Source organism: Roseobacter sp. GAI101, assembly GCF_000156335.1.
Classification (GTDB): domain Bacteria; phylum Pseudomonadota; class Alphaproteobacteria; order Rhodobacterales; family Rhodobacteraceae; genus Sulfitobacter.
On the sequence record NZ_DS999213.1, the window covers coordinates 1102790 to 1160460 of the forward strand.

A 57671-nucleotide genomic window follows, 5' to 3' on the forward strand; every position below is an offset into this window, starting at 1 on the left:
GCCTTGATCGCATCCGTCACATAGACCGGATCATGAAATTGCGTGCCATATTCGTGGCGCGCACTTGCATTGGCGGCGACGGCCTTGGCGACCAACCGCTGCATGACGGATGCGTTTTCCCCCATCGGTCCGATGAACCATCCCGCCAAAGACGGCGACCCTTCGGCGTTGAGCAGGTCAAACCGGTCGTTTTTCTGTTCAGTCTGATGGAACGCGCTTAAAACTTTTGCGAAATGTTCTTTGCTCTCATGAGTGGTCATAAAATCCGGCCTTATGCATAAATCGATGGGGATAAATCGCGCCAATTGCGCGAGACAAACGACTGGTACTCAAAAAAATCGTTAACGTCTTCACGGACATGTTAACGGTTTTTTGCCCTCGCGGTCAAAAATTACATGCATTTGGGAATAAAATTCCTGAGACACCCGCACGACTGCGGGTATTTCACAGGCCGGGGTGGCTTAGTCAGCCTTCAGGCGCGCGACAATGCTCTTTGCGGTTACGGTGCCGATGTTCTTCCCGTCCTCGATCACAGGGATCGCGACATCTGCACCGCCCATCTGTTCAATCAGATCGGCGACGGGGGTCTCTGCCGCGACTGCCCCTGCGTCCGCCTGGGCCACGGGCCCCATCACATCGCGGGCAGTCAACACGCCAAGCGGGTTCATGTTGGCTACGAATTCAGCCACATAGTCCGACGCAGGGTTCGAGAAAATCTCGCGCGGGGTGCCGCATTGCACGATGCGCCCGCCCTCCATGATCGCGATCCGACCGCCAAGCTTGAAGGCCTCGTCCAGGTCGTGACTGACGAAGATGATCGTGCGTTTCAACTCGCGTTGCAGGTCAAGCAATTCGTCCTGCAAACGGGTGCGGATCAACGGGTCAAGCGCTGAAAACGGCTCGTCCATCAGCAGGATCGGAGCCTCGGTTGCAAAGGCGCGGGCAAGACCGACGCGCTGCTGCATGCCGCCCGACAGATCACCCACCTTGCGGTCGGCCCAATCGGACAGGCCCACAAGGGCAAGCTGCTTGTCGGCCCGTTCCAGCCGTTCCGCCTTGGGGACATCCGCCAGTTCCAACCCAAGGGCCACGTTGTCGCGCACGGTCCGCCACGGCAGCAGGCCGAATTGCTGAAACACCATCGACACGCAGCTGCGGCGCACGCGGCGCAGATCGGCGGCAGAACTGGCGGCGATGTCGCAGGTCCACGTCCCGTCATTGACGCGCACGGTGCCCCGCGCCATCGGGTTCAACCCGTTGACCGCGCGCAGCAGCGTGGACTTGCCAGAGCCTGACAGCCCCATCAGCACCAGAATTTCGCCTGATCTTACATTCAGCGAACAATTGTGCACGCCTAGGACCTGCCCTGTCGCGACTTCGATCTCGGCACGATCCTTCCCCTGATCCATCAAGGGCAGCGCCTTTTCCGGAGCGTCGCCGAAAACGATGGAGACATTGTCGAATTCGACAGCATTACGGGGCATGTTTGTCATGTCATCGCTCATTTTCGGGTCACCCGCAGCATACGGTCCAGCATGATTGCCACGACCACGATGATCAGACCCGATTCAAAACCCAAACCGGTGTTGACCTGATTAAGCGCGCGCACCACAGGGACCCCGAGCCCGTCCGCGCCCACAAGTGCGGCGATCACCACCATCGACAGCGACAGCATGATCGTCTGGTTCAACCCTGCCATGATCTGCGGCAGCGCATAGGGCAATTCGATTTTCCACAAGGTCTGGCTGGGCTTCGCACCAAAGGCCTGCGCGGCCTCAAGCAGGGATTTCGGGGTAGACGCGATGCCAAGCTGCGTCAGCCGGATCGGCGCGGGCAGCACGAAGATCACCGTCGCAATCAGCCCCGGCACCATGCCGATGCCGAAAAAGACAATCGCCGGAATAAGATAGACGAAAGTGGGCAAGGTCTGCATCAGGTCAAGTACAGGGGCCATATAGCGGTAAAGCCTGGGGCGATGGGCCGCTGCGATGCCGATCGGCACGCCGACGCCCATGCATACGACGCAAGCCGACAGCACAAGCGTCAGGCTTTCGGTGGTTTCTTCCCAATAGTCCTGATTGAGAATGAACAGAAAGCCCAGCACGACAAATACCGGCGTTTTCCAATTGCGTTGCAGTGCCCAGGTAAAGGCGGCAAAAACGGCGATGATGTAGAAAGGATGCGGGGTTTGCAGGACCCACAGGATTGCGTCGATCAACGCCTCCATCGCGACAGAAAGCCCGTCGAACATCCAGCCCGCATTGATCAGCAGCCAGTCGAACACCGCCTCGGCTGCGTCATCTATGGGGATTTTATTGTCGGTGAGCCAGTCCATGCGAACCTCCGGGATGTTTCGGGCCAGTCATAGCATAAAAGGGCCCACTCTGCGGCAGGCCCTTTTGATCGCAAAGCTTACATTATTCGACGATCGACTTTGCAGCCGCCATCGCATCGCCACCATCCACGGTCGTCACGCCCGCAAGCCAGGTTTCAAGCACGGCTGGATTTGCCTTGATCCAGGCGGTTGCGGCCTCGTCGGGGTCTTGACCGTCGTCAAGGATGGCCCCCATGATCTCGTTCTCCATGGCCAGCGTGAATTCAAGATTGTTCAGCAGTTTCCCGACATTGGGGCATTCCGCGACATAGCCCGCGCGGGTGTTGGTATAGACCGACGCACCGCCCAGATCGGGGCCAAAGTAATCATCGCCGCCCTCAAGATAGGTCAGTTCGAAATTGGCGTTCATCGGGTGTGGCTCCCAGCCCAGGAACACAACCGGCTCACCCTTGGCGGTGGCGCGCTTGACCTGTGCCAGCATGCCCTGTTCGGAGGATTCCTTGACCTCGAAATCCTTGAGGTCAAAGGCGTTGGCGTCGATCATCGACTGGATCAGTCGGTTGCCGTCATTGCCTGGCTCGATGCCATAGATCGTGCCGTCCAGCGCATCGGCATTGGCCGCGATGGCACCAAAGGTGGTGATGCCCATGTCAGCGGCGGCCTTGTTCACGGCCAGCGTATATTTCGCACCGTTCAGGTTGGCACGCACGGTGTCGACCGTACCCGCATCGCGGTATGGCGCAATGTCGGCCTCCATCGTGGGCATCCAGTTGCCCAGAAACACGTCGACATCGCCCGCCGCCATGGCGGTATAGGTGACCGGGACGGACAGGATCTTGATGTCGGTTTCATAGCCAAGCGTCTGCAGCACGACGGTCGTCGCGGCGGTTGTGGCAGTGATGTCCGTCCAGCCTACGTCGGAAAAGGTGATTTCGTCACAGCCCGCAGCCGACAGGCTGGAGGCAAGGCTTAGGGAAAGAGCGGTGGTCGCTGCGAGAATTTTCATGGTGGTATGGCTCCCGGTGTTGTAATATTTGATGGCGCAATAGACCGCCAATGCCCCGCATGATGCAACCCGTTTTCTGGGCCTTGCATGACGGACAGGGCCGTTGGGCGGCAATCACGGCGCAGGAAACCAGCGTTGGCGTGATGCTTAACGCGGCCCCATGCGGCAGAGATAAAGGAAAAGACACCAAGATGACACTGGATTCACCCAGCTGGATCGGCATGGACTGGGGCGCGGCAGGCGTTCGGGTCTGGGTCCATGACGCGACCGATCAGATCATCGCAGAAACCCGGATACCGTCCGTCGGCGTGCATCAGATCGCCGATCAGATGGCTGTCTATCTGCCGGAAAACCAGACGACGCCAGTGATCTGTTCAGGGTTGCCGTTTATCCCCGCCTCTGCCTACCCCGCCGTGCCTGCGGCCGCCGTCGCTGGCCTGTTGCAGGTCCAAAGTGACGATCCACGCCTTCAGCTACTTGCCGTACCGGGGCTGTCCCAGAAAAAACCTGTGGATCTGATGTGCGGATGCGAAACGGCCATCTCCGGTGTCCTTGCGGCCGATCCCGAATTCGACGGTGTCATCTGTTGTATCGACAGCAAATCCACCTGGGCTCAGATCAGTGCGGGCGAAGTCGTCAGCTTTCAAAGCTTTCTGACTCCTGAAATTACGGCCAGCTTGATACACGCGCCCGTGCTGGCCCAAGCCGTGACGCAAGGCGGATTGGTTCAGGATGATTTTGCCGAAGCGCTGGAAACCATCATGGCACGACCCCAAAGTTTTGGGGCCGAACTGGCGCGCATTCCCGCCGTTGCCGCGCTGACGGACAACGACGCCGCCACCGGCTGGTCACGGCTGATGGGGGCCGTGATCGGGCTGGAGCTGAGTGGCGCGCGGCCTTACTGGTTGGGACAGAGGGTCATGATTTTGGGTGATGATGTGATGGCCCCGCTTTACGCAGCGGCCCTTGCCCATGCCGGATTGCAGGCGGAAACGCAGGGGCGGGACGACGCGGTGCTGGCTGGACTTCGCCATATTCATAAGACATATGTTGCAGCGAAATAGGCATTTGGCCGGTCATGTTCAGGGTCGCATAGACTTGGGGGTCAGACCTTGGAAGGTACCCCTTGTACCGTCCGGGCATCCCAAGTCCGATCCACGCTTTTGCCGCAACACAGGAATTCCCACTGGTGTCCCAAGATTATTCCGCAAAAGTCGATGTATCCGCCAACCGCAACGCATCAAAATGGACCGTCAGAGAAAAGCTGGGACGCGTCTTGTGGGGGGGCGCGTCCTTGGTCTTTCGTCTGGTTCCCCGGCCACTTTGGGGCATACGGCGCGCAATCCTTCGGGCTTTCGGTGCGAAAATCGGATCGAACGTCCATATTCACCCCACGGTGCGGATATTCATCCCCTGGAACGTGACGATAAACGACCAAGCGGCCGTCGGCGACCGCGCAATACTCTACGCCCTTGGGCCGATTACCATCGGCGCGCGCAGCACCGTGTCCCAAGGCGCGCACCTGTGTGCCGGCAGCCATGACTGGCGCGACCCGCGGATGCCGTTGCTGAAACTGCCGATCGAGATCGGCGAAGACGCATGGGTGGCCGCAGACGCCTTTGTGGGTCCAAACGTTGTCATAGGCCCCCGCGCAATTGTCGGCGCAAGATCGGTGGTGATGAAAGCCGTCGAAGCCGACCAGATCGTCGCCGGTAATCCGGCCCGTCCGATCGGACACAGACCGCCCCACGGTTTCGACCAGCCAGCGGACAGCCTCACGCCGGATCGGCCATCGACTTGAACGAACCCACCTTTGCTTGATAGGGGGCATAAAGATGCCGATGATTAAAAAATGGTCGACAATCGCCTCGCCCCGGCCCAGATAGGCCGCTTATCAGAATTCCCAACCAATGGGTGGTCGCCATCAACCGCAGCACCGATACGCAGGCAACCAGATACGCGCAGTCGGCACGCACGATCTGCGCCTTGCAGCCGCAGATCCTTGTAACTGCACCTCGGTCTGCCGACTACGCCCCCTTATCGATTGAATACACCTGAATGCGCCTGCCCCGTCTTCCCACGTCAGCTTATCTATTCGGCTTGAACGGATCCGTTGCCGCGGTCCAGATGGTTTCAAGCATTCTGCTTGCCCGCGTTCTGGGCGTCGAAGGACGGGGTATTTTCGCAAGCTGGGTCATCCTGGGAAGCGCCGCCAGTGGCGCTGCTCTTTTCGGATTGCACCTGTATGCCGGTCGCGCCGCCGCGCAGGAACCGAATGCAGTAAAGGATATCTACAAGCGCGTCTTTACGTCTGCGCTTTATCCGATTTCAATCGCCTGGCTTCTGCTTTTGATCCTGTTCCTGTTCAAGGATCTGGACGGTGGCATGACAAGTTTTGCGCTGGCGTGCGCATTCGTTGCATTCAGTGTTTTCAACGCCATACAGGTTCAAGTCGAAATTTCGCGGAACTCGCTCAAGACCTATGCCCTTGCGCGTGGGTCCTTTGCAATCTTCAACCTGATCGGGATTGCCTCCGTTTACCTTCTCTTCGCAAATACGCCGCTCAACTACTTCTGGGCTCTTGTGCTGACCGCCGCATCGGGCGCTGGCATCACCTATTGGGCTATCGGTCGAACGGTACCGGGTGCCGCAACGCCCTGGAGCGTGAAACAAAGCCCGTTCTCAATATTGCTCGATGCCAAGAAAGACGGAATGGCGACCTTGATGGTGGCATTGGCAACCATTGCGGACCGCTTGTTCGTCACCCTGCTGTTCAGCGCTGTCAATCTGGGCAACTACGTAGTCGCGATGTCCATTGCGCAACTGCAATCCCTCTTCAGCGAAGCGATGGCACCATTGTTTTTTGCACGCATGTCGGCGTTGGGACAAAATGACAAGCTGGATAAAGACTGGCTTTCCATGCGCATCCGTCAATCCACGATCGTGAATGTTCTGTCCGCCATACTTACATTCTGCGCTTCGTTCTTCGCTATTCCGATCCTGTTTGGCCCCGAATTCAGCGGCGCGATCGGCTTGGCGTGTTTCCTCATTCCGGCCTTCGCGCTCAAGGCGATCATGCGCCCCTTTGAAGAGGCTCTTAAGGGGCTGAACAAATCATTGCAGCAATCTTTCGGTCTGATCATCTGGTTCAGTGCATTCGTGATCCTTTGCATCCCGGCCGTCATCTTTGACAATGTCTATTATATCGCCGCTGCCATGGTCGGTGCAGGACTGATTGGTGTCTTTACAATGGCCAGCCTCTTGAAGAAGTTAACCCAGATCCACCTGACCGATATGCTGGTTCCCCGAAAGTCCGATTTCAACGGTTTGATACGCGAAATTACCCGCAAAGGGGCATAGGAGTTTCTGATGAGTGTTGAATTTCAGTTTATGTGGCTGGTCCATGTTATATTTGTTATTTCGACGCTGTCAGTTGCGTGGGTCCGGTTTCGACAGCTCCTGCATCCGGTTTTCGTCTTCACGACAATCCTTTGTGTGATGCTTTCGGATTTCATCATTCGCGGTTACGACGACTATAACCTCGAAAGCTTGTGGCCTGATGTCATTGTCGAAGCTCAGACCACGATCCTGCTGATCTTTGCTGCAACGCTTTGCATTGTTCACCTTGTACCGACGCAAAAGATCAACATCACGTCAAGCGCATCAGAGCGTCTTTCAAAAAATCAGGCATATATATTCCTGGCCGGTGCGGTATTCATTATCGGCTTCGAGCTTTTCAAACGGTATATTTCCGTCAATGGCTCGTTCTCGGAATTGATCTTGCAGTCGCTGCAACCCCGGGGCGAAAGAAACTGGGATCAGGCGGCATTTAACGGAAACGCCTTGTTCTCACTCTTGACCAGCCTGTTCCCATTGGCTTCGATTGTGTTCTCATTGCTTATTCTGGAACGCCGTGGCGTCGTTCGGTTCATTTCGATCATTGGATTTCTGATTTCGATGAGCGTCTTGATCACCAACGGAAGCCGGACCCCCGTGGTGATTACGCTTTTCATCTTCTGGATGCTCGGGATGTTCCGGCTGAAAAGCAGGTCCGGCCGTATCGCATTGACCGTCGCTTCGGTTGCAGGCGTTGCGATGCTTACCTCGGCGATCCTGCTGTTCCGCAGCACCGGGTTTCTGGAGGTTTCCCTGTCGGATAATTACGAAGTCACCTATCACCAAGATGACAGCTATTACCGGGCGATCTACGCGTATGATGTTGCCACGACCAGCAACTATAACTGGGATGCAGCCACACATTTCGGGGTCATTCTGACAAACCCGATACCAAGGGCGATCTGGCCGAACAAGCCGTTCCTCGATACGTATTTCTTCGGCCCCTACAAGCTTGATTACGTGACGACCCTGCATGTCGGCGAAATGGTCGCCATCTTCGGACCTGTCGGGATGATCATCCCTTCAATACTTTGCGGTCTCTTTGTCTTTTTCGTTCTTCGGTGGGCGTATCGCTATTGCGGCTTCTCTATGGGGATACCGATATATCTGATCTGGGCGCTGTATTGCTACATGTGTATTCGCTCCACTCTGAATGTCTCTTACTTCATCTATCTTCCGCTTGGTGCATCCTTGGTATTTTCCCTACAAAGCCGACGGCGGCAGAAGAAAATACTCAAGGATGAAAGGCAGGCGACGGCCATTGCCTTTGCCAATCCAGCAGATGGCGCGCGCTCTTCGCGGTACTAACCGCCCTCCTCCTGCCACGTCATTTGTCGTCGAAAGATCATTTGCGGTTTCTGGCCTCAGCGTTCCTTGATAGGCGTGAGTAAGGCGCTGTCAAAACAGACGGTGGCATTCGAACATGTGCCGGAACCGACGGCGATATCTATTGTGAAACCAGATTTAACCATTATTGGGTCCTTTCAAAAACCGATGCTGCGCCTGTGGCTCCAAGAACCCCATTGACCGTCGACCAAGGAGAATACAGTGCAAATTCTGTTTGATGCAGGCTCGATGACGGCGCTGAGGGCGCAGCGAAAAGATGCTGAAACCGGTCAGGACGCACCGCTTAGGTGGCATTTGCTGGTTGATCAATTCGCAAAGATCTACACGGGCAATGCCGTGGAACCGCACCGAAGGTCCGATACCCTCAAGTCCGATCGTTTGCTTTTTACGTGGCACCCGTCGGTGGGCGCTTTGGGTCAGGCTGCCTTGGGTAAGGTCGGCTATCTTTGCTGGGGTGTCGGCGCGATGAATCCCGCGCGGCGTATTTTTCTAAGCACACTTCTCCGCCTGTCCAAACACCTGTTGGTCAACGAGACCACATCCGAAAAGGAAGTAAGGGCCTTAACCGGGCGCAGACCCCACATGGTTCCGATGTTCATTGATTACGAATATTTCGGCTTCAAAAGCACCGAAGACCGCGAGGATTTTCTGTTTTGCAACGGCAGCAATGGCCGCGATCCAAAGCTGTTGGTTCAAATTGCCCAAGCCGGTCATCGTGTAGTCTGGCTATGCAACCAGCCGGAATTGATCGAAAACTACGCGACAGTTCATCCTAATCTGAAAATCGTGACGCGGATTTCCTATTCGGAATTGCGCAGTTTATACCAGACATGCGGCGCGGCGATCATGCCCTCGGTCGAAGACATTCATGCTGCAGGGCAGACAACCGGCCTCGAAGCGCTCGCATGCGGCGCGCCGTTGATTGCCTCGGCCGGGCGCAGTGCGACGATCTTTGCAGACCTGAAATCTGTCAATGTGTTGCCTTCAAACAGCTTTGATGGTTGGTTGGCGGCCATCAATGATGTCCCGCAACTTTGTCGATATACGCAGGATGCATCTGACTGGGTGACGCGGCATTGTGACAAAGACACGGTGATGCAGACCCTGGGCAAGGTGCTTTTAGACCGTCCCGCCCCTCTCTGACCAGAATCGAAAGTAGAGAATGCCCCTTATCCCCAAACTGCGCGGAGCTTTTTACGCCGCGACCGCCCCGCTTTTTGTGCGACGTGTCGGCAAGGGCACTATGTTTTTCGGGAATTTCCGCAAGGCCAATTTCGGGATGAATGCCAGCATCGGCGCGGGCTGCATGATCGGATATGGCGTTTTCATGCAGGTCGGGCGAAAAGCACAGGTCATGATCGGTGATCATTCCAGCCTCAACACCGGGTGTCATGTCGTGGCCAGCACGAAGATCACCATCGGGTCTAACGTCGCGATAGGTGAATATGTTACCATTCGCGATCAGGATCACCTTTTTACGCCCAAAAACGGTGTGCGCGGCGAAGGCTTTTTCTGCGCGCCCGTGGTGATCGAGGACAATGTATGGATCGGACGTGGCGTGCATATCGGGCCCGGGTCGGTAATCCGGTCGGGCACGATCGTCGCCGCCAATAGCGTGGTGAACGGCACGGTCGGACCGAACGAACTGGTGGCCGGCGCACCCGCCAAGGCCAAGCGGCGCATCGGCCCTGACGGCGAACGCCTTCCGATGCTAAAAGACTGAAACCAATTTTTTGGACAAGAATGCAACAACATGACTAGAATCGCGATTTTCACGCGTCAGATCGGCCCCTATCACGATGCGCGGTTCCGAGCCGCTTATGCGGTCTGCCCCGGTGTGACCGTGGTTTCGACCGCCTCACAGGGCTGGTTCAAGGAATTTACCTCGTTTGACCGCTCAGGCGGGTATCCTGTTGTGACCCTTTTTAATTCGCTCACCGAATATGATGCCGCCATTCGAGCCGATCAGATGCGCGAGGCCGTTTTCGGGGCTTTGGATGAAATCAGGCCCGATTGCATCGCCATAGGGGGGTGGGCAGCCGCTGAAAGTGCTGCGGCCCTGCTATGGGCCGCTGAAAATGGCTGTCCTTGCATCATCACGTCGGAAAGCCAGGCCTTTGATGCGCAAAGGTCGCGTAGCAGCGAATGGATCAAGAAGCAGATGGTCAAGCTTTGTGACGCCGCTTTGGTGGGTGGCTATACCCACAAACGCTACATGCAGGACCTGGGGATGGCCGAAGACCTCATTTCCCTTGGATATAATGCTGTTGATAACGAACATTTCAAAATATCTGCGGCCGCCGCGCGTGAAGATGCCGATCGCTTGCGCGCAGAATTCGATCTGCCGGACCACTACATCCTTGCCTCGGGGCGCTTCATCGAAAAGAAGAACTTTCCCCGCCTGGTCCGCGCCTATGCCGATGCCAAGACAGCCGTTCCCGACGCCCCATCACTGGTGATCCTGGGGGACGGCGACGAACGGGCAAATATCGAGGCCGAGATCACAGCAACCGGTATGCAAGATAGCGTTAAACTCGCCGGGTTTAAAACCTATGAAGACCTCCCGACGCTTTATGGACTGTCCGAAGGTTTCGTGCATGTATCGTTTGTCGAACAATGGGGTCTGGTGATCAACGAGGCCATGTCGACAGGCGTTCCGGTCGTTGCCTCGCACGCTTGCGGTGCCGCCAGTACCGTCATAGCGGATGGCGAAAACGGCTTTCTGGTCGACGCAACCCAAACGGCAAGCATTGCCGGTGCCTTGCAGAAATTGTTCCGGATGACGCCAGCGGCACGTGAGACCATGGGCGAAAATGCGGCGCATGCGATCGCGGATTGGGGCCCCGACCGGTTCGGAAGCGGCTTTGCAAGAGCGGTCTCGCAGGCCATGAAATCGCCACCGCGCGGCAGACTTTGGTTTTGGCAAAAGCTCATGTTGCAAAGCTTCTCAAAGCGGATCATCCGCGCCGTTGCCTAGCCCCCCTTTCTGAACACTGGAAACTCATTTAACAGCATGTATTCACTTGGTATTATTTTAGGGTCAAGTTCACATCAGGCCGGTGGTCTTTTCAACTCTGTACGCCGGTCGGCACAGGCTTTGGCAGATCTGGGCGTCGATGTTACGGTCTATGCGCTGGACGACGCCCCAAGCGCGGCTGATACCGAGGCATGGAAACCGCTTGAGCCGCAGCTGTTTCCCGCCCTTGGTCCGCAAAAGTTGGGGATGAGCCCGCAAATGCGCGCGGCCATTGCAAACGCCAACCATGATGTGCTGCATCAACATGGAATCTGGCAATACTTTTCCAACTATACATCCGAATTCACGCGGCGCACCGATCGTCCCAGCATGATTTCGCCTCGGGGGATGCTGGACAGCTGGGCTTTGGGAAATTCGGGATTTCGCAAGAAGATAGCAGGTCGGCTTTTCGAGGATCAGAACCTTGGTGCGGCGCGCTGCCTTCACGCGCTTAACATATCCGAAGCGCAGGCGATTTCGAGCCATCTCAAGGATGCGACCATCACGGTTATCCCGAACGGTACGGATGTCTCGGCTGATCAACAGGTTAACCGCCCCGACATCCTTGAAAAGCGTCCCAAAAACCTGCTGTTTCTAGGGCGTTTGCATCCCAAAAAGGGTCTGGATGAACTTATTGAAGCTTGGGCCAGCCTGAACCAGGGCACCACAGATCAGGTGTCGGACTGGCATTTGACGATTGCGGGCTGGGGCGACCAGGAGTTTGTTGAACATCTTCACCGGTCCATCGCGAAGACGCAGCTTAAGAATATCACCCTGCGCGGCGCTGCATTCGGGGATGAAAAAGACGCGCTTTTTGCAGCGTCAGATGCGTTCATCCTGCCCTCCCATTCGGAGGGCTTACCCATGGCCGTGCTCGAGGCTTGGGGGTCGGGCCTGCCCGTTTTGATGACACGTCACTGCAATATCCCAGAAGGCTTTACTGCACAGGCCGCAATCGAAATCCCGACTGATCCGACCCAAATGGTTGCGGCCTTGCGTCTCGCCTTGGTCCGTTCAGATCTTCGCCAGCTGGGTGTAAACGGTTTGCAGCTCGTGAAAACGCGGTTCGCATGGGAGAAAATTGCGAAAGAACATGATGCGGTCTATCGATGGATGATATCCGGCGGGCAGATGCCACAGTCCATATGGTCTGGCGGTTTATAACGCGCTGAACGCCACGCCATGGCCTGGCACCGCTATCCTTGTTATTGTTTCACCAATCGTCAGCGGTTCAAATACCGGCATTTGGCGAAATGGTGGTACCCTTGGTTCTATTTCGGCTTCACCTATGTCGTGAAGTTGGGGATGCTGGACGGGGGGGCCGGTTTCCACTATGCGGCGTACAAGTCCTGGTATTTTCAGACGATCCGGCTGCTGATCCGGGAACAGTCTGCGCTGAAAGACCACTGAATTCAAAGAGGAGACTGCCATGGCGCGTCTTTACGACAGTCGGAAACGTATCTTGATCACCGGGGGGGCCGGCTTTCTGGGCTCGCATCTGACCGACCGGCTGCTTGAACAGGGTCACGAGGTGCTATGTGCGGACAACCTGTTCACCGGGACGAAGCGCAATATCGAACATCTGCACGCAAATCCGCGGTTTGAATTCATCCGCCACGACGTGACCTTTCCGCTGTATGTCGAGGTTGACGAGATCTACAACCTCGCCTGCCCCGCCTCGCCCGTGCATTACAAGCATGATCCGGTGCAGACGACCAAGACGTCGGTCCACGGTGCGATCAACATGCTCGGACTTGCCAAGCGCTTGAATTGCAAGATCTTTCAGGCTTCGACCAGCGAAGTCTATGGCGACCCCTTCATCCACCCCCAGACCGAAGACTATTGGGGCAACGTCAACCCGATCGGCCCGCGGTCCTGTTACGACGAAGGCAAACGTTGCGCGGAAACATTGTTTTTCGATTACCACCGCCAGCATGATCTGAACATCAAGGTCGCGCGCATCTTCAACACCTACGGCCCACGGATGCACCATGCGGACGGGCGGGTCGTGTCGAATTTCATCGTGCAGGCCCTGGCCGGAAAGTCGATCACGATCTACGGTGACGGCAGTCAAACGCGATCCTTCTGCTATGTCGACGACCTGGTCGAAGGCTTCATCCGCCTGATGGCAACGGATGATGACGTGACCGGCCCCGTCAATCTGGGCAACCCCGGCGAATTCACGATCAAGGAGCTTGCCGAAAAGGTCATCGAAATGACCGGGTCAAAGTCCAGGCTGATCTTCGAAGACCTGCCCACCGACGACCCCAAACAACGCCAGCCCGACATCAGCCTGGCCCGCAGCACCCTGGACTGGGAACCAACCGTGCGGCTTGAGGAAGGGTTGCAGAAAACAATCGCCTACTTCGAAACCGTCATGCCTCAACTCGAGGTCGGGTGAGCGGATTTATATCTCATTTGAACATGTTACGCGCCCCGATGGTCATTCTCAGCGGGGCGTATTACTTGCACTGACTTCCCGATCATAAGCCTCCTTGATGAGTTGCCTATTGATGTTGTGATCCGTTCGGAACCTCACGGCCCCTCTGCGAACGTAAGCCTAAAGGTCGCGCCTTTACAGTCACAATCCGAAACCACGCTCAGCGTCCCCCCCCAAAGCTCCGCCCGCCGGCGTGCTATTGTCAGCCCTAGCCCACTTCCTTCAACAACGTCGCGCGGTTTCAGGGCTGAAAAAGGGTCAAAGATGGTCTCTTGATAGCACTCCGGTATTCCTTCCCCATCATCCTGGATATGAAGCGCACCACCCGTTCCGATATTGGTGACCCGAACAATGCCCACATCTGAACCATGATGTTTACACGCGTTTTCGAGAAGTGCCCTCAGAACACTGTTGAAGGACAGAGGGGGTAGTTTGCACATCTGCTTCTTCATTTTCAGGTCAATTTCAAATCCATCAGATCGCGGAAATTCGACCAAGGCCTCTCGAACGGCATCGCTCAACTCGATTGACGCGGAAGGTTCTTCCAACCAATCGAAAGTGCAAAGCTCACGTGTTGCATCGATCAGATTCTCGGCACGCTGGGCATTTACTTTGATATCGGACAAATATCGGTAGACGTCTGGCGGAACAACATCTTCGAGCCCCTCCAGGTCCTCGTGTATCCACTCTGGCAAAGTACCCGCAGCCCTGAGGCAGGCTCGTAAATCATGGACAAAGTGGGACACAAACTTTTCCCTTGATATCCTGAGGCCTTCCAGACGAGCCATCGCACCAATCATTCAAAACTCCGAAACCACTGCGCCCTCCGCTTCGGGTATAATTGGAAATTGTTTTCCAAATCATTTACGCAGCACGGCAAAATTCGGAAGGACCAAGCCAGAAATTCTATCGAAGGCCCATTTTGGTTATCAATATTTAAGAAAGGTAAGACAGCCTAGCCGAGAAATTTAAGGGTCCTAAGGGTGAAACAGTTCGGTTCTGATAGAGGTGGCACAAACACTGACGTGGATGACCACAGATTTTCGACGAAAAAGCTCAAGGTGCTCATCGTTGATGACTCATCCTTTGATTCACAAAACATTGAACGACAGTGCCGCCGCACCAGCTTGTACATGTCCATAGACACGGTGAGCGACGTTTCCAGCATGCGCCAGGCACTGGATGCAAAATCCTATGATATCATTTTTGTAGATTATCATCTCGCCCATGAAACCGGCCTGCAAGCCAGGCAGGTCATCAGCCAGCACTCTTTGAATTCCGATGCCGCCACGATCATGGTCACCGGCGAAGTGTCCCACGAAGTCGCCGTTACAGCGATCAAAAACGGGTGTGAAGACTACGTCGCAAAGACCGACCTTGACGCCATGTCGCTTGAAATGATCATGAAATCCGTAAGCAAGCGGCTTGAAACCCACGCCTCACGGGTTTTGCAAAGCGAAATGGATGCAATTCACGGCCGAACGATCAATGCAATGACCGAGATTGTGGAAAATCAACTCGGTGATGATCGCATTGTCGCCCTTCTTGTGCGCGCGCTACAGCAGATCACTTATATCGACGGCCACCCAACACTTCAACAAGCTCCAGATACTGTCGCACTGCTGGACATCCAAAAACCCGAGTTCTTCGACTTTCAGCAGCTATCTGAAGGGGCTGGTGATCGCGAAATCTAACCTTTCTACTTGTTTTTAAAGACGCTCAACCACGCTTTTGGACCTCAACGCAATAAGGGTGGACCATGTATTCATTTTTACATTCTGACTTTAAAAGTCGCAGAGGCTCTTGAGACAAGATGCCGAGTGGCGGCATCGACGATCTGCGCTCTTGCCGAAAAACGGGCATATGCTGGGATTTGTGATTTCGAACCTTCAATATGCTTAAGATCTGATATGCTGCGATCAAATTAACAATTTCCATAGATTAAGAAAACTGTAACTTTGGAAGAGCAGGCGGCCAGTGATCTGACCAATCAGTCCGGCCTGCTTCATATGATAATTCACCTATGGAAACGACAGTTGTTTTAAAGCGCATCACGGGTGTTTGAGCGCGTGGGATACTTGATGTTTGAGGCTCAAAATAAGTGGTTGAAGGACCTGCACGACGAAATCGGGAAAATGACCATCGCCAACGTTTTTTTGGCGAGAAGACCTACACACTGTATCCGAAAATGAGGCGCAATATGGTCCAACGGCACGCTTCAACTCTGTGCATGAGCACCCGATGCCCTACCTTTATCTCTATTGATCCTATTTTGTCATTATACCGCCAGTCGAACGCTGAAAACCTGCGTGAAACTCGGCCCACCAGAAGCCCAACAGTAGTAACGCCGGGAGGGGGCACAAGATTTCCCCTTGAGCCTCGTGTGCCTTGCCTATGAATCGGCCAAATCAAGTTTTTGGTAGTGCAAGCGGCACTGACGAATTTTCTATTCTTGCTCCTTTTCCCTTCCCTCATAACGGCTTTGTTGTGGTCATAGAAGATATCGGCGGGTGTGAAGTTGTTCAGTCCCTCAAGATAACGCTGTTTTTTGTAATAATCGACGCGGGCCCCGATCTGGCGTTCGATATCCCCGGACAGATAGTAATTCTCAAGCAACAGGCGGTTTCTTCATGGTCGGATGCCGTTGCGCTGAAGGCGTTCTAATCCCACGACGGGCATCGGGTTTGCGGTTCTGGACCAACCTCGGAAGGGAAAGCTGTCAGCCAGCGCATTGGGCTCACCATCGACGTAGCGTTCATATCGTCGCTGCAACGAGAAATTGTCGGGTAAGAGGTATCTCATTCCCCGAACTCCCCAGCCCCGCTCATGCTTTTTAAGCTATCCAATTTTTGAGGTTCGGATCCGCAGCGCATGCATTCAGAGCCAGTGTCTTGAAACTAAATCCGCCTCGGGCGATGCCCTGCAGTGCCTATACCCTGACAGCCGGGGCTTACCACCCTAAAGGAAATGCTCTATCAGACAAGCTCTCTGCAACACCCTCTCGGCATCACAGCATCGGAATCCTTTCCTTGCCGCACACTCCGGCCGAGATAATGCGGATTACCTCTATCGCAGAATAGGTCTGGCGAGCCTCGCGGCGGATGTTCTTTCCCAACTTGTCGGCAGCATCTTTCGACGGCTGGACCTTCATCCTCAACTCTGTTTCATAATCAGGAAGATGCACCAGAAACCACCCCTTTTTCAAATCCGCAAATCCGTCCCACGGGTGTCGACGTCAGACTAATGGATGAGTTGGCGACACCGTCGAAATGGGGAACTGTCGACCCTCCAAGAACAACACAACCACAGATATTGCTCCCTGAGTAAGACTTATATGAAATCATATTTGCAAACCTGATAAAACACCGCCAGCTAATATGATATTATCAAGCTGCGGTTTTATCGGGCATGGCTGGCCGTTTGAAGCGGACAAGTTTGGTCATTACTTCTAAAGCATCTGTCGCCAGTTTTTGTGCTGCGGTCTCTGCGCTGGTTAGAGCATGCAAACTTTTCGCTGAACGTTTATCTACAATCGAAAGGTCTTTTGTTGCTTGCTCGATGTTGGTGATCACGGCTGATCCCACTTCACTTATTTCATGGACCAAGTCAGTTGTCCGACGGGCCCCCTCGGTGATCTGCGTCAGAGCGTCGTTGGTAAGAGAAATCCCCTCTGCGGTGGCCGCTACCTTGTTCTTCACGTCATCTACATGACGTTTTATCCCTTCAGCGGTTTCATTTGAATTTGCCGCAAGTTTTCGCACTTCGCTGGCAACCACATTGAAGCCAAGGCCAGCCTCCTGAGCCCGAGCGGCTTCGACGGAGGCATTCAGGCTAAGTAAATGCGTTTGAACAGAAATATCTTCGATGACGTCCAGCGCGCTGATGATCTTTGTGACAGCGGAATCTGCATCAGACATCCGTTCAATCGTCAGCCGTGACACGTCCTGCGTATGGGCCGCTGCATCCTGGGCTTTTTGCGCAACGCTCAATGCTTCAAGAACACGGGCCTCGTTTCCCGAAGTCTTGTTTTCGATTTCCCGCAAACGTCCGACCAAAGTGCCGACCAATTCCTGATTTTTGCGCGCCTCTGCCGTTATCAGGTCGCTGTTCTGCATAATCTGGGTCGCTCTGCTTTGCACAGAGTTTGTTGACGCTTCGACATCCCCGATCAGGTCCACCAGAGCATCAGTCATCCGATTGATATCGCGGGAAATATCGGCGTAGACACCTTGATAATCAGCCGACATGCGCAGCGTGAGATCCCCGTCGGCGACGCTGGACACGACGCGCTTTATGTCATCAAGACTGGTCTGGGTGGAGCGATTAATGCTGTTGACCCCTTCACACAGGGCCAGCAAAAACCCTTGTCTGCCAAGGGTTTTGATTTCATGCGTCAGGTCACCTTTGCCTGCTGCCGCGACGGCACGTTCCACCTCCCCCAAGACTTCGGATATGCCGGAAAAACTTGCATTCAACTGTCTTTGAAGCGCCAGAAAAACGCCGGTCTGCGGCCCTTCGATCCTGCGCGACAGGTCGCCGTGGGCCATGGCACTGACCGTTTCGTCAAGTTCGTCCATTATTGTCTGAAGGCTTTGCGCCATGGCGTTAGCACCTTCGCTGAGCTCTGTGAATTCTACGGGCACCTTTTCGGTCTGAAGCCGCGCTGAAAAATCACCCCTCGCATAGCGCTTCATGACAGCATCAAGTTGGTTCATAAAGTTGTTGACGTGTTGGATGCTCATGTTCTGGGCATTTTCAGCATCCCGCCGCGACCGCATATCCGCCATAATCTGATTGAAAAGCACGGCAACCTCGAATGTCTCTTCACCGCGATCTAGGGTAATATTGGAAACTTCGGCCTGAGGGTTTTCGACAATCGTCTGCATGGCGCGCACAACGCTGGTCATGCCCAAAGGCGCGCGATGTTCCGAAATGTTAAGCCCTTCAATCTCGTCCTCAACAGGAACCCGTAATCCCGAACTGCCATCGGGACGCGTCGTGATAAATGCTGCAAGCTTCAGCGCTGTAAACGTGATACCAAATGCAAAGGCAAAATACAGGCACACGGCAAAAGCCTGAATGCCAATCTGCTCCATCCGGCCGGTCGCAAGGATTGCTTCGGGGCGCGCGAACACGCCGGCCAGGATGGTTCCCATGGCCCCTGCACCACCGTGAACCGCAATCGCCCCCAGCGGATCATCAAGGCCCTGATGTTCGAGCCACTCGCGCAGGAAAAAGGCCGTCGTCGATCCGATTGCGCCGATCAGAATGGCCGATTGCAAACCCACCGCATCACAGCCTGCCGTGATCGCCACCAGTCCGCCCAACGTGCCGTTAACGATAAATTCCGGACGGTTGTAGCCTTTGATCCAGCGCCCGACAAAGAACGCCGTCAATCCGCCGAATCCACCTGCAATCATGGTGTTCGCTATGATTTCAGCAAACTCTGGTGTTCCTGCCGTGGTCGACCCGCCATTGAACCCGATCCAGCCAGCCCATATCATCAATGCCCCGAACGTGGACAGGATCGGTGAATGTCCATGAAGTTCCACCGGTTTCCCGTGCTCATCGAATTTGCCATGCCGTGGTCCCAGCACGATAACGGCGGCCAAAGCGACCCATGCACCGACGGAGTGGACCACAGTTGACCCAGCAAAATCGATAAAGCCAAGCCTTGCCAGAAAAGGCTCCTGTGATCCGGACAAAAGCCCGCCCCAGGACCAATGACCGGCAATCGGGTAGATCACTGCACCGATCAAAATCGTGACCATGAAATAGCCGCCGATGCTCATGCGTTCCGCAATGGCACCAGAGACGATTGTCGCGGCCGTTCCGCAAAACGTGAGCTGGAAGACAAAGAAAGTAAGGTTCCAGTCCCCTTCCGTGTTGAAAAGGGCAAGGTCCCATGACCAGCCGATAAACCCGCATATGCTGTGGCCAAACATGAAGGAAAAGCCGACCAGCCCGAAAACCGCCGTTGAAAGCAGAAAATCCAACAGGTTCTTTTGCGCAACGTTGATCGAGTTTTTGGCGCGCACGGACCCTGCCTCTAGCAACAGAAACCCGCCTTGCATCATAAACACAAGGCCAGCGGCAAGCATCGTCCATACGTGATCAAGGTTGGTTTGCAGCGCAAACCTTTCGGTCTGCGCCAAGGCCGGGCCGGACCAGAGCATCGCAGCAGACACAAACAGAATGCGTTTCATAATAAGCCTTTCGAATCTTTGGAAATCCAACCAAAGAAAAGAAAAGTAATTGTGAACGCATTCTGTTCATGGCGCATCACGGCCCACAATCGAACCTGTGGCAGCCAATTATCCAAGATCAGCTTATTTTTTCATCATATCCGACCCTTCGCAGGGACGAATAATGAAGAATTCAAACTAGGCCTTGTGCCATTCCCGGTCACCATCGGCATCTTTGACCCGTGTCGGCAGGCCAATGTCATCAAGCAGGGTGAACAGCGGCTTGGGGTCCAGCTCTTCGACGTTCAGCATCACTCCCTGGTCGTACGTACCATCCGCGATCAACATCGCGACCGCCACCGGAGGCACGCCCGCAGTGTAGGAAATGCCCTGGCTGCCAACCTCGTTGTAGGCATCCTTGTGATCGGCGACGTTATAGACGAAAACCTCGACCTCTTTGCCATCTTTCGTGCCTTTTACCAGATCGCCGATGCAGGTCTTGCCAGTGTAGTTCGGCGCAAGGCTGGACGGGTCAGGCAACACGGCCTTGACCAGTTTCAGCGGCACGACCTCCAGCCCTTCGGCAGTCACGACAGGCTGCTCGGACAACAACCCGAGATTTTGCAGCACGGTGAAGACGTTAATGTAGTGATCGCCAAATCCCATCCAGAACCGGACATCGGCCTGCGGATAGTTGGCCGCCAGCGAATGAACCTCGTCATGGCCGGACATATAGGCCTTTTGCTTGCCGACGACGGGCAGATCCCATTCGCGGCCGACCTCGAACATCTTGTTTTCCTGCCACGCGCCCTTTTGCCAGCTATAGACCGTGCCGGTAAATTCGCGAAAGTTGATCTCGGGATCGAAGTTGGTTGAAAAATACTTGCCGTGATTGCCCGCATTGATGTCAACGATGTCGATCGACGTGACCTCGTCCATGAATTCGTCCACTGCGAACCGCGCAAAGGCGTTCACCATGCCCGGATCAAACCCAGCACCCAAAATTGCCGTCACGCCGGCCTTTGCGCAATCGTCGCGGCGCTTCCATTCATAGTTGCCGTACCATGGGGGCGTTTCACAAATCTTGCCGGGGTCTTCGTGAATTGCGGTGTCGATATAGGCGGCACCGGTCTGAATGCAGGCCTCGAGCACGGTCATGTTGACGAAAGGCGACCCTACGTTGATCACGATCTGGGCACCGGTCTTGGTGATCAGGGCGGCGACCGCGTCACTGTCCATGCCGTCGACCTCATGCGCATCAAACACGCCGTCCTGTTTCATCGCAGCCTTATCATGCACGCTTTGGATGATCGCCTCGCATTTCGCGACTGTCCGGCTGGCAATATGCAGATCGCCCAGAACATCGTTGTTTTGCGCGCATTTATGCGCCACGACCTGTGCGACGCCACCTGCGCCAATGATAAGAACATTGCGTTTCATGTATCCAAAAGACCTCTTTTGTTGTTTCGTTCGTTTGAGCAGATTTACGACAGGGCCGCTGCGAAATCGTCGTAGTCAAAATCGCGCACCAGACGCGTTGTCCCGTCCAGTTCACGGATTGCGATGCCCGGCATCTTGACCCCGTTGAACCAGTTTTTCTTGACCATTGTATAGCCTGCGGCGTCCTGAAACGAAAGCCGGTCCCCGGCCTTCAACGGCGCGTCAAAGCGGAATTCGCCAAAGATATCGCCCGCAAGGCAGGATTTCCCGCAGATCATCCATTCATGATCGCCCGTGTCCGGGCTGATTTTCGCGGGCTCTCGGTAGATCAGCAGATCCAGCATATGCGCCTCGATCGAACTGTCGACGATGGCTAGGTTCTTGCCGTTATACATGGTGTCCAGCACGGTCACCTCAAGCGTGGCGGCCCCTGTGATCGCGGCTTCGCCCGGCTCCAGATAAACCTGAACGCCGTAGGTCTGCGCAAAAGACTTCAGCCGCGCAGCCAAACGGTCAAGCGGGTAATCCGCGCCGGTAAAATGGATGCCGCCGCCCAGACTGATCCAGTCCATGTCACGTATCACCGCGCCAAACCGACCCTCGATTAGGGTCAGCATCTCGTCAAACCGTTCAAAACTGTCGTTTTCGCAATTGTTGTGGAACATCAGCCCGCTGATCTGGTCGGCAACGGCTGCAATCTGATCCGGATCATGTTCGCCAAGCCTGCTGAACGGGCGCGCGGGATCGGCCAGATCGAATTCGGAAGTCGACACCCCCGGATTGACCCGAAGCCCTTTGATATGCCCCTGCGCCGCATCTGCGAATTTGGTCAGCTGACCGATGGAGTTAAAGATGATCTTGTCGGAACACGCCAGCACTTCGGCGATCTCGTGATCGGCATAGGCGACCGAATAAGCGTGGGTTTCACCGGGGAATTTTTCATGACCCAACCGCACTTCGTACAAGGACGAGGACGTTGAGCCATCCATGTATTGCGCCATGAAATCAAACACCGACCACGTCGCGAAACACTTGAGCGCCAACAGCGACTTCGCCCCGGACTCCGCACGCAGCCAGGCGATTTTTTCAAGGTTCGGCAGCAGGCGGGCCTTGTCGATCAGGTAATATGGTGTTTGCAATTCACGATCTTTCAACACGTTTCCGTCGCTCCGTAGGTAGGGCCGATGGGTCAGATCGGCAAGTCTTTGAATCGGATGACCTGACTGAAACGTACCCGTAGCAGGCTGTGGCCCCCGCCCGCGTTGAGGCGAGCCTGAAATTGGCGCGCGGCCCTAGCCGCCTGGAAAGACACGACCCTGAAGCCAAAGAAGCGACGGGTAGGACGCGACCCAGAACCACACAAAACGGTTCAACCCGAACAAGCAGGCGTTCGCGATATGAAATCCGGCGGCGAGGATCAGCGCCAGGATCAACAAACCGGCGTTCAGAAAGCTTAGCGGGAAAAGCAGCTCGAACAGCATCACGCTCCATGAGGCAATCCACAGCAGTCGCGGGCGAAGCGCCAAGGCGCGCAGGGATAAAGCGACGGGGTAGACCGAAAAGCTGAACACATCGCCCAGCGCGCGCCCGCTGCGCCACTCCGGATTGATGATCTTGACCTGCCCTGAGATGAAATAGGACAAGATCACCTGAACCGCCAGATAGCCAAAGGCAACCTCTTGCAGCGCGGCAGTCGGCATCCACCGCGACAGAGATAGGCAATAAAGCACCAACAGGCCCATCCGATCACTGCCGCCATTGTAAGGCCCTTGAAACCGATGCAGCACAAAGATGCTGTGCACGCACAGTGCCAAAAGCACCCAAGCGCCGTAAACGCCAAACAACAGCCCGATGGAAAGCGCCGCACGCACACCAAAAAGCATCCACGCGGCGCGTGATCCAAAAATGTATTCGGCACTTTGCTGCAAAAACGCCAAGGCGAGCAGTATTTCGGTCGCACGCAGCGCGGCGTCCAAGGTTAGCATGACGGGCCACGAGGCTGCGCAACGGGGTCAGAGACGAAAACGATGTCTTCCACCAAATCCGCGCCATCCCGGTGCACGAACAACAGCCGGAACTGGACCAATCGCACCTGGGGGTTCATTTGCGTAGCGTCACTATCTGCCAAGATGCGCTGCGTGATTTCAGTGATGCTGCGATCGGTGCGTTGCTGTTCGATCCGCTCGGCACAGCTGACCACGAACAAATTGTCGTTCCAGACTGGGTTCCAGAACAGCCGTCCGATCATCTGAACAGCGGTGACAGCCTGCGGGCGCGGCCGGAAGTCTTGCCAATCGCCTGTGGTGGCATTCTTGTCGGTCAGAAACCTCCATTGCACACGCGGCGACGGTTCGATCGTCTTGAAGAACCGCCATGACGGCATGAGCACAGGCAAGATCAAGGACAAGGTTTTCCACATCGTCAGATGTAAGCCGCTTTCCGGTTAATACCGCGTGAACCCTGCCAGCCGGCGGATCAACCGCACTGGGTAAGGCGGTCGGTTCAACATTTCAAAAACCGGTGGCCCCGACCTGCCAGTCAGAATGTGACACGCAGTCGAATTCATTGGCTTGCTCTTGCCCTGCCCCGATACAGGTCCTACTGCTGGGGGACTGGGAATTTCCCCATCGTTTTTTGGGATGGCAAAGCGCAGATGACCACCGACTCTCCTTCACAGGTCACTGGCTATACGGCCGCTTGGGTGATCGTCTTTGTCTGGTCCTTTTGGCTGATCGTCAGCCGTGTCGCCAATAACAGCGGCCTGACTGTCTATGACCTGGCCGCCATGCGCTACGGGTTGGCGTCTGTGGTGGCCGTGCCGCTTTGCCTCTACTACAAACCGTGGCGGGGGCTTTCGCTGACACAGATGGCGGTGCTTTCGTTCATCTTGGGGCCGGTCTATATCCTCTCCGTCTTTTCCGGATTCCTCTTTGCGCCTGCCGCGCATGGCGGGATATTCATGAACGGGATACTGCCGCTGGTCGGCATTATTCTGGGTCTCGTCCTTTTCAGCGCCAAACCCAGCGCGCGCCAGATGATGGGGGCCGCGCTGATCCTCGTGTCTGCGGTCGTTCTTGCCTGGGACGGGGTCGCAACCAGAAGCGAGACAGCATGGATCGGCGATCTGCTGTTCATCATCGGGGCCGTGTTCTTTTCCTTCTACATGATCCTGTCAGAGCGGTGGCAGCTTGGCGCGATGCAGATCATCTTTTGCGGGACCGTCGTCAATGCGGTGCTTTATCTGCCCGTCTGGGCGCTGTGGCTGCCCTCTGGCATCGCTGACGCGCCAACGGGGCCGCTCTTGTTGCAGGCCGTCTATCAGGGGTTCGTGCCCAACCTGATCGGATTGCTGTTCATCGCCCACGCCTCGCGCAGGATCGGTAACGGCAATACTTCGTCGATCCTTGCGGCTGTCCCCGGTGTAGGCGGCATTCTGGGTGCCGTGATCCTGGGCGAAAGCCTGAGCCTGCTCAGCATCGCCGCCCTTGGGCTTTTGACCGTAGGGTTGCTGTTCAGCGTGCGCAAACGTCAGATGCTTCCGCCGTGAATTGGCGCAGATGTCCTACGGTCACAAGCCCCGCACGCTGTATTGAAGCGGGAGCATACCGGTGCCAGCCCCTTTGCCAGTTGTGCTGTATTCCCGCCTCACGTCAGGGAAGTTTCAAACAAGTGGAAATCTACGAGCGTTTCCCATAACCATAAGTTGACGCCTATCTGATGTTCGTCTTGTCGGTATCCATGACTTCGAACGGGCAAGATTTCGGCAATCGACAGAGCAAGAGGCACGACCATGACTGATCTACCTCCCATTGTTGGTATTGGCGCATCTGCCGGAGGCCTTGAAGCCCTCAAGGAATTCATAACCGCCATTCCGAACGACAGCGGCATTGCCTATGTCGTGGTGCAACATCTGGCACCCGACCAGAAATCGCTGATGGATGAACTGCTCAGGGCGCATACCCCTTTGCCGGTCAACCGGATCAATGATGGTGATGCGATCGCGCCGGATCATATCTACCTCATTCCGCCCGGACCTTTCCTCGAGATTGCACAGGGCCGCTTCAGGCTTATCGAAAACATTCGTGCCCCCGGCGTGCGGACCCCCATCGACCGGTTCTTCGTGTCGCTGTCACAAGAGGCCGGGCGCAGGGCCTTCGGCGTCATCCTGTCCGGGACAGGGTCTGACGGGACGCTGGGCGTGCAGGCCATCAAGGCGCAGGGCGGCGTGGCCCTTGCACAGGACAGTAAAAGCGCGCGGTTTGCGGGCATGCCTGACAGTGCCGTGGCCGCTGGCCTGATCGATTTCGTCCTGCGCCCCCGCGATATGCCGCCAAGAATTCTTGGCATCATACAAAGCTGGCGCGCATTGGAATTCGACAACGGGCGTGATGCCCAGCTTGATGACATCGAACGCCATCTTGCCCTGATTGTCGGCCGGATTGATGCGAGTGGCGAACATGCGTTCTCAGGGTACAAACCGGGCACCTTGGTCCGGCGCGTGGCGCGGCGCATGACGCTGCTGCGCCAAAGCTCGGCCCTGGGTTACCTCCAGACCCTCGATGAAAAGCCGGAAGAACGTAAGTTGCTGGTCCAAGACTTTCTGATCGGTGTCACTGAATTCTTCCGCGACGCCGACAAGTTCGAGGCGCTGCGCCAGCATGTGATCAAAGCCCTGTTCGACCGCAATGATTCCGAATTCCGCGTCTGGGTGCCGGGCTGTTCTACCGGTGAGGAAGCCTATTCGATCGCAATGCTGATCCAGGAGGTAATCGACGAGACCAAGGATCAGCGTCCCTGGAAGATCTTCGGCACCGACATCGACACGGACGCTCTGCGCTTTGCGCGCGCCGGACACTATCAGGATGCCTCTATCGCCGTGCTGGACGAAGACAGGCTAAAGCGCCATTTCATTTCCAACGGGGAAAGCTGGCACATCAACGCGACCCTGCGCGAGATGTGTGTGTTTGCCCCCCATAATCTTTTGACGGACCCGCCCTTTTCAAAGCTGGATTTGATCTCGTGCCGCAACCTGATGATCTACCTCAATGCAGAAAGTCAGGCACTGCTGTTGCCCCGTTTCCATTACGCGCTGAACCCAAAGGGCTTTCTGTTTCTGGGGCCGTCCGAAACACTTGGGCGCAGCGAAAGCTACTTCGAGACATTGGACCGCAGCGCCAAGATCTTTCAACGCGATGACGAGACAGACACAAGCTTTACCGCCATGTCGCTTGCCCCGCCACAGCGCAAGGGACTGCCGGGTGCGGTCGCGGAAATGACCATCGACACGCGGCTTTCAAATCCCGGCGCAAGCGAGATTGAGACACGGTCGGAACAGGCCTTTTTGCAACTCCACGCCCCGCCCTTCATGACCGTCAACCGGCAAAACCAGGTGATCTATGTTTCCGAAGCGATGGCCGCCTTCGTAAAGCCGTCACGGGGGGCGACCAGCACCGATCTGGAAGACTTCCTGACCATGGAGCTGCGCCTGCCCGTACATTCGGCAATTGACGACGCACGCCAGAACGGCATGGCCGCCGAGATCATTAATGTCGTCGTGCAGGTCGGCACCATGCCAAAAATGTTCGACATCACCGCCGAACCTTTCGACACATCCAGCAGCCTGATCCTTGTGGCGCTCACCGAAGTGCGCCAGCGCAACATGGGAGAGATCAAGGACGCTGACGACCGCAGCCGCAGTGCCGACTATCAGCAAGAGCTGCTCCTGACCCGTCGCCGCCTGTCAGGCATGCAGCGGCAATACGCCTTTGCCGATCAGGAACTTCGCAGTGCAAACGAAGAATTGCTGAGCATGAACGAGGAACTTCAAAGTTCCAACGAAGAGCTTGAGACGGGCCGCGAGGAATTGCAGTCAATCAACGAAGAGCTCGAGACCATCAACGCAGAGTTGACGGAAAACAACCGCCAACTCATGCGTGCGAATAACGACCTGAAAAACCTGCTTGAAAGCACTGATATCGCTACGCTTTTCATCGACCAAAGTGATCATGTGCGTCTGTTCACCCCCGAGGTCGCGCGGCTGTATGGCATTCAGGCGCGCGATGTCGGGCGGTCCATCCACGATCTGGCCCGCAAGATCGACTATGTCGATCTGCAACAAGACGCCGCCCAGGTGCGCCAGACGCTGCAACCGATCGAACGCGAAGTGCGGATCGAGGCCACGGATGAGACCTTTGCCATGCGTTTGCGCCCCTACCGGACGGTGGACAACCGGCTTGACGGCGTGGTCGTTACCTTCATCGACGTGACCCGTCGCAAGCGCAACGCATTGCAGCTTGAAGAAAATGCGAAATTGCTCGCAGAGCAATACAACGAACTTGAGACGCTGTACGATTCCGCCCCCATCGGCCTTAGTCTGGTTGACCGGGACCTGCGCTTTTTGCGGATCAACAAGACATTGGCAGCGATAAACGGCTTTACTGTCATGGAACATATCGGAAGGCTGCAAGAGCAGCTTTTGCCGCAAGCGCATGCCGATGTCAGTGATATACAAAAACAGGTTCTGAGAACCGGCGAGGCCATTATCGGTTTACCTGTGCAGACCACCATGCCAGCGGAACCCGGACAGGTGCGCGAATTCATGGTCGATTTCTATCCCGTCAGGGACGGTGCCGACGTATTCGCATTAGGGACCTGCGTGCGAGAGGTCACCGCCGAACGGGAACTGGAACGGCAGATCGCGGACAGTGCACTGCGGCAACGTGTGGCTGTGGATGCTGCCGGGCTTGGGGTGTTTGAATGGAACCTTCGCGAAGGTCATGCGATCTGGGAAAATGACCGCATGTTCGAAATCTTCGGCTCGGACAAGGCCGATGGCCCGCTCCACCTGGCGGATGCCACGCAGGATATCATGCATCCCAATGATAACGACGCGCTGTTGCGGAACGTCACCTCGGAAGACGGGGCCGTCAATTTCGAGATGCGCATTCGCCGCCAGGATGATGGCGCGCTGCGCAACCTGGAATATTTTGGAACCCTCAAGAAAGGCGTCGACGGCAAGGCCGAACGCTTGATCGGCGTTGTCGCGGACGTCACGGAAAAGACGCTGGCGCGGCAACGCGAACGCAACAGCCTGAAACGCCTTCAGCGGCTTCAGAACAGCCTGAGCGCTTTTGTCGGCATCCTGGACACGAACGGCACGCTCACCGAAGTCAATGCGGCAGCCCTCGAAAGGGGCGGGATTTCCCGCAAGGATGTGATCGGCAAGAAGTTTTGGGACTGCTGGTGGTGGTCCTTCAGCGTTGCCTCCCAAGACCGCCTTCGCGATGCCGTTAACCGGGCGCTTGAGGGCGAGATATCGCGGTATGATGTCGAAGTCCGGGTGGCCGGAGGCCAAATGGCAGTCATCGACTTTCAGCTTGTGCCCAACTTTGATGACGAAGGAAACGTGATTGAAGTCGTGCCATCCGCTGTTGAAATCACAGACCGGGTCGCCGCCGAACGACAAAAGGACATATTGCTTGCCGAGTTGGAGCATCGGGTAAAGAACACACTGGCAACGATACAGGCGATTACACGCTTCACAGCGCGGATGTCCAAATCGAAGGAAGACATGTCCAAAAGCCTTATCGAACGGCTTGGGGCGATGTCGCGCACCCACGACGCCCTGACGGCACAGGACTGGAAGGGGCAAAACCTCCGCGCATTGGTAAATTCCGAAATTGCGCCCTACGTCGGGTCTGACAAGGGCAGATTTACCTATCTGGGCAGTGACATGTTTCTTGAGCCCAAGACAGTTCTGTCGCTTGGCCTTGCCCTTCATGAACTTGCAACCAATGCCGCGAAATATGGGGCCTTTTCAAACGCCTCGGGACGCATTGAATTCACGGCAGACTGTCCCGGGCCCAACCGTTTCAAGCTGGAATGGCGCGAATTTGACGGGCCCGCAGTTTCCCCCCCTGATCATCAAGGCTTCGGGACATTTCTCGTTCAGAATCTGCTTGAAAAGGAATTGAACGCGACCGTAAAGGTTCTTTACGATAAATCGGGTGTTTATTGGTCCATAGAAAAGACAGAATCCTGATCAACCCGCGATCATTCGCCTTGGTCGTGATGGCTTACTGAAAATTTGTAAAAGAAGATGAGTATGAAGGTTTTGGTTTTAGAAGACGAAATGATTGTCGGATTGGATCTTGTCATGCTGTTGGGAGAATGGGGACATATTGCAAGTGGCCCTCATGTAACGCCGCAAGATGCTATTGAGGCAATCAGCACGTTCAAACCCGACCTGGCTTTGCTTGATTTGAATTTGGGAAAGTTCGGGAATAGCCACGCCGTTGCGGTAATGTTGAAAGAAATGGGAATACCCTTTGCATATCTGACAGGCTACGGGTCCGCACGCAGTTCCGATGCCGGTGCGTTGGAAGGCGTTTTGATTTTGAACAAGCCCTTCATCGAAGCTGAACTGAAATCGTTTTTGGATTCCCATGATGCCTCTGCTATCTGATGCCAAAAAAGCGGGCTGCTAGAAAAATCGCCACCTTATTCCACTTAAGCGTGCATTATTTACTGTGATAATCAGACGGCAAGTTTTGAAATGTGAAGTTATTTACGGATATCAACTTTTTAAATTAGTGATGATGTCCAGTTTCACCAAAAATTTCCGCACCGCAGAAAACCCCTAACCATCTGACATAAATCATATATTGCAATACCCCCCCCCGTAAAAGAAAGGCGTTCCGGCTTTATGAGGTTCTTCACTGATATTGACTTTGACGACAAGATCATTGCAACAGCCACCATAAAGGGTGTACCGTTTTCTGATTAGCACCACCTGAAGTTAGAAAACGGGGGATAAAAGGTGCCTATCAAATCGCTACAATTCAACGGTGTAAATTACCGACGCTTTTCCGCGCCATTTTCGCTGGATGAGCTTTACAGATTAAATTTGACCGATGCGTCGCGTCCGGAGAAAAACGCTGGATTTTACCAGCCGCTAATCGAAGACTATACAGATGTGAATCTAATCACACTGGAATCTTCTGATATTATTGGCCACCTCACCAGAATTAGAAACGCTGCGGGCATTCCCCGATCAATAATGAACAACTACGTGACATGCGTAGCTGGAGATTTAGGGTCTTATGGTATGCTAAGAATGTACGGCGTCTATGCAGAAATATACGGTGTGCGAGAAGAGGAAAAATTCTATGTCGCCGAAAGCCTGTTGGAAGCGACGACTTGGCTGATGTTCAAGAAGGGCCTTTGCTCTAACGAGGCAGTGGAAGCTACAAACTTTTTCGCAAAAGCAGCGTAGATTTTATTACCGAATCTGAAACCCAAGCCATCTGGCGGTCGCGATCTGAAACGCCTGATGCGCTTGGTTCAAACAAGCGGTCTTGGTCCGGCGTGAAAACTGACGCAAAGTGACGACCCTGGTCTGCCTTCATCGTGCCTGAAACCTTCTACACGGACGGCCCTTCGTGGTCAGACCGGCGGTCTACCGCCTGCTTCAACGCAGCGACGGCCTGTAGACGAAAAGGTTAACAGCTTGATATTGTAGTGACTGCTCATCTTACCTATGGTGCCTCCTGAATGTTAAAAGATGGTAGTTGCATATTTCACGTAACGGGCCATTCGCTCTTTTGTTTCGATCAAGTTGCCTATTTTGCGAGATTTAAAGCTTTACCATACAGCCGAAGGTTCGTTGCACCTGCATGTCAAAATCACCTGAAAGCGCAGCGTCCGTTATCATAATTGAAGATAACATTCTGATCGCTCAAGAAGTCGTTGAACTGCTCCAACCTGCAGGGTTTCGTCCGATCGGGCAGTTTCAGACATATGTCTCGGCCCTGAAGAGCCTTGATGAATTGTCTCCGGCCTTCTGTGTGCTGGACCTCGATCTTGGAGGCGGGATGCATTCCGGGTTCGGCCCCGGCGAGGAAGGTCGGCGGATCCTGTCTGTACTAAGTCACATAAACATCCCGACGGTCGTCTATAGCGCGTTCACCAGAATGCAGCATCAGCTTGAAAGAATTCATAAAGACATGGTCGCGGTCGACAAGATCGAACCCGCCGAAAGGGTCATCGACGCCCTGTGCCAACTGCGCAAGGCCCGACCATAACCACCGCGATTTTGTCACCCCGCCATACAGCATATGCATGGTAAAAATTACCTGACAAAGCTGCGCCCCTATGCAGTTTCAGCACGGTAAACGCTGTCCCATCATAAATCAGGCATAGCGCATCGCCCAATCAGCCATCGCGGGCAGCAGACCGTTCAGCGCGGCCTGAAACGCCGCGACGACGGCACCGGGCGCGTCACTGTCGGCAGCTGCCGACTGCGAGAAACTGCGGTTGGCGATCACATTCTGGTTGCTGTCATTGAGGACCGTCAGCGCAATATCCACCACGGCAAGCATCGTGCCATCCGGCGTGATGTTCACCTCGAACGCATCCATGCGCACCAACAGGGCCGTGTCAGGCACAGGCCCGCCTTCGCTGCGCCCGACATACCCGATACGTCCGGTCGAGGCGATGCTGCGGATCAGCAGCGATTGCAGCAGCACCGGGGCTTCGTCGCTCCAACGGGCACCGGGAAGATAGGTAATCGACGCCGGATCGGGTTTAACCACTATACGGTCGCTCGCGATGGCGGCAGGTGCCTGAGGCAGCGCGACAAGCAAACTATGCGAGGTTCGCCGCCCCGTCGTGGTACCGGCAGCCGGCAGCAGATCAAACGTATCAAGCGGAATCGCCGCAGAATTCAGCGCAGACACCGCGCTGCATCCGCCAAGCGCAGAAATCCCCCCCAAAAGAGCGATCCGGCGTGAGATTCTGACAAGGGTCATGGCGCTACTTTCTATATTCGGGAACACGGTTGTCCAGGATAAAACCCGCCGGGTTGCGTTCGATGCGGCGGGCCAGACTGTTCAGGGTGCTGACCAGGCTGCGCGCCTCGGCCGACAGGCGGGTCAGTTCGGGCAATCCGGTTTTGGCAAAGGCTCCGATGCCGGGCGCGCTGGCGGATACGGCACCCTGCACCTGCGCCACGACAGCATCCGCCCTGCCGATGAGCGCACGCAAGTCGGTGGCGATGGCAGGGATGTCACGGGTCACATCTTCGACGGCGACACTGATCCGGTCTGACGCCGTGCGCAGATCGGACAGCATCGGGCCAACGTCCGTCCGCAGAACGTCAGTGGCCCCATCAAACGCCGCCTCGGCTGACGCCAACGCCCCTTGCGCGCTGTCCAGGGCGGTATCAAGCGTGCCAAGGCTGCCTTGGGCCCGCACAAACAGCGCGTTCGCAGATGCCAGCGCCTGTTCGGCTTCGGCGACCAACGGATCAAATCTGCCAGTCAGCCCGGTGACATCCTGTGCCACGCGATCGACCGCGTCAGATGCCGTTGCGACTGCCGCGCGGATGTCGGCCATGATCACGGGCACGTCTTGCACCACGACATTCTGGATCGTCGCAATCGCCACCTTGGCGTCCGCCAAAACCGCGCGGGCATCGCCCACCAGCATGGTGCCATCCCCCGTCACCAGCGCGTCAAAACTATCCGAGGCATCGGTGACCGCGACGAAGGCGATGTTCGCCTCGGCAAGGGTTTGTTCCAGTTCCGTCAGCCGCGCGTTCAGCAGGCTGGCCGTGTCACCGAACCCGTCAAGCGTATCCGCCGACCGTTTTTGCAGATCGACAATGGCAGCATCGGTACGCGCCACCGCCGCAGAAATATCGGACAGGATTTCAGGAATCCGGTCGCGCAGGATCTGTTCGGCTTGCGTGAACGTCCCCTCGACGCTTTGAATAGCCGCGCCTGAATCTATAAGCGTCTTGTCCGCCGTATCGAACGCCCTTTGCGCAGCATCCAGCGCCGTGTTGCTTTTCGTCAGGGTCGTCTGGACCGACGCGCCAATACTGTCGAGCCGTCCGGTAAACTGCGTGATCTGCGCCGTCGCCTCGCCGACCGTGCTGGTGATGCTTGAAAAATCGGTCAACGCCTGATCCAGCCGCGCCGAAGATGTATCCAGATTGCGCAGGATACGTGTGACATAGACCTGGTTTTCCGGGCTGGTCAGGGATTGGAACTGTTTCAAAAGCTCGTTCGCCTGCGCCAGAAGGTCCGGTGCGTCTTGGACAAGGGCTTGGACCGTCGACCGTTTCGACGCGATCATCGGCAACCCCGTGTCCGGCATTTCGATCGGTGCCGTCCCCAGCGCATCGCCTGATAGGGAGATATAGGCGACACCGGTCACCCCCTGCGACTGCAATTGGGCAATGGTGCCGGATGTCACCGGCGTTGCCGTGTCGATTTCAATGGTGGTCAGGACCTTGGACGGGTTTTGCGGATAAATCTCGAGCCCGATCACCTTGCCCACGGAAATTCCGTTGAACAGGACATCGCCCGACGGGTCCAGCCCGGATACATCATCAAACAAGATGCCGTAGGTCGCATATTGCCTGTCGATCTGGACACTGGCCAGCCAGATGAAGAACCCCAGCGTGCCGATGATGGACAGCAGGAAAAAGGCTCCGATCAGAATGAAATTGGCGCGTGTTTCCATCAGTTCTCTGCCTTTGGTGCCGTGAATGCTGCACGGGCGCGCGGACCGTGAAAGTATTCTTGAACCCAAGGATGATCGACCTCAAGCATATCTTGCAATGTACCGACAGCCAGCACCCGTTTATCGGCCAGAACCGCCACGCGGTCGCAGATCGCATAAAGACTGTCCAGATCATGGGTGACCAGAAACACCGTCAGCCCTAGCGCGGCCTGTAACTGCCGGATCAGGATGTCGAATGCCGCAGCCCCGATGGGATCAAGCCCGGCAGTCGGTTCGTCGAGAAACACGATTTCGGGGTCAAGGGCGATGGCCCGTGCGAACCCTGCCCGTTTGCGCATCCCGCCCGACAGCTCGGACGGGTATTTGCCCAGCGCGTTTTCCGGCAGGCCCACCATGCGCACCTTGATCGCCGCCAGCGTCTCGCGCAGGGTCTGCTCGAGGTTCAGTTGCTCGCGCATCGGAGCTTCGACGTTCTGGCGCACGGTCAGCGATGAAAACAGCGCCCCGTCCTGAAACATCACCCCCCAGCGACGTCGCAGGTCCCGGTATTCGGCATCAGAGGTGTCGCGCACGCTTTGATTGAACACCTCGATCTGGCCCGCATCCGGTTTCAGCAGGCCGACGATGGCGCGCAACAACACCGACTTGCCGGTACCCGATCCGCCCACCACGCCGATGATCTCGCCTTGCCGCACATCCAGATCCAGACCGTCATGAACGGTATGGGTGCCGAAACGGGTCACAAGACCGCGTACCCGGATGATGGGGTCGTCAACAACGCCTGCCATCATACCCCCACAATCGCGAAAAAGATCGAAAACATCGCATCCATTACAATGACCATAAAGATCGAAAGCACAACCGAAGTTGACGTCAGCCGCCCGAGGGATTCCGCGTCTCCACCGACTTTCATCCCTTCGTAGCAGCCGATGATGCCGATGATCAGCGCAAAGAACGGGGCCTTGATCATGCCGACGCCGAAATGCCAGACGTCCGTATTGCCGACCAGCCGCGACTGGAACACCGCGGGCGATACCCCCAGTTCGATCCACGACATGACCGCCCCGCCGACTAGCCCCGAGATGTCTGCAAGCAGGCCAAGGGCGGGCAGCATCAGCATCAGCGCAAGAACGCGCGGCACCACCAGAATGGTTACGGGGTCCAGACCGATGGTCCGCATCGCGTCGATCTCCTCGCGCATCTTCATGGACCCGATGGCCGCGGTAAACGCCGACCCCGACCGCCCCGCGACGATGATCGCCGTCAGCAGGATGCCAAGCTCGCGCAGCACGGAAATGGCGATCAGATCCACGACAAAGACCTCGGCCCCGAACTGGCGCAACTGTACGGCCCCCTGAAAGGCCAGCACCACACCGATCAGAAACGACATCAAGGCAACGATCGGCACGGCATTCAAACCGACCTCCTGGCAGTGATGCACCAGCGATGTCAGCCGGAACCTGCGCGGATGGATCAGCGTGCCCGCCATGGTGGCGACGACTTGCCCCAGAAAGGACGTGAGTTCGACCGTCTTGCGCGCGCCACTCGTGACCATACGTCCCAGCGTTTCAACCTGATCAGCCAGCGTCTTGGGCTTTGGCTCAGCGATGTCGGCGGGCGGCATGCTGGCCCGGACGACGTCAATCAACTGCGCTTGCGCATCGCTTGTACCCGTGATCTCGACACGCTTTCCAGGGGCAGCCAGACGGTCTTGGGCATAAACAAGAAGCCACGCGCCCGCGGTATCGATCCGCGTCAGTCCGCTGATATCGATGACGGTCACACCTGCTGCCTTCTTCAGCAGCGCAGACCGGTCAAGCGCATCAACCGCAGCGATGCGCAGATCGCCCGACACCACAAGCCGCGTTCCGTCGACCGAGAATGCGGCCCGATCCATTGTGGTAGCAGTTTCAGCGGGCATCATGCCGTCGTCTCCAAGGTCATCTTCGGCTCCGGCGGACCATCGCCTTGGTCAGTTTGCTCGAACAACACGCCCGGATCAATCCGCAGTGCCCGCAGAGCGTTGAGAATAACGGCGACGTCGATCACCTCTTGCAGCACGGCACCTTCCACCGGGCTAAGGTATCCCGATGCCGCCGCGATCATCCCTGCCACGGACAGGCCGATCCCCGCGACGACGCTTTGGAATGCAATCCGGCGCGCGCCATGTGCGATCATCAGACCGGGCAAAAGTCGCGCAAGGTTATCCACCAGCAAAACCACATCTGCCGCCTCGGCCGATGCTGCCGCCCCGCGTGCGCCCATCGCGACGCCGACGTCCGCCGCTGCCAGTGCGGGCGCATCGTTGACCCCGTCCCCGACCATCATCACCGGACCGTTCTTGCGTTCAGAAAGAACCAACAGCACCTTCTGATCCGGCGTCAGATCAGCCTGTACCCCGTCAAGGTCCAGTCCCCTGGTGACAGCTTCGGCCACCGCGCGGCGGTCACCGGTTGCCAGCACGATCCGTTCGATCCCGTTTCGCCGAAGCCCCGCCAACAGCACGGGCGTATCGGACCGCAACGCATCCGCCATGACCAGCCCGCCAGCAAGCTTTCCGTCCACGCCAAGCGACACCAGCACTGCCCCGGGTTCCTGCGGTCTGTCTTCAGGGGCGGTCGCAGCGATGCGCGCCGCGACGAAATCCGTGCCCCCGACAACGACGGGCCGACCGTCTATGGTTCCCGTGACACCTTCGCCCGGGGTTTCGACCACATCGGTTGGCACGGGCAGTCTGGCGTTCTTGCCCTGTGCTGCGGCGACCACGGCCTGTGCCACGGGATGCTGGGAAGCCTGATCCAACGCACCTGCGAAATACAGCACCTCGTCGTCGGTCAGATCACCGGCAGAGGTGACAGACACGATCTGCGGCCGCCCGTCGGTCAACGTGCCGGTCTTGTCGACGATCAACGTGCAGATACGGGCCATCGCCTCAAGCGCCTTGCCGCCCTTGATCAGCACACCAAACCGCGCGGCGCGCGACAGCCCCGCCACCAGCGCAATGGGGACCGCCAGGATCAATGGACAGGGTGTCGCCACCACCAGAACGGCCACCGCCCGGATCGGATCGCCGCTGAACCACCACGCAGCAACCGCCAGCGCCACGGTCACCCCCATGAAAAAAAGCGCGTAGCGGTCGGCCATCCGCGCCATCGGAGCCCTGGATTTCTGTGCGGCATCCACCAGCCGCACGATTCCGGCATAGGTGCTGTCTGCGGCACCGCGGGTGGCCCGCAGGTCGAAAGCCTCGCCTGCGTTGGTTGCACCGCTCATCACGTTCATGTCGCGTGTCAGGCGCACCGGCATCGCCTCACCCGTCAGGGCCGATTGGTCCAGCATGGCTTGCGCGCTGGCAACGGTGCCATCGACGGGCACGACCTCTCCTTGCCGGATCAACAGCAGATCCTTCGGCCTGATGGCATCAAGCGCGATCTTCTCAAGCTGGCCGTCACGGTGCCGCGTCGCCGTGCGGGGAACGCGCGACAACAGATCACTCATCTCGCGGCGGGCACGGCCTTCGGCAAAGCTTTCCAGAAAGGTGCCGCTGGAATACATCAGCGCAACGACAGCAGCCGCGAGGGTTTCGCCAAAGAACAGCGCCGCCGACATCGACAGTGCGGCCACGATATCCAGACCGAATTCACCCTTCCTGAGGCATCCGATCATCTCGACGCACAAGGCGGCCAGAACCGGCACCACACCGCCCCCCCACGCCAAGCGCGCCAAATCCGGTAAACCGGCCAGCCAAAGCGCTGCCCCCACGCCCAGCCCAAGGGCAGACAGGATCAGCAGAAATATACGGGGGCGATCATGAAACATTCGGGCACATCCTATGGGCCTGCTGAGGGGCGATGCTGGCCATTTGTCGTTGCCGTTCGCAGCCAATCAGCCAACTGTCCTGAGTCAGCCTTGCGACAGCGCCGCACTGATGCGGCTGCGCAAATCGGTGGGCAGCGTTTCAATCGCGCGCGCCATCACGACGCTGTCCCTTCGTGCCGCATGCAATTGGTCGATCAAGGAAATCAGGATCCCAAGAACAGTATCGTCAAGGTCGAAATCCTCTGAAAGGTCGCACAGAAGTTCCAGTCGGGCAATGTCGATGTGACGATAAAGCGGCTGGCCATCAATACGGGTCGGCCTGACCAGATCAACCTCGACGAACCGGACCAGCTGGCTGCGGGTCAGACGCGGCACAGTTGTGACCACGTCGTCTTCAGAGAAGAACTCGGTCATTTTGCAGCCCCTTTCATCAACTCCGTCCGCGGATCAAAGGCGTGGGTCTTGCGCCATTCGGTCAGGAAATCCCGCAGGTCCGCGTCGGTTTCCTTTGGAACGACAACCTTCAGTTCGACCCGCTGGTCGCCCTTGGCCTTTTGCCCCTTGCGGGCAAGGCCACGCCCCCGCAGGCGCATCACCCGCCCCGAGCTTGCCCCCGCCGGTATCGTGAGACCAACGGGTCCGTCGATCGTCGGAACCGTGACTTTGCCACCAAGTATAGCCTCATCAAAGGTGATGGGCAGGGTCAGCACGATGTCATCGCCTTCGCGTTTGAAAACGGGGTGGTCAAGCACGGAAACCGTGATCAATGCGTCCCCCGCAGGGCCGTCGCCATACCCCGGTGCCCCCTTCCCGCGCAGGCGCAACGTCTGGCCGTCCTGGGTCCCGGGCGGTATCTTGACGGCAAGGCCCTGCCCGTCAGGCAATGTGATGCGTGTCTGCGTGCCGCGTGCGGCATCCAGAAACGGCACCTCAAGCGTGTAGCGGGCATCGGCACCGGCCGCGCTGCGGGTTCCTCCTCCGAAACCGCCGCCAAACCCCCTGTCGAACCCGGTATCAAAGCCAAAGCCGCCGCCTGCCCGCCCGCGATTGCGCAAGATCTCTGCGAAGAAATCAGACGGATCAACGTCCGGACCGCCGCCGCGCCGCTGCTGATAGACATTATCCGGCGCGTCGGCGAAATCACGGTAATATTGGCGTTGCGGCCGTTCCGCCCCAAGCGCGTCAATCTCGCCAGCATCGAACCTCGCGCGGGTTTCGGGGTCTTTCAACAGGTCATAGGCGCTGGAGATCGCCTTGAAACGTGCCTCGGCGTCCTTGTCATCGGGATGCAGGTCGGGATGACTGCTGCGCACCAGCTTGCGGTAGGCTTTCTTGATATCATCGGCTGTGGCTTTGGCGGTCAGGCCAAGAACCTCGTAAGGATCGCGTGTCTTGGTAGGTCCTTTTGCAGTCATAGGGTCGCAATCCGGTGTGATGGGGGCATCTGGTTGGGCTATCCATCTCATGTCCGATTTGTGCTGTCCCTGATCTAGATCAATGTTTCTTAACCCGGACTGCCGTACCCAAAGGGCGCATCCAGTTGCAAAAAATGATGCACGACACCCCAAACCTGACACGGATAAAGAGGCCACGATGACAAAAACACCTACCGATCAAGATCAGGCAGAGCATAAGCGCGACGCCATCACAGTACCCCCGGCACACAAGACCCCCAACACGACAACGCCGGATAAAGCCACGCCGAAACCCGTCGCCGAAGACGATGCAGAAGAAGATTTTTTCGAAAACGTACCCGTTTGACCAGCTATCGATCGCGATAGGGTGTGTATGGATTTCGCACCTCATTCGGCGTCCGTTTCTTGAGAAACCGAAACTGGATCAAACGTTGCGCGCCCAAACCAATGAGGCACCAGCATTCCGGGCCGGTGGCCCAATGGCGTGTGCCCTATACACAGCCTGCTGCAGATCGGGCTGGCGGGTTTGTCTGCAAAGACTGATGCAGATCAATGCCGCATTGCAGCGCCGCGGTTAGGGTCACGTCACAGAACGCGCTTTTGCGCCTTCACATGAAGGACACGGCATGCTGAACGACCCCAAGCTGATCCCTTTTGCCGCCAAAGGCCGCAATGTGCAGGCCAAGGCGAAAAGCATCGTGCCAAAGCCGCACGACATCCCGCCCGAAGATGCCTACGAGAAACTTGACCGCATCGCCCACGCGTCCGTGGCCACCGCAACCTCAGGGCTGGCCCCGTCGGTCCTCGCCGAGGCGTGGATGGATTGGGCGGTTCATCTGGCAGTGTCCCCGGGCAAACAGATGCACCTGGCCGAACAGGCCATCAGGAACAGCCGCGCGATCTGGGCCGCTTGCCTTGGCCATGCGGTACCCGAGACGCCCGATGATCGCCGCTTTGCCAGCGAAGGCTGGCAGAAATATCCGTTCAACGTCTGGGCGCATGCGCATCAAACCGGATGGCAGTGGTGGCAGGACGCAATGACAAATGTGCACGGCGTCGCCCCCGCCCACGAGGATCTTCTGGCCTTCACCGCCGGGCTGGTCATCGACACGACCGCGCCATCAAACTTTGCGCTGACCAACCCCGACGTGATTTCCGCGACATTTTCGGAAAAAGGTGAGAACCTGATCTGCGGTGCGAAGAACCTGTTCGATGACATCGCCAGAAAGACCGGTATCGCCCACCCCTCTGGCCCGCATCCCTTTGAAGTCGGCCGCAATCTGGCAACCTCGCCCGGCAAGGTCGTGTTTCGCAACAAGCTGATCGAACTGATCCAATATGCCCCCACCACCGCCCGCGTGCGCCCCGAACCGATCCTGATCGTGCCAGCCTGGATCATGAAATACTACATTCTTGACCTGTCGGCCCATAATTCGCTGGTCGCGTTTCTGGTGGCGCAGGGCTTTACCGTCTTCATGATCTCTTGGAAGAACCCGGAAGCGTCAGACCGCAATCTAAGCATGGAAGATTACCGTGAACTTGGGGTGATGGCGGCGATTGATGCGGCGCTGTCAATCACGCAAGCCGCCCAATTGCACGCGGTGGGGTATTGCCTTGGGGGCACGCTTTTGTCGATCGCGGCGGCAGCGATGGGGGCGAAGAATGACGATCGCCTCGCCTCGGCAACATTCCTTGCCGCGCAGGTCGACTTTACCGAAGCGGGGCCGCTGCGGTTGTTCATCAATGACAGCCAGGTCACGCTGATCGAGGATATGATGGCGCAAGAAGGGTTCTTGTCCACCGATCAGATGGCCGGAACCTTTGCGCTGCTGCGCGCGCGCGATCTGATCTGGGCTCCGGCGATCCGCGACTATCTGCTGGGCCACCGCGGCACGTCCTCTGATCTGATGGCGTGGAATGCGGATGCGACACGGATGCCCGCCAAAATGCACTCTGAATACTTGCGCAAGCTGTTCCTGAACAATGATCTGACCGAGGGGCGTTATCATGTCGGCAAGGATGCCATCGCCATTGCAGACATCCGCGCGCCGATCTTTGCGGTGGGAACCGAAGACGATCATGTCGCCCCTTGGCAATCGGTCTACAAGCTGCATCTGTTTGCCGATACCGGGGTCACATTCGTGCTGACCAACGGCGGTCATAACGCGGGCATCGTGTCGGAACCGGGCCACCCGGGACGCCATTTCCGGATTGGCAGAACCCCCGCAAATGCCGCCTACCGCGATCCCGATGACTGGCTGGCACTGCATGCCCCGAAAGACGGATCGTGGTGGACCCCCTTTGCCGACTGGCTGGCGGAACGGTCTGGCAAGCCTCAGGCACCTCCGCCGTTGGGCGCGCATTCGGGGGCCTGCAAGGCGATGTGCGCTGCCCCCGGCACCTATGTGATGCAGCCATGAATTCGCTGAACGAAACCGCCGGGGCGCAGCCGCCCGCGTCTCCCGCGATGACGGAGAATGATATGGTCGCACCAGCCCCGTCCCCCCCGATGCAATACATAGAAAACAAGACCTACGACGAGATTTCGCCGGGTGACCATGCCGAACTTATCCGGACGTTGAAGCCGCAGGATATCGAGTTGTTTGCCGTCATGTCGGGCGATGTGAATCCGGCCCATATCGATCCGGAATACGCAAAGACCGATATGTTTCATGCCGTCATCGCCCATGGAATGTGGGGCGGCGCGCTGATCTCGGCCGTACTGGGGACGGAACTGCCCGGCCCCGGAACGATCTTTCTGAAACAGACCCTCAACTTCAACGCCCCTGTCGGCGTCGGTGACACCGTCACGGTGCGGGTCGAGGTGACGCAAAAGCAGGACAGAAACCGGCTGACCCTTGCCTGCACCTGTATCAACCAGGCTGGCAATACCGTGATCGAGGGCGAAGCGATTGTCATCGCACCGCGTGAAAAGGTCCGCCGCCCCCGTGCGGTATTGCCCGACGTGCATCTGCACACCCAAGGGGCGCAATACGCGCGGCTGATTGCGCAGACAGACGCGCTGGACCCGGTGCGCACAGCCATCGTGCATCCGTGCGATCCGGTGTCATTGGCCAGCGCGCTGGATGCAGCGATGCAAGGCATGATCGTGCCGGTATTGGTCGGGCCACGCCCCAAGATCGACGCTGCCGCCCATGCAGCCGGTCGCAGCCTTGACGGGATCGAGGTCATCGACACCCCGCACAGTCATGCCGCCGCCGCCGCCGCCGTGGCGCTGGTGCACGCCGGCAAGGTCGCTGCCCTGATGAAAGGATCCCTGCACACGGACGAGTTGATGGAGGCTGTCGTCGACGCGCCCCTTGGCCTGCGCACTGATCGCCGGATGAGCCATGTCTACGTGCTGGACGTGCCGACATACCCGAAACCGCTGCTGATCACCGATGCCGCGATCAACATCGCCCCCGATTTGGGCATCAAGCGGGACATCGTGCAAAATGCGATCGACCTGGCATTGGCGCTTGGCAAAGAACTCCCCAAGGTCGCGATCCTGTCAGCCGTCGAAACCGTGAACCCGCGCATCGCCTCGACCCTTGATGCAGCGGCCTTGTGCAAGATGGCAGACCGGGGCCAGATCACCGGCGGGTTGCTTGACGGGCCACTTGCCTTTGACAACGCAATCTCTCCGGCGGCTGTCGCGGCCAAGGGGATTGTGTCAAAGGTTGCGGGGATTGCGGATATTCTTGTGGCTCCCGATCTTGAGGCCGCAAATATGATGGCCAAACAGTTGATCTACCTTGCGGGGGCGGATGCGGCAGGGATCGTGCTGGGTGCCCGGGTCCCGATCATCCTGACCAGCCGCGCCGACAGCGCCGTTTCACGTCTTGCGTCCTGCGCGCTGGCGCAATTGTTCATCAGCCACCACATGCAGCCCACATCATGATGGGCGCGCTCCTTGTTTTGAATGCCGGATCGTCCAGCCTGAAATTTGCGGTCTATCCCATTGCAGAAGACACCCTCACCCCATTTGTGCGCGGCAAGTTTGCAGGGATCGGGACAGCACCCGCGTTTTCCGCACGCCGTCGCGATGGTGAAACGTTGACCTGGGACCAGGTCCCGCCCCTCGCGAAAAATACCGGCCACGATGCCCTGATCCCCGCCCTGCTGGACTGGCTCAAGGCGCAGCTTGGCGATTTGCCGATTGTCGCTGCGGGACATCGCGTCGTTCATGGCGGGCGCTTTCACGATGGCCCTGCACGGGTCACCGACGCCCTGCTGGCAGAGCTGGATGCGCTGGTCCCTTTGGCCCCGTTGCACCAGCCACATAATCTGGCCGCGATCCGCTGCGTTGCAACGGCCGCCCCGGATTTACCGCAGGTCGCCTGCTTTGACACCAGCTTTCACCGCAGCCAAAGCCCGCTGGCCCAGATGTTCGCCCTGCCGCGGCACCTGACCGAAGAAGGCATCCTGCGGTATGGGTTTCATGGGCTGTCCTATGATTATATTGCAGGTATCCTGCCCCGCCATCTGGGCGAGCGCGCTGACGGGCGTGTGATCGTCGCCCACCTTGGGAACGGGGCCAGCATGTGTGCGATGAAAAACCGCCGCAGCGTTGCGACCAGCATGGGGTTTACCGCGCTGGACGGTCTGGTGATGGGACAACGCTGTGGCACGTTGGACCCGGGCGTTGTGCTCTATCTGATGCAGGAAAAAGGAATGTCCGCCGCCGAAATCAGCACGCTGCTTTATGAACGCTCGGGCCTCTTGGGCGTCTCGGGCATCAGCAACGACATGGCCACCTTAGAGGCTTGCAACACCCCACGGGCAGAGGAAGCGATCGCACTTTTCTGCTATCGCGCGGCAGGTGAACTGGCGCAGCTTGCCGCCAGTATCGATGGGCTGGACACAATCGTCTTCACCGCCGGGATCGGGGAAAATTCAGCAAGCATACGCGCGCGGATCTGCGATCGGCTATTGTGGATGGGCGTAAAACTCGATGCTGCAGCCAACGCCAAAAACGCCCTGCGCATCAGTGCCCTTTGGTCTGAAATAGAGGTTCTGGTGATCCCAACCGACGAAGAAGCGATTATCGCGCACTCCAGTCGTGTCCTGACCACTGATCGCTGTGATGAAAACACAGCATTTCCGGACAAAGCGAAGCCTTGAGGGCTAGGTCCTGTCCCAACCCCTTTTGTCTTGTTTTTTTGTCTTCGCATATTTCAACTGGATGCAAGACATTATTCTTGATTGTGTTTTTCAATCAGTGTTTTGTTTGTTTGGATTTGTCTTTGATTTCATCGTAGAGAGATACGTTTTTGATTGATGAACTTATTAGGTTTGGCGGTGACCTACTCTCCCACGTCTTAAGACGCAGTACCATTGGCGCAGTAGCACTTAACTGCCGAGTTCGGGATGGGATCGGGTGTTTTGCTTACGCTATGACCACCAAACCGAATAAATTCATCAACGTCGCTGTTTTGCGTAGCAAAAAGCGACGGTGGCGAGAGCGTATTGCAGAGCAATGCGCGTAGCCACACGTTTGTTGTTATCGCCATTTCCCTGGCGATAACAACGAAGTCCAAGTCAGTACATTTATGTATGTGTGTATGCTTTTGATAAATCCGTAAAAGTCTTGCTTCTACTGGATCAAATCAAGCCTATCGAGCCATTAGTACCAGTCAACTGAACGTATTACTACGCTTACATCTCTGGCCTATCGACGAGGTGGTCTACCTCGGCTCTCAGGGATACCTTGTTTTGAGGGGGGCTTCCCGCTTAGATGCCTTCAGCGGTTATCCTGTCCGATCATAGCTACCCAGCACTGCTATTGGCATAACAACTGGTCCACCAGTGGATCGTTCACCCCGGTCCTCTCGTACTAGGGGCAACTCCTCTCAAGTATCCTACACCCACGGAAGATAGGGACCGAACTGTCTCACGACGTTCTAAACCCAGCTCACGTACCTCTTTAAACGGCGAACAGCCGTACCCTTGGGACCTGCTCCAGCCCCAGGATGAGATGAGCCGACATCGAGGTGCCAAACACTGCCGTCGATATGGACTCTTGGGCAGTATCAGCCTGTTATCCCCGGCGTACCTTTTATCCGTTGAGCGATGGCCCTCCCACTTGGGACCACCGGATCACTATGGCCGTCTTTCGACTCTGCTCGACTTGTCAGTCTCGCAGTCAGGCTGGCTTCTGCCATTGCACTCAACGAGCGATTTCCGACCGCTCTGAGCCAACCTTCGCGCGCCTCCGTTACGATTTAGGAGGCGACCGCCCCAGTCAAACTACCCACCACACAGGGTCCCGGATCCGGATAACGGACCGCGGTTAGACATCAAGCAGAACAAGGGTGGTATCTCAAGGGAGGCTCCACGCAGACTGGCGTCCACGCTTCAAAGCCCACCACCTATCCTGCACATGTTCGGCCTAATGCCAGTGTGAAGTTGTAGTAAAGGTGCACGGGGTCTTTCCGTCTAACCGCGGGTAACCGGCATCTTGACCGGTAATTCAATTTCGCTGAGTCTATGTTGGAGACAGCGGGGAAGTCGTTACGCCATTCGTGCAGGTCGGAACTTACCCGACAAGGAATTTCGCTACCTTAGGACCGTTATAGTTACGGCCGCCGTTTACCTGGGCTTCAATTCAGAGCTCTCACCCCTCCTTTTAACCTTCAGGCACCGGGCAGGCGTCAGACCCTATACGTCGTCTTACGACTTCGCAGAGCCCTGTGTTTTTAATAAACAGTCGCCACCCCCTGGTTTGTGCCCCCAGCCTCTAGTTGCCTAGAAACCGGGCCTCCTTCTCGCGAACTTACGGAGGTATTTTGCCGAGTTCCTTCAACATAGTTCTCTCAAGCGCCTTGGTATTCTCTACCTATCCACCTGTGTCGGTTTAGGGTACGATCTAGCGATGGAGCTATTTCCAGGGACCTCTAAGCAGCCCATTCAATCCGATAAGGATGAACTACCCTCGAGATCCGTCACTTCCATCTGGCCCAGGAATATTAACCTGGTTCCCATCGACTACGCTTTTCGGCCTCGCTTAGGGGTCGGCTTACCCTGCTCAGATTAGCTTTAAGCAGGAACCCTTGGATTTTCGGCGAGAGTGTCTCTCACACTCTTTGTCGCTACTCATGTCATCATTCTCACTAGTGATCTCTCCACGGGATCCCTCACAGGCCCGCTTCACAGAAAAGACTTTGTCTTTTATGATCTCTTTATATGCACTACCGCCTTTGGCTACTTGAGTGCGAACACCCAAACAACAAACCTTGGTACTACAAAAGATCAATAAAGACGTAGTCTTATGTCACACTACGCTCTGCTACCATGCAATAAATGCATCCTAAGCTTCGGCTCATGGCTTGAGCCCCGTTACATCTTCGCCGCAAGACAACTTATTTAGACCAGTGAGCTGTTACGCTATCTTTAAAGGATGGCTGCTTCTAAGCCAACCTCCTGGTTGTTTTGGTCGTCTCACCTGCTTTCCCACTTAGCCATGAATTAGGGGCCTTAGCTGTAGGTCAGGGTTGTTTCCCTCTTCACGACGGACGTTAGCATTCGCCGTGTGTCTGCCATCTAGTACTCCTCGGTATTCGGAGTTTGGTTAGGATCAGTAAGCCTGTGGGGCCCCATTACCCATCCAGTGCTCTACCCCCGAGGGTATTCGGATGACGCTCTACCTAAATAGATTTCGCAGAGAACCAGCTATCTCCGAGTTTGATTGGCCTTTCACCCCTAGGCACAGCTCATCCCGATCCTTTTCAACGGATGTGGGTTCGGTCCTCCAGTAAGTGTTACCTTACCTTCAACCTGGCCATGCCTAGATCACTCGGTTTCGGGTCTGATCCCACAAACTCAACGCCCTATTAAGACTCGCTTTCGCTGCGCCTACACCTAACGGCTTAAGCTTGCTTGTGAGACCAAGTCGATGACCCATTATACAAAAGGTACGCTGTCAGATCGTAAAGATCCTCCAACTGATTGTAGGCGTTCGGTTTCAGGTACTGTTTCACTCCCCTCGTCGGGGTGCTTTTCACCTTTCCCTCACGGTACTGGTTCACTATCGGTCAGTAAGGAGTACTTAGCCTTCGAAGGTGGTCCTCCGATCTTCAGACAGAATTTCACGTGTTCCGCCCTACTTAATACGTCCTCTCATGCTTCTTATACGGGACTGTCACCCACTTTGGTTGCGCATTCCAACGCATTCTAACCACAATTGAGGCTCGGCTGGTCCCCGTTCGCTCGCCGCTACTAGGGGAGTATCAATTGATTTCCTTTCCTCCGGGTACTTAGATGTTTCAGTTCCCCGGGTTTGCTTTTATAAACCTATGTATTCAGTCTATAAATACCTGGTTTACCTCATTATTAGCTACCCCGAAGGGTAATAATAACAAAGTATCAGGTGGGTTGCCCCATTCAGAAATCCATGGATCAAAGCTTATTCTCAGCTCCCCATGGCTTATCGCAGAGTATCACGTCTTTCATCGCCTCTTACTGCCAAGGCATTCACCAAACGCCCTTTTCGCGCTTGATTTGATCCAGAAAAAGCAAGACTGATTTAATGTCCTACCGCCTATTCGGCTACTTGAGGACTATTTACACCCTCAACGGCCGGTAGATTGCAGAACGTCAGTCCAGCGCGGAAGACAGAAGCTGGTAAGAAACTGTCTTTCCTTATTCCAGATCAAAAGCATACTTTTTTACCCGCCCAACCTCTAAGGTTGGACAGCGAGACATGCATCTAGCCTACCTTCCGTGCAGGAAGCAGGCGTCATGTCTCTGGTTAGTGTACTTGACTTGGACAACACGTTCTTTTCAATCGCGATACGCCCAGAAGACCGAGGAAACAGTCCGCTAAACGCCGGTCACCGAAGTGACAGCAACTGAGTTTACGACCTTACTCGGTGTAAACAAACAGTGTTGTTATTGTATCTCTCTTTACGATTTCAATCAGGCGCATTCCCTGGGGAATGTCGCCAATGCGTTGCCGCATCGTCCGATTGGACGGGCAAACAGTCGAAACTGCTTGCCGATCTAATCATTCGTGCTGTCCTTATCGCGATCTTGCTGCGCAAGACCCTGTCAGAACTGTGCTTTCCCGTTGGAAAAGCTTGGTGGAGCCTAGGAGGATCGAACTCCTGACCTCCTGAATGCAAATCAGGCGCTCTCCCAGCTGAGCTAAGGCCCCATCATTCCCCGAAGGGATATGGTGGGTCGAGGAGGACTTGAACCTCCGACCTCACGCTTATCAGGCGTGCGCTCTAACCACCTGAGCTACCGACCCATACGAGCGGTAGCTCGTGTTCTTGTTCTGAAGAGATATGAGGACGGCTCGGTTCTGGATACATTGGAAAATGTATCCGAATATGGACAGCTTTGTTTGCTGTCCTGCTAAGTGTTTCATGAGACTTGCGAACAAGTCTGGCTAGAAACATCCTTAGAAAGGAGGTGATCCAGCCGCAGGTTCCCCTACGGCTACCTTGTTACGACTTCACCCCAGTCGCTGATCCTACCGTGGCCGCCTGCCTCCCCGAAGGGTTAGCGCAGCGTCGTCGGGTAGAACCAACTCCCATGGTGTGACGGGCGGTGTGTACAAGGCCCGGGAACGTATTCACCGCGTCATGCTGTTACGCGATTACTAGCGATTCCGACTTCATGGGGTCGAGTTGCAGACCCCAATCCGAACTGAGACAGCTTTTTGGGATTAACCCATTGTCACTGCCATTGTAGCACGTGTGTAGCCCAACCCGTAAGGGCCATGAGGACTTGACGTCATCCACACCTTCCTCCCGCTTATCACGGGCAGTTTCCCTAGAGTGCCCAGCCGAACTGCTGGCAACTAAGGATGTGGGTTGCGCTCGTTGCCGGACTTAACCGAACATCTCACGACACGAGCTGACGACAGCCATGCAGCACCTGTCACTGCGTTACCGAAGTAAACACTCGATCTCTCGAGTTAGCACAGGATGTCAAGGGTTGGTAAGGTTCTGCGCGTTGCTTCGAATTAAACCACATGCTCCACCGCTTGTGCGGGCCCCCGTCAATTCCTTTGAGTTTTAATCTTGCGACCGTACTCCCCAGGCGGAATGCTTAATCCGTTAGGTGTGTCACCGAACAGTATACTGCCCGACGACTGGCATTCATCGTTTACGGTGTGGACTACCAGGGTATCTAATCCTGTTTGCTCCCCACACTTTCGTACCTCAGCGTCAGTATCGAGCCAGTGAGCCGCCTTCGCCACTGGTGTTCCTCCAAATATCTACGAATTTCACCTCTACACTTGGAATTCCACTCACCTCTCTCGAACTCAAGACCAGGAGTTTTAGAGGCAGTTCCGAGGTTGAGCCTCGGGATTTCACCCCTAACTTTCTGATCCGCCTACGTACGCTTTACGCCCAGTAATTCCGAACAACGCTAACCCCCTCCGTATTACCGCGGCTGCTGGCACGGAGTTAGCCGGGGTTTCTTTACCAGGTACTGTCATTATCATCCCTGGCGAAAGTGCTTTACGATCCTAAGACCTTCATCACACACGCGGCATGGCTAGATCAGGCTTGCGCCCATTGTCTAAGATTCCCCACTGCTGCCTCCCGTAGGAGTCTGGGCCGTGTCTCAGTCCCAGTGTTGCTGATCATCCTCTAAAACCAGCTATAGATCGTAGACTTGGTAGGCCATTACCCCACCAACTATCTAATCTAACGCGGGCCAATCCTTTCCCGATAAATCTTTCCCCCGAAGGGCTTATACGGTATTACTCTCAGTTTCCCGAGGCTATTCCGTAGAAAAGGGTATGTTCCCACGCGTTACTAACCCGTCCGCCGCTCGGTCCCGAAGGACTGCGCTCGACTTGCATGTGTTAGGCCTGCCGCCAGCGTTCGTTCTGAGCCAGGATCAAACTCTCAAGTTGAAATGATCTTGCGATCATATCCTTGACGTCGAACCTCTGCACATCGACCTGCATCACTTACTGAATGATACAGGCGTTTTTCTCCGTTTGATGTACTAAAGCTACCAAAGTAGCGAGTAGTCCGTCAAACAGTGAAGCTGACACTGGATCATCGCTAACACCTAAGTGCGTCGCTACCAGCGCGATATGTAGAGGTTGATCCATCGAATGAACCAAACCGCCCACATATCTCTTCAGATATCTATCATTTCAAAGAGCGTCGAGACAAAAGAAACCAAGATGCGCCGTAACTTTCAGCGCGCCCCGCCTCAATGCCTCAGAATTTCCCCGCTACGTAAACCTCCGAAACCTCAGCCCCGTCCGTCCCGTCTAGCGCACCGTGTCTGCTTGTCTGCGTCTCCGGTAAGAAGCTCTATAGATATACCATTCGGGGGCCGCAACCACTTTTTTCAAAAGTTTTCAGATTTCTTGGAACTTTTTCAAATTTCGCCTAAAAACAGGCTGGATCACCATGGCCATACCAGTCCGCCACCTCAGGCTTAAAGGTCCCTGCCCGCTATCAGCCGATACTGAAACACTTGGGCGGTACGGCATTCGCTTATGTATAGTAGGAATTCAGGGACGAGACGTTAGATATGGATCTAGTGCGGATGCCTCCTGCCCCGCCGGTCATTCAAGCATTGGGCGATCGTAACACCCCCCCTCGCTTTCGACATGGCAAAGCGAAAGCAGACTGCGCCGCGCGCGAGCTGCGGACGTGTCTGGAAGCGGCAATAATTTGAGGGAGGATGGTCGCAGCGGCAAAAGGGTGCCCTGCCCGCCTGGATAACGCTTCTTCTTACAGCCCGTCCGTGGCGTTTGTTCTGAGTAAGGATCGCCCGGGCAGATGTGCTGCCCGGGCGGATGTCTGGTTAGGCGACCAGATCGTAGCGATCGGCGTTCATCACCTTGGTCCAGGCCGCAACGAAATCACGCACGAACTTTTCGGCGTTATCATCCTGAGCATAGACTTCGGCATAGGCCCGCAGGATCGAATTCGATCCGAACACGAGGTCGGCACTGGTCGCCGTCCACTTGACGGCACCGGTCTTGCGATCGCGCAACTGATACAGGCCATCCTGGTCAACCGGATGCCAGCTGTTGGCCATATCGGTCAGGTTGACAAAGAAGTCTGTCGACAACGTTCCTTCGCGGTCTGTGAACACACCATGCTTGGAACCGCCATGGTTGGTCCCGAGGACCCGCATACCACCGACAAGCACGACCATCTCTGGTGCGGTCAGGCCAAGCAGTTGAGCGCGGTCAAGCATCAGCTCTTCGGCACGTACCGCATAGTTTTCCTTCTGCCAGTTGCGGAACCCATCGGCCAGGGGCTCAAGATCGGTAAAGCTGTCGGCGTCAGTCTGTTCCGCAGACGCGTCGCCGCGGCCTTTGGCAAATGGCACCTCAACATTAAAGCCACCGGCCCGGATCGCCTGCTCGAGACCCACTGTGCCGGCCAGAACGATGACATCGGCAAGGGATGCGCCATTGTCGTAGGCGATGGGTGTCAGCGTTTTCAGCACCTTTTCCAACCGGTCAGGTTCGTTGCCTTCCCAATCCTTCTGCGGTGCCAGACGGATGCGCGCGCCATTGGCACCGCCCCGCTTGTCGGAACCACGGAAAGTGCGTGCACTGTCCCAGGCGGTCGCGATCATCTCGGCGGCGGTCAGGCCGCTGTCGGCGATCTTGGCCTTGAGCGTGGCGACATCGTAGTCAGTGTTGCCGGCAGGTACCGGATCTTGCCAGATCAGATCTTCGGCGGGCACATCGGGACCGTAGTAGTTCACCTTTGGCCCCATGTCGCGGTGCGTCAGCTTGAACCACGCGCGCGAGAACGTCTCTGCCAGATAGGCAGGGTCCTTGTAGAACCGTTCGCAGATTTCGCGGTAGATCGGGTCGATCTTCATGGCCATGTCCGCGTCGGTCATGATCGGGTTGTGCTTGATCGATGGATCACTTGCATCAGGCACCTTCAACTCTTCGGGAAGGTTGATCGGTTCCCACTGCCATGCACCGGCGCGGGATTTCTTCAGCTCCCATTCCTGCCCAAGCAGAAGTTCAAGATAGCCGTGGTCCCACTGGGTCGGGTTTGTGGTCCAGGCCCCTTCCAAACCGGATGTGTGGGCCGTGTTCGCCTTGCCATTGAAGTTGGGGTTATCCCAGCCGAAACCGGCATCGGCAATGGGCGCGCCTTCGGGGGCCGGGCCGATATCGGCCATCATGCCGTGGCATTTGCCGACGGTGTGACCGCCAACGGTCAACGCCGCCGTCTCTTCGTCATTCATCGCCATCCGCGAGAACGTCATGCGCACATATTGCGCCGTCAGCGCCGGATCGGGGTTCCCGTTCACGCCTTCGGGGTTCACATAGATCAGACCCATGTGAGACGCGGCAAGCGGGTTATACATGGTGTTGGCATCTTCGACATCCGTGACGCGTTCGTCGGTCGGTGCCATCAGGACGCTGTCGTTGCCCCAGTTGATGTCAGTCTCGGGGGCCCAGATGTCTTCGCGGCCAAAACCGAATCCGAAAGTCTTCAGACCCATCGATTCATACGCGATTGTACCGGACAGCACGATCAGGTCGGCCCAGGACAGCGCGTTGCCGTATTTCTTCTTGACCGGCCACAGCAGACGCCGCGCCTTGTCGAGGCTGGCGTTGTCGGGCCAGGAGTTCAGAGGCGCAAAGCGGATGTTGCCGGAACCGGCACCGCCACGGCCGTCCCCCAGACGGTACGAACCGGCGGAATGCCACGCCAGACGGATGAAAAAGCCGCCATAGTGGCCCCAATCGGCCGGCCACCATTCCTGGCTGTCGGTCATCAGCGCGTGAACGTCGGCCTTGACCGCTTCGTAGTCCAGCCCTTTGACGGCGTCACGGTGGTTGTAGTCCACGTCCATCGGGTTGGTGCGCGCACCGTGCTGGTGCAGAATGTCGAGGTTAAGCGACCGGGGCCACCATTCGGTCACCGACTGTTCCACAGTCGTGTTACCACCGTGCATGACAGGGCAGCCGCCCGTCGAATTCACATTGTTGCCGTCCATGGGATCCTCCAAGTTTTCAATCTTTGCACTGGCAGCAACCTGACAGCGCGTTCGGCATTCTTATAGGCCTCCGGCCTGCATAAAATCAAATTGAATAATCTTACCGCCGCGATAAGCTGAACTTATGAAAAACCTCACGCTCAAACAGCTTCGTTATTTCGATGCCCTGGCCCGCCATCGCCACTTTGGCCGCGCCGCCGATGCCTCTTCGATCTCGCAGCCCGCCATATCCCTGCAGATAAAAGAGCTGGAACGCATGTTCGGTGTGCCGCTTGTCGAACGCAGTGCGCCCAAGATCAGACTGACCCCTGTCGGAGAGGACTTTATCACAAAGGGGCGGCAGATTCTACTCGCCGTCGAGGAACTCGAAGACCTCGTCCGCGCGTCCAATGGGCCGCTCGCCGGTCGCCTGCGGCTTGGGATCATTCCGACCGTCGGCCCCTATCTGTTGCCCGAAATTCTGCTGGCCCTTTCCGCACGCTACCCCGAGCTTGAGCTTGAAGTGCGCGAATCCATGACGAAGGCGCTGATTGACGATCTGTCCGAAGGTCTTCTTGACCTCGCAGTGGTAGCCCTTCCGATTTCCGAACCGAACCTGATGGAATTCCCGCTTTTCGAAGAAGAATTTGCGCTGGTGCGGCCCATGGGGGACGCTGAAAAGCCGATCCCAAGCCCCAAGCTGCTTCGGACCATGCGCCTGCTGCTGCTCGAAGAGGGGCATTGCTTTCGCGATCAGGCCCTGTCGGTATGCCAGATTTCAGAGGCACAGCCGCGTCAGTTGATGGAAGGCAGTTCACTTTCTACTCTGGTGCAAATGGTCGGTGCCGGCATGGGCGTGACGCTTATCCCCGAGATCGCGATCAATCTCGAAGCGCGGTCCACGGATGTTTCGATCGTCAAGTTCCCCAAACCCGCCCCCACGCGCACCATCGGCATGGTCTGGCGCACCACGAACCCGCTGTCAGACCAGCTTGCCCAGATCGGAGAGATCGTGCGCGGTGTCGGGCAAAAGAAACGCGACAGTACCGGTGCCTATGCTGGCGGTGATGCCGACCTGACGGCCTGACACCGAGGGCTGCGCTGAAACCGTCTTAGCCCAGCGAATTGGTCGCATGTTCGATCAAATCCTTGACCGCTGCAATGCGCGCTACCCCGGAACGCCCGGTACGGGATATCAGCCACAAATCGTGATACCGTTTTTCCCGAAGGTCATGAACAGACAGGCTCCCTTGGTCGGGAAAAGCATCGACGCCGGACTTTGGCAGGATCGTGTACCCGATCCCCTGCGCAACCGGGATCGGAATCTGGCCGATCTGATTGATGAAAGTCCGCACCTTCAGATGGTCGGCACCCTTGTAGGTCTGCGGAAAGTTCCGTTGCAGCAGATCGTCGGCATAGGCAAAGCCGTCCGGATGGGCGACAAAGCCCAGATCATTCAGTCTGTCCAGGTCTAGATCAGCGGCCTGAAAGGCAGCCGGCAGGACCAGACACAGTTCCTCCTCACCCAGTCGCAAAGCCTGCACTCGGGGGTGATCCGGTTTGTCCCCGACGATGCCCAGATCAAGTTCACCGTCCAGAACACCAGCTACAATGCTGGCCTGCGGGGCCGCAGCCAGGCGGATCACAAGGTTCGGCGCGCGCCGCATCCGATCAAGTAGGTAGGGGTAAATCCAAAGCGCAAAGCTGCCCGAGCACCCGATACTGACCGTTCCGACATCCGGATCATCGACCTGAACGGCCTCGCGCAATGCTCTTTCCTGTAGGCGACGGGCCTTTCCGACCGACAGCACAGCCTCGCCCGCAGGCGAGAGGGTAAAGGTCTTGCCATCCCGCACGATCAGCGGCGTGCCTACCTGTTCTTCCAGCTTTCGCAAATGCTGCGAAACGCCGGGTTGCGTCATCCCAAGCCGTTCCGCCGTTCGCGTGAAATGGCCAACGTCGCATAAGGTCGTAAAGGTGTCCAACCACGTAGCGTTCAGCACAATCATTCCACATTGTTATCAAAATAATTAAACATCATAATTTTTCATTGCCCTCCAGTCCAGCTAAAACACTGCTAGCAACTGGAAAGGAAAATACATGACACCGACACCACGAACGTTCTCTCATATCGGGCTATCAGTCCCTGACCTGGACAAGGCCATCAAATTCTACGGCGATGTCCTTGGGTTCTACGTCATCATGCCGCCGACCGAGATTATCGAAGACGACAGCGACATCGGGCAGATGTGCACCGACGTCTTTGGTCCGGGCTGGGGCCGTCTGCGCATCGCACATCTTGCGACCGCTGACAGGATCGGCTTTGAGTTGTTCGAATTCGAAGGGCATCACGCCCCGGCTGAAAACCTGAATTTCCGGCAGAACGGCACGTTCCATTTTGCGATCCAGGACCCGAACCTCGAAGACCTTCTGGCGAAAATCGTAGCGGCGGGCGGCAAGCAGCGCATGCCGGTTCGGGAATATTTCCCCGACGAAAAACCGTATCGCATGGTTTATGTCGAGGACCCCTTCGGCATCGTCTTCGAGCTGTACAGTCACAGCTACGAGCTGACCTACTCGGCCGGTGCCTATTCCTAGATCTACGGCCGGGTTCGATGGCCGGCATGCCCCCAAGCGGGGCTGCCGGCCCTCTCGCCCCCTCCGCCCTTACCGACGAGGCGCGTGTGCGTGCCCTAAATGCTGCTCAGGATTTCTTTGGACACCACCCGGCCAAGTTCATCGCAGTTGGCCAAGCCTTGCGAAAAGGGATGGCGGGTCAGGATTTGCGGCATCGCAAGGCAATAAACACTGCCCTGAACCGCGCCGGACAGGTCAAGCCTGAAGGGGGCCGAAAGATCGGCCGCCGGATCAGCCAGCGCATCGACCAAGGTTGGAAACGGCAGATCGGAAATGTCTGCTGACGCCTGACCGCGGGCATCAATCAGCGCCGCAAACTCGATATCCCCGTCAACGGTCGATACCGTGACGCCGCCTGCCGCATTGTTGCGCAGGGATGACTCAGAACCCGTCGGAATAATCTGCAGCACCCCTGCATCATACAACGCCAACACCCGGCGCACGGAAATATGGGGGATCGCAGCATAACAATCCCCGAACACCGGCATCAGCTTTTCGTTGAAGGTTTTCCAATCCGCGTCGTTCATATGCTCAAGGATCATCTCGAAATTTTCATGCCCGCGCAAAAGGGCGTAGCGTTCCGGCTGGGTCTCCTTCAGCTCCTTGGACTTGATCGCGGCCCCCAACGTCTCGCGCAAGGCGCGCAGCCCCCCTACCGTTTCGCGGTGTTCAAAATACGCTGCCGAGAAGCCATCGATCGTCTGTGCATCGGGGCCAAGTTCAGCCATGTACTCCGGTGCCACCTCGTTCAATTCGGCCAGCAAAAGCCCGAACACGCGCGTCAAGAGAGCCTCGGGGCCCTTTTCGACTTCGGCGGCAACGGCATCGCTGTGCAAATGCGTCAGCCTTTCGTAAGGAAACGGGTAGTAAAAATCAGGTTCGGGGATAATCCCCTTGTGAGAAACCATCGTGATCGAGAGCGCCTCGCGACCCGTATCCGCAAACCAGCTGACCTTGTCGTTCTCTTCGGTAAAGGTGCCATGCTCCTGCCCAAGGGCGACGACTACATCAATCGCGGACAAGGAGGACCCCAACACCCCGATGTCACCCGCCGGCTGATCCGTGATGTTGGTATAGGGCCAAGGCGAGACAAGGTCGGCCTTGCCAAGTTTGGGCGATGACGGCCAGTCGTGTCCCGTCGCCAGGACAACATCGTCGAACGCGAACACCGATTTGCCATCCGGCGTCGACACCTCAAGCGCAACGCCGCCCCCGGTTGGCATCACGTCAACAACCCGGTGGCCGGGCAGAACGCGGATCGTGTGACCGGCTTTTCGCCCCGCATCGCACAGATCGCTGAATTCAGACTTCAGATATTCCCCCAGCAGCACCCTGGGATAGAAATCACGCGCATCAATATCCGCGCGCCCAAGGTCCCAGGCATCCAGAAACCCGTCATCCTGATCGTGCAGCCACGATACAAGAGGCCGCGTGACAGAGGGAATTTCCCTGCTGAACGCATTGCAATACATATAGTCCGCATTCATGCCCGCCCGGTAAGGCATGCCGCAGCCGACCTGATCCGTGGCATCGAAGACGGTCAGATCAACGGGAAGGTCGCCGGTCAAAAGCCCTTTGACCGTATAAACGGCCATTGGTCCAGCGCCGACAACAGCGATATTTCTTGTCGTTTCCATATTCGCCTTGTCCAAGTTCCGCGCCCCTTGTGGTGGTTAAAGCCTCTGCCGGTTTCGACATTTCTCCAGCTGTCCGAAGTCACGACATAGCACCGGAGGCAGCCCCTTCAAGGCGGCCCCGAGATGGTATGACTTCCCCCTTTGATGCCGGCTACTGCAAGAGGTGAGCCGAGACAAAAAAGGCAGGGATTTATAGAAGCCCATTGAAATCGCCCTGCCTAACGAACGATTGAGCGGAGCGGAGCAAACGCCATCTTCCCCCTGCCCGTATCTGCGCCGCCGCCCAGCTAGTGAAAGCCGCCATTTGCCGTTAGTGTGAATGAGGATACCCGTGGCGCGTCAAGATCACTGGGACGGCGTGGGTAACCGGCATGGAGCACCACGCCGCCGCCGGTTGGCCGACACAGGCTTTGGCACCGGGCTTCATGCCCAAGGGCGTCAATGATGAACCCTATGATCCTTTTGCCATCGACGGGGCCGACCACTGGTACACCGTCGTGGCACAACGGGTGCGGGCAATCTCGAACGATCT

At 56.6% G+C, this 57671-nt stretch carries 45 protein-coding genes, 2 tRNA genes and 3 rRNA genes (2 of these 50 running past the window's edge); 24 read left to right on the forward strand and 26 right to left on the reverse strand.

From position 1 onward, the window contains the following. The 4 genes from RGAI101_RS05200 to choX form a co-directional block, all read right to left on the reverse strand. A protein-coding gene (locus RGAI101_RS05200) for a pyridoxal phosphate-dependent decarboxylase family protein (protein ID WP_008227124.1) crosses the window boundary here: on the reverse strand, positions 1–260 show its start. It extends 1993 nt beyond the left edge of the window; 260 of the gene's 2253 nt are visible here — the first part of the coding sequence; it begins with the start codon at positions 258–260; its stop codon lies beyond the left edge, outside the window. Between the two features lie 201 nt (positions 261–461). Next, positions 462–1493, reverse strand: a complete 1032-nt coding sequence (choV, locus tag RGAI101_RS05205; protein ID WP_157044631.1) for a choline ABC transporter ATP-binding protein — start codon at positions 1491–1493, stop codon at positions 462–464. Between the two features lie 8 nt (positions 1494–1501). Beyond that, positions 1502–2335, reverse strand: a complete 834-nt coding sequence (gene choW, locus RGAI101_RS05210) for a choline ABC transporter permease subunit (protein WP_008226382.1) — start codon at positions 2333–2335, stop codon at positions 1502–1504. Positions 2336–2417: 82 nt separating this feature from the next. After that, on the reverse strand, positions 2418–3341 hold the full coding sequence (choX, locus tag RGAI101_RS05215; protein WP_037229061.1) for a choline ABC transporter substrate-binding protein: 924 nt from the start codon (positions 3339–3341) through the stop codon (positions 2418–2420). A 191-nt stretch (positions 3342–3532) separates the two neighbouring features. Here choX and RGAI101_RS05220 point away from each other — a divergent pair, with 191 nt between their 5' ends. From RGAI101_RS05220 to RGAI101_RS05265, 10 genes are all read left to right on the forward strand, one after another. Then, entirely contained in the window at positions 3533–4405 is an 873-nt protein-coding gene (locus tag RGAI101_RS05220; RefSeq protein ID WP_037229063.1) for a 2-dehydro-3-deoxygalactonokinase, read from the forward strand. Positions 4406–4530: 125 nt separating this feature from the next. Then, positions 4531–5142 (forward strand): acetyltransferase, encoded by a 612-nt coding sequence (locus tag RGAI101_RS05225; protein WP_157044632.1) that lies wholly within the window; start codon positions 4531–4533, stop codon positions 5140–5142. 257 nt (positions 5143–5399) lie between these two features. Then, positions 5400–6701, forward strand: a complete 1302-nt coding sequence (locus tag RGAI101_RS05230; RefSeq protein WP_008228245.1) for a lipopolysaccharide biosynthesis protein — start codon at positions 5400–5402, stop codon at positions 6699–6701. Positions 6702–6710: 9 nt separating this feature from the next. Next, positions 6711–8045: an O-antigen polymerase gene (locus RGAI101_RS05235; protein WP_037227458.1), complete on the forward strand. Its 1335-nt coding sequence runs from the start codon at positions 6711–6713 to the stop codon at positions 8043–8045. A 240-nt stretch (positions 8046–8285) separates the two neighbouring features. Then, entirely contained in the window at positions 8286–9227 is a 942-nt protein-coding gene (locus tag RGAI101_RS05240; protein ID WP_008225011.1) for a glycosyltransferase, read from the forward strand. A 19-nt stretch (positions 9228–9246) separates the two neighbouring features. Beyond that, entirely contained in the window at positions 9247–9807 is a 561-nt protein-coding gene (locus RGAI101_RS05245) for an acyltransferase (RefSeq protein WP_008228812.1), read from the forward strand. 30 nt (positions 9808–9837) lie between these two features. Next, positions 9838–11061: a glycosyltransferase family 4 protein gene (locus RGAI101_RS05250; protein ID WP_008229389.1), complete on the forward strand. Its 1224-nt coding sequence runs from the start codon at positions 9838–9840 to the stop codon at positions 11059–11061. Positions 11062–11097: 36 nt separating this feature from the next. Beyond that, positions 11098–12264: a glycosyltransferase gene (locus RGAI101_RS05255; protein ID WP_008226543.1), complete on the forward strand. Its 1167-nt coding sequence runs from the start codon at positions 11098–11100 to the stop codon at positions 12262–12264. A gap of 18 nt (positions 12265–12282) precedes the next feature. Next, a complete protein-coding gene (locus RGAI101_RS05260; protein WP_008226040.1) occupies positions 12283–12510 on the forward strand; it encodes a hypothetical protein in 228 nt (75 codons plus the stop codon). Between the two features lie 19 nt (positions 12511–12529). Next, on the forward strand, positions 12530–13501 hold the full coding sequence (locus RGAI101_RS05265; protein ID WP_008226654.1) for a UDP-glucuronic acid decarboxylase family protein: 972 nt from the start codon (positions 12530–12532) through the stop codon (positions 13499–13501). 134 nt (positions 13502–13635) lie between these two features. On the opposite strand, the gene RGAI101_RS05270 is transcribed toward RGAI101_RS05265, so the two are convergent. Beyond that, entirely contained in the window at positions 13636–14340 is a 705-nt protein-coding gene (locus tag RGAI101_RS05270) for a sensor histidine kinase (RefSeq protein ID WP_083792008.1), read from the reverse strand. A 183-nt stretch (positions 14341–14523) separates the two neighbouring features. On the opposite strand from RGAI101_RS05270, the gene RGAI101_RS05275 reads away from it, so the two are divergent. Together RGAI101_RS05275 and RGAI101_RS05280 are read left to right on the forward strand one after the other, a co-directional pair. Further along, entirely contained in the window at positions 14524–15234 is a 711-nt protein-coding gene (locus RGAI101_RS05275) for a response regulator (protein ID WP_083792009.1), read from the forward strand. A gap of 700 nt (positions 15235–15934) precedes the next feature. Then, positions 15935–16204 carry a hypothetical protein gene (locus RGAI101_RS05280; RefSeq protein ID WP_037227465.1) on the forward strand — a complete coding sequence of 90 codons (270 nt, stop codon included), beginning with the start codon at positions 15935–15937 and terminating at the stop codon, positions 16202–16204. Between the two features lie 343 nt (positions 16205–16547). Here RGAI101_RS05280 and RGAI101_RS21865 read toward each other — a convergent pair whose 3' ends face one another. The 6 genes from RGAI101_RS21865 to RGAI101_RS05310 all read right to left on the reverse strand — a co-directional run bounded on the left by RGAI101_RS21865 (position 16548) and on the right by RGAI101_RS05310 (position 23572). Further along, entirely contained in the window at positions 16548–16724 is a 177-nt protein-coding gene (locus RGAI101_RS21865; protein WP_157044633.1) for a hypothetical protein, read from the reverse strand. A 202-nt stretch (positions 16725–16926) separates the two neighbouring features. After that, a complete protein-coding gene (locus RGAI101_RS21185) occupies positions 16927–19746 on the reverse strand; it encodes a methyl-accepting chemotaxis protein (protein ID WP_008226261.1) in 2820 nt (939 codons plus the stop codon). 177 nt (positions 19747–19923) lie between these two features. Further along, positions 19924–21165, reverse strand: a complete 1242-nt coding sequence (locus RGAI101_RS05295; protein WP_008225575.1) for a saccharopine dehydrogenase family protein — start codon at positions 21163–21165, stop codon at positions 19924–19926. 44 nt (positions 21166–21209) lie between these two features. Next, on the reverse strand, positions 21210–22304 hold the full coding sequence (locus RGAI101_RS05300; RefSeq protein WP_037227468.1) for a carboxynorspermidine decarboxylase: 1095 nt from the start codon (positions 22302–22304) through the stop codon (positions 21210–21212). Positions 22305–22457: 153 nt separating this feature from the next. Next, positions 22458–23150, reverse strand: a complete 693-nt coding sequence (locus RGAI101_RS05305; protein ID WP_037227471.1) for an HTTM domain-containing protein — start codon at positions 23148–23150, stop codon at positions 22458–22460. After that, positions 23144–23572, reverse strand: coding sequence for a hypothetical protein (locus tag RGAI101_RS05310; RefSeq protein ID WP_157044634.1), 429 nt, complete (start codon positions 23570–23572; stop codon positions 23144–23146). The genes RGAI101_RS05305 and RGAI101_RS05310 overlap by 7 nt, the downstream gene beginning before the upstream one ends. A gap of 246 nt (positions 23573–23818) precedes the next feature. Between RGAI101_RS05310 and RGAI101_RS05315 the strand changes: the two genes are divergently transcribed. From RGAI101_RS05315 to RGAI101_RS05335, 5 genes are all read left to right on the forward strand, one after another. Then, positions 23819–24712 carry a DMT family transporter gene (locus tag RGAI101_RS05315; RefSeq protein WP_008227438.1) on the forward strand — a complete coding sequence of 298 codons (894 nt, stop codon included), beginning with the start codon at positions 23819–23821 and terminating at the stop codon, positions 24710–24712. Between the two features lie 243 nt (positions 24713–24955). Then, positions 24956–29206 carry a chemotaxis protein CheB gene (locus tag RGAI101_RS21190; RefSeq protein WP_008227048.1) on the forward strand — a complete coding sequence of 1417 codons (4251 nt, stop codon included), beginning with the start codon at positions 24956–24958 and terminating at the stop codon, positions 29204–29206. Between the two features lie 63 nt (positions 29207–29269). After that, positions 29270–29629, forward strand: a complete 360-nt coding sequence (locus tag RGAI101_RS05325; RefSeq protein WP_008228889.1) for a response regulator — start codon at positions 29270–29272, stop codon at positions 29627–29629. Between the two features lie 354 nt (positions 29630–29983). Further along, positions 29984–30439 (forward strand): hypothetical protein, encoded by a 456-nt coding sequence (locus RGAI101_RS05330; RefSeq protein ID WP_037227475.1) that lies wholly within the window; start codon positions 29984–29986, stop codon positions 30437–30439. Between the two features lie 400 nt (positions 30440–30839). After that, positions 30840–31247 carry a response regulator gene (locus tag RGAI101_RS05335; protein ID WP_008225906.1) on the forward strand — a complete coding sequence of 136 codons (408 nt, stop codon included), beginning with the start codon at positions 30840–30842 and terminating at the stop codon, positions 31245–31247. A 108-nt stretch (positions 31248–31355) separates the two neighbouring features. Here the strand turns inward: RGAI101_RS05335 and RGAI101_RS05340 are convergent, their stop codons facing one another. From RGAI101_RS05340 to RGAI101_RS05370, 7 genes are all read right to left on the reverse strand, one after another. Next, positions 31356–31973: an ABC-type transport auxiliary lipoprotein family protein gene (locus tag RGAI101_RS05340; protein WP_008226777.1), complete on the reverse strand. Its 618-nt coding sequence runs from the start codon at positions 31971–31973 to the stop codon at positions 31356–31358. Positions 31974–31977: 4 nt separating this feature from the next. Next, complete coding sequence (locus RGAI101_RS05345; RefSeq protein WP_008228187.1) at positions 31978–33693, reverse strand: MCE family protein; 1716 nt, start codon at positions 33691–33693, stop codon at positions 31978–31980. Beyond that, positions 33693–34481, reverse strand: a complete 789-nt coding sequence (locus tag RGAI101_RS05350; RefSeq protein WP_008225377.1) for an ABC transporter ATP-binding protein — start codon at positions 34479–34481, stop codon at positions 33693–33695. Before RGAI101_RS05350 ends, RGAI101_RS05345 begins: the two co-directional genes overlap by 1 nt. Continuing rightward, complete coding sequence (locus tag RGAI101_RS05355; protein WP_050763244.1) at positions 34481–35614, reverse strand: ABC transporter permease; 1134 nt, start codon at positions 35612–35614, stop codon at positions 34481–34483. Before RGAI101_RS05355 ends, RGAI101_RS05350 begins: the two co-directional genes overlap by 1 nt. Further along, positions 35614–37512 (reverse strand): heavy metal translocating P-type ATPase, encoded by a 1899-nt coding sequence (locus RGAI101_RS05360; RefSeq protein ID WP_008228270.1) that lies wholly within the window; start codon positions 37510–37512, stop codon positions 35614–35616. The genes RGAI101_RS05355 and RGAI101_RS05360 overlap by 1 nt, the downstream gene beginning before the upstream one ends. Positions 37513–37596: 84 nt before the next feature. Next, positions 37597–37926 (reverse strand): hypothetical protein, encoded by a 330-nt coding sequence (locus tag RGAI101_RS05365; RefSeq protein ID WP_008225932.1) that lies wholly within the window; start codon positions 37924–37926, stop codon positions 37597–37599. Further along, a complete protein-coding gene (locus RGAI101_RS05370) occupies positions 37923–38927 on the reverse strand; it encodes a DnaJ C-terminal domain-containing protein (protein ID WP_008226175.1) in 1005 nt (334 codons plus the stop codon). Before RGAI101_RS05370 ends, RGAI101_RS05365 begins: the two co-directional genes overlap by 4 nt. Before the next feature lie 178 nt (positions 38928–39105). Between RGAI101_RS05370 and RGAI101_RS21870 the strand changes: the two genes are divergently transcribed. The 4 genes from RGAI101_RS21870 (at position 39106) to RGAI101_RS05385 (ending at position 44051) form a co-directional block, all read left to right on the forward strand. Continuing rightward, complete coding sequence (locus RGAI101_RS21870; RefSeq protein WP_008226183.1) at positions 39106–39273, forward strand: hypothetical protein; 168 nt, start codon at positions 39106–39108, stop codon at positions 39271–39273. A 280-nt stretch (positions 39274–39553) separates the two neighbouring features. Then, positions 39554–41347 (forward strand): PHA/PHB synthase family protein, encoded by a 1794-nt coding sequence (locus tag RGAI101_RS05375; RefSeq protein WP_008229194.1) that lies wholly within the window; start codon positions 39554–39556, stop codon positions 41345–41347. Between the two features lie 47 nt (positions 41348–41394). Continuing rightward, positions 41395–42828, forward strand: coding sequence for a bifunctional enoyl-CoA hydratase/phosphate acetyltransferase (locus RGAI101_RS05380; protein WP_050763245.1), 1434 nt, complete (start codon positions 41395–41397; stop codon positions 42826–42828). Next, positions 42825–44051 carry an acetate/propionate family kinase gene (locus RGAI101_RS05385; protein WP_008226994.1) on the forward strand — a complete coding sequence of 409 codons (1227 nt, stop codon included), beginning with the start codon at positions 42825–42827 and terminating at the stop codon, positions 44049–44051. The genes RGAI101_RS05380 and RGAI101_RS05385 overlap by 4 nt, the downstream gene beginning before the upstream one ends. Before the next feature lie 169 nt (positions 44052–44220). Here RGAI101_RS05385 and rrf read toward each other — a convergent pair. The 6 genes from rrf to katG form a co-directional block, all read right to left on the reverse strand. Beyond that, a 5S ribosomal RNA gene (gene rrf, locus RGAI101_RS05390) occupies positions 44221–44335 on the reverse strand. A gap of 197 nt (positions 44336–44532) precedes the next feature. Beyond that, positions 44533–47427, reverse strand: a 23S ribosomal RNA gene (locus RGAI101_RS05395). Positions 47428–48005: 578 nt separating this feature from the next. Next, positions 48006–48081 (reverse strand) — tRNA-Ala (locus RGAI101_RS05400). Between the two features lie 19 nt (positions 48082–48100). Beyond that, a tRNA-Ile gene (locus RGAI101_RS05405) sits at positions 48101–48177 on the reverse strand. 157 nt (positions 48178–48334) lie between these two features. Next, positions 48335–49800, reverse strand: a 16S ribosomal RNA gene (locus tag RGAI101_RS05410). The 16S, 23S and 5S rRNA genes sit together here with 2 tRNA genes alongside, the layout of an rRNA operon. Before the next feature lie 911 nt (positions 49801–50711). Continuing rightward, the gene (gene katG / locus RGAI101_RS05415) at positions 50712–52886 is read right to left on the reverse strand and encodes a catalase/peroxidase HPI (RefSeq protein WP_008224974.1); all 2175 of its coding nucleotides are present in this window, start codon (positions 52884–52886) and stop codon (positions 50712–50714) included. Positions 52887–53010: 124 nt separating this feature from the next. On the opposite strand from katG, the gene RGAI101_RS05420 reads away from it, so the two are divergent. Next, the gene (locus RGAI101_RS05420; RefSeq protein ID WP_008225435.1) at positions 53011–53952 is read left to right on the forward strand and encodes a hydrogen peroxide-inducible genes activator; all 942 of its coding nucleotides are present in this window, start codon (positions 53011–53013) and stop codon (positions 53950–53952) included. Between the two features lie 25 nt (positions 53953–53977). On the opposite strand, the gene RGAI101_RS05425 is transcribed toward RGAI101_RS05420, so the two are convergent. Continuing rightward, a complete protein-coding gene (locus RGAI101_RS05425; RefSeq protein WP_008227417.1) occupies positions 53978–54874 on the reverse strand; it encodes a LysR family transcriptional regulator in 897 nt (298 codons plus the stop codon). Between the two features lie 91 nt (positions 54875–54965). Between RGAI101_RS05425 and RGAI101_RS05430 the strand changes: the two genes are divergently transcribed. Then, entirely contained in the window at positions 54966–55463 is a 498-nt protein-coding gene (locus RGAI101_RS05430) for a lactoylglutathione lyase family protein (RefSeq protein ID WP_008225858.1), read from the forward strand. Positions 55464–55558: 95 nt separating this feature from the next. Here RGAI101_RS05430 and RGAI101_RS05435 read toward each other — a convergent pair whose 3' ends face one another. Then, entirely contained in the window at positions 55559–57139 is a 1581-nt protein-coding gene (locus RGAI101_RS05435) for an FAD/NAD(P)-binding protein (protein WP_083792010.1), read from the reverse strand. A gap of 371 nt (positions 57140–57510) precedes the next feature. On the opposite strand from RGAI101_RS05435, the gene RGAI101_RS05440 reads away from it, so the two are divergent. Continuing rightward, positions 57511–57671, forward strand: partial view of a molybdopterin cofactor-binding domain-containing protein gene (locus tag RGAI101_RS05440; protein WP_008225896.1) — the beginning only. The gene runs 724 nt beyond the window's last position; 161 of the gene's 885 nt are visible here — the first part of the coding sequence; it begins with the start codon at positions 57511–57513; its stop codon lies off the right edge, out of view.

Excerpts from the sequence above, each read along its gene's own strand:
- choV (WP_157044631.1), bottom strand. The coding sequence starts at position 1,493 with ATGACAAACATGCCCCGTAATGCTGTCGAATTCGACAATGTCTCCATC.
- choW (WP_008226382.1), bottom strand. The coding sequence starts at position 2,335 with ATGGACTGGCTCACCGACAATAAAATCCCCATAGATGACGCAGCCGAG.
- choX (WP_037229061.1), bottom strand. The coding sequence starts at position 3,341 with ATGAAAATTCTCGCAGCGACCACCGCTCTTTCCCTAAGCCTTGCCTCC.
- RGAI101_RS05220 (WP_037229063.1), top strand. The coding sequence starts at position 3,533 with ATGACACTGGATTCACCCAGCTGGATCGGCATGGACTGGGGCGCGGCA.
- RGAI101_RS05230 (WP_008228245.1), top strand. The coding sequence starts at position 5,400 with ATGCGCCTGCCCCGTCTTCCCACGTCAGCTTATCTATTCGGCTTGAAC.
- RGAI101_RS05235 (WP_037227458.1), top strand. The coding sequence starts at position 6,711 with ATGAGTGTTGAATTTCAGTTTATGTGGCTGGTCCATGTTATATTTGTT.
- RGAI101_RS05245 (WP_008228812.1), top strand. The coding sequence starts at position 9,247 with ATGCCCCTTATCCCCAAACTGCGCGGAGCTTTTTACGCCGCGACCGCC.
- RGAI101_RS05250 (WP_008229389.1), top strand. The coding sequence starts at position 9,838 with ATGACTAGAATCGCGATTTTCACGCGTCAGATCGGCCCCTATCACGAT.
- RGAI101_RS05255 (WP_008226543.1), top strand. The coding sequence starts at position 11,098 with ATGTATTCACTTGGTATTATTTTAGGGTCAAGTTCACATCAGGCCGGT.
- RGAI101_RS05260 (WP_008226040.1), top strand. The coding sequence starts at position 12,283 with ATGGCCTGGCACCGCTATCCTTGTTATTGTTTCACCAATCGTCAGCGG.
- RGAI101_RS05265 (WP_008226654.1), top strand. The coding sequence starts at position 12,530 with ATGGCGCGTCTTTACGACAGTCGGAAACGTATCTTGATCACCGGGGGG.
- RGAI101_RS05270 (WP_083792008.1), bottom strand. The coding sequence starts at position 14,340 with ATGATTGGTGCGATGGCTCGTCTGGAAGGCCTCAGGATATCAAGGGAA.
- RGAI101_RS05280 (WP_037227465.1), top strand. The coding sequence starts at position 15,935 with ATGAATCGGCCAAATCAAGTTTTTGGTAGTGCAAGCGGCACTGACGAA.
- RGAI101_RS21185 (WP_008226261.1), bottom strand. The coding sequence starts at position 19,746 with ATGAAACGCATTCTGTTTGTGTCTGCTGCGATGCTCTGGTCCGGCCCG.
- RGAI101_RS05295 (WP_008225575.1), bottom strand. The coding sequence starts at position 21,165 with ATGAAACGCAATGTTCTTATCATTGGCGCAGGTGGCGTCGCACAGGTC.
- RGAI101_RS05305 (WP_037227471.1), bottom strand. The coding sequence starts at position 23,150 with ATGCTAACCTTGGACGCCGCGCTGCGTGCGACCGAAATACTGCTCGCC.
- RGAI101_RS05315 (WP_008227438.1), top strand. The coding sequence starts at position 23,819 with ATGACCACCGACTCTCCTTCACAGGTCACTGGCTATACGGCCGCTTGG.
- RGAI101_RS21190 (WP_008227048.1), top strand. The coding sequence starts at position 24,956 with ATGACTGATCTACCTCCCATTGTTGGTATTGGCGCATCTGCCGGAGGC.
- RGAI101_RS05325 (WP_008228889.1), top strand. The coding sequence starts at position 29,270 with ATGAAGGTTTTGGTTTTAGAAGACGAAATGATTGTCGGATTGGATCTT.
- RGAI101_RS05335 (WP_008225906.1), top strand. The coding sequence starts at position 30,840 with ATGTCAAAATCACCTGAAAGCGCAGCGTCCGTTATCATAATTGAAGAT.
- RGAI101_RS05340 (WP_008226777.1), bottom strand. The coding sequence starts at position 31,973 with ATGACCCTTGTCAGAATCTCACGCCGGATCGCTCTTTTGGGGGGGATT.
- RGAI101_RS05345 (WP_008228187.1), bottom strand. The coding sequence starts at position 33,693 with ATGGAAACACGCGCCAATTTCATTCTGATCGGAGCCTTTTTCCTGCTG.
- RGAI101_RS05350 (WP_008225377.1), bottom strand. The coding sequence starts at position 34,481 with ATGGCAGGCGTTGTTGACGACCCCATCATCCGGGTACGCGGTCTTGTG.
- RGAI101_RS05355 (WP_050763244.1), bottom strand. The coding sequence starts at position 35,614 with ATGCCCGCTGAAACTGCTACCACAATGGATCGGGCCGCATTCTCGGTC.
- RGAI101_RS05360 (WP_008228270.1), bottom strand. The coding sequence starts at position 37,512 with ATGTTTCATGATCGCCCCCGTATATTTCTGCTGATCCTGTCTGCCCTT.
- RGAI101_RS05365 (WP_008225932.1), bottom strand. The coding sequence starts at position 37,926 with ATGACCGAGTTCTTCTCTGAAGACGACGTGGTCACAACTGTGCCGCGT.
- RGAI101_RS05370 (WP_008226175.1), bottom strand. The coding sequence starts at position 38,927 with ATGACTGCAAAAGGACCTACCAAGACACGCGATCCTTACGAGGTTCTT.
- RGAI101_RS21870 (WP_008226183.1), top strand. The coding sequence starts at position 39,106 with ATGACAAAAACACCTACCGATCAAGATCAGGCAGAGCATAAGCGCGAC.
- RGAI101_RS05375 (WP_008229194.1), top strand. The coding sequence starts at position 39,554 with ATGCTGAACGACCCCAAGCTGATCCCTTTTGCCGCCAAAGGCCGCAAT.
- RGAI101_RS05380 (WP_050763245.1), top strand. The coding sequence starts at position 41,395 with ATGACGGAGAATGATATGGTCGCACCAGCCCCGTCCCCCCCGATGCAA.
- RGAI101_RS05385 (WP_008226994.1), top strand. The coding sequence starts at position 42,825 with ATGATGGGCGCGCTCCTTGTTTTGAATGCCGGATCGTCCAGCCTGAAA.
- katG (WP_008224974.1), bottom strand. The coding sequence starts at position 52,886 with ATGGACGGCAACAATGTGAATTCGACGGGCGGCTGCCCTGTCATGCAC.
- RGAI101_RS05420 (WP_008225435.1), top strand. The coding sequence starts at position 53,011 with ATGAAAAACCTCACGCTCAAACAGCTTCGTTATTTCGATGCCCTGGCC.
- RGAI101_RS05425 (WP_008227417.1), bottom strand. The coding sequence starts at position 54,874 with ATGATTGTGCTGAACGCTACGTGGTTGGACACCTTTACGACCTTATGC.
- RGAI101_RS05430 (WP_008225858.1), top strand. The coding sequence starts at position 54,966 with ATGACACCGACACCACGAACGTTCTCTCATATCGGGCTATCAGTCCCT.
- RGAI101_RS05435 (WP_083792010.1), bottom strand. The coding sequence starts at position 57,139 with ATGGAAACGACAAGAAATATCGCTGTTGTCGGCGCTGGACCAATGGCC.